This window comes from Paraburkholderia caffeinitolerans (assembly GCF_902859945.1).
Classification (GTDB): Bacteria; Pseudomonadota; Gammaproteobacteria; order Burkholderiales; family Burkholderiaceae; genus Paraburkholderia; species Paraburkholderia caffeinitolerans.
In genome coordinates this window covers 172,273-229,071 of sequence record NZ_CADIKL010000008.1, presented here as the reverse complement: position 1 = coordinate 229,071, position 56,799 = coordinate 172,273, and the positions used below count along the sequence as shown (strand labels likewise).

General features: G+C 64.5%; 51 protein-coding genes and 2 pseudogenes (1 of these 53 only partly in view). 29 read left to right on the top strand and 24 right to left on the bottom strand.

The annotated features are described in order from the left end of the window. Positions 1-26: 26 nt before the first annotated feature. Complete coding sequence (locus HV773_RS10875; protein WP_175195205.1) at positions 27-1,271, bottom strand: MFS transporter; 1,245 nt, start codon at positions 1,269-1,271, stop codon at positions 27-29. Positions 1,272-1,591: 320 nt separating this feature from the next. Between HV773_RS10875 and HV773_RS10870 the strand changes: the two genes are divergently transcribed. After that, positions 1,592-2,128 (top strand): acyltransferase, encoded by a 537-nt coding sequence (locus HV773_RS10870; protein ID WP_175195203.1) that lies wholly within the window; start codon positions 1,592-1,594, stop codon positions 2,126-2,128. A 32-nt stretch (positions 2,129-2,160) separates the two neighbouring features. On the opposite strand, the gene HV773_RS10865 is transcribed toward HV773_RS10870, so the two are convergent. The 9 genes and pseudogenes from HV773_RS10865 to HV773_RS37500 form a co-directional block, all read right to left on the bottom strand. After that, positions 2,161-2,292: a toxin-antitoxin system HicB family antitoxin gene (locus HV773_RS10865; protein ID WP_175195257.1), complete on the bottom strand. Its 132-nt coding sequence runs from the start codon at positions 2,290-2,292 to the stop codon at positions 2,161-2,163. Positions 2,293-2,500: 208 nt separating this feature from the next. Continuing rightward, positions 2,501-3,187: pseudogene (gene maiA, locus HV773_RS10860) on the bottom strand (maleylacetoacetate isomerase). Between the two features lie 14 nt (positions 3,188-3,201). Next, a complete protein-coding gene (gene fahA, locus HV773_RS10855) occupies positions 3,202-4,470 on the bottom strand; it encodes a fumarylacetoacetase (RefSeq protein ID WP_175195201.1) in 1,269 nt (422 codons plus the stop codon). 23 nt (positions 4,471-4,493) lie between these two features. Then, positions 4,494-5,789, bottom strand: coding sequence for a homogentisate 1,2-dioxygenase (gene hmgA, locus HV773_RS10850; RefSeq protein WP_175195199.1), 1,296 nt, complete (start codon positions 5,787-5,789; stop codon positions 4,494-4,496). Positions 5,790-5,860: 71 nt separating this feature from the next. After that, positions 5,861-6,052, bottom strand: a complete 192-nt coding sequence (locus HV773_RS10845) for a hypothetical protein (RefSeq protein ID WP_175195197.1) — start codon at positions 6,050-6,052, stop codon at positions 5,861-5,863. Between the two features lie 29 nt (positions 6,053-6,081). After that, a complete protein-coding gene (locus tag HV773_RS10840; protein ID WP_175195195.1) occupies positions 6,082-7,779 on the bottom strand; it encodes an FAD-dependent oxidoreductase in 1,698 nt (565 codons plus the stop codon). Positions 7,780-7,891: 112 nt separating this feature from the next. Then, on the bottom strand, positions 7,892-9,283 hold the full coding sequence (locus HV773_RS10835; RefSeq protein WP_175195193.1) for an MFS transporter: 1,392 nt from the start codon (positions 9,281-9,283) through the stop codon (positions 7,892-7,894). A 229-nt stretch (positions 9,284-9,512) separates the two neighbouring features. Further along, positions 9,513-10,331, bottom strand: coding sequence for a helix-turn-helix transcriptional regulator (locus tag HV773_RS10830; protein ID WP_175195191.1), 819 nt, complete (start codon positions 10,329-10,331; stop codon positions 9,513-9,515). 140 nt (positions 10,332-10,471) lie between these two features. Continuing rightward, positions 10,472-11,116, bottom strand: a complete 645-nt coding sequence (locus HV773_RS37500) for an IS3 family transposase (RefSeq protein ID WP_377731350.1) — start codon at positions 11,114-11,116, stop codon at positions 10,472-10,474. 846 nt (positions 11,117-11,962) lie between these two features. Here HV773_RS37500 and HV773_RS10820 point away from each other — a divergent pair. Beyond that, the gene (locus HV773_RS10820) at positions 11,963-13,303 is read left to right on the top strand and encodes a tannase/feruloyl esterase family alpha/beta hydrolase (RefSeq protein ID WP_175195189.1); all 1,341 of its coding nucleotides are present in this window, start codon (positions 11,963-11,965) and stop codon (positions 13,301-13,303) included. A 434-nt stretch (positions 13,304-13,737) separates the two neighbouring features. Here HV773_RS10820 and HV773_RS10815 read toward each other — a convergent pair whose 3' ends face one another. Then, positions 13,738-14,472, bottom strand: a complete 735-nt coding sequence (locus HV773_RS10815) for a metallophosphoesterase family protein (RefSeq protein WP_175195187.1) — start codon at positions 14,470-14,472, stop codon at positions 13,738-13,740. 162 nt (positions 14,473-14,634) lie between these two features. Between HV773_RS10815 and HV773_RS10810 the strand changes: the two genes are divergently transcribed. From HV773_RS10810 to HV773_RS36815, 5 genes and pseudogenes are all read left to right on the top strand, one after another. After that, entirely contained in the window at positions 14,635-15,006 is a 372-nt protein-coding gene (locus HV773_RS10810) for a GFA family protein (RefSeq protein WP_175195185.1), read from the top strand. Beyond that, the gene (locus tag HV773_RS10805) at positions 15,003-15,152 is read left to right on the top strand and encodes a hypothetical protein (protein WP_175195183.1); all 150 of its coding nucleotides are present in this window, start codon (positions 15,003-15,005) and stop codon (positions 15,150-15,152) included. Before HV773_RS10810 ends, HV773_RS10805 begins: the two co-directional genes overlap by 4 nt. A gap of 7 nt (positions 15,153-15,159) precedes the next feature. Continuing rightward, positions 15,160-15,900, top strand: a complete 741-nt coding sequence (locus HV773_RS10800) for a response regulator (RefSeq protein ID WP_175195181.1) — start codon at positions 15,160-15,162, stop codon at positions 15,898-15,900. Further along, a complete protein-coding gene (locus HV773_RS10795) occupies positions 15,897-17,288 on the top strand; it encodes a sensor histidine kinase (RefSeq protein WP_175195179.1) in 1,392 nt (463 codons plus the stop codon). The genes HV773_RS10800 and HV773_RS10795 overlap by 4 nt, the downstream gene beginning before the upstream one ends. 183 nt (positions 17,289-17,471) lie before the next feature. Next, positions 17,472-17,708: pseudogene (locus HV773_RS36815) on the top strand (polyphosphate kinase 2); the annotation flags it as partial. Positions 17,709-17,891: 183 nt separating this feature from the next. Here HV773_RS36815 and HV773_RS10785 read toward each other — a convergent pair. Beyond that, positions 17,892-18,872 (bottom strand): LysR family transcriptional regulator, encoded by a 981-nt coding sequence (locus tag HV773_RS10785; protein WP_175195175.1) that lies wholly within the window; start codon positions 18,870-18,872, stop codon positions 17,892-17,894. Positions 18,873-19,116: 244 nt separating this feature from the next. Here HV773_RS10785 and HV773_RS10780 point away from each other — a divergent pair, with 244 nt between their 5' ends. The 3 genes from HV773_RS10780 to HV773_RS10770 all read left to right on the top strand — a co-directional run bounded on the left by HV773_RS10780 (position 19,117) and on the right by HV773_RS10770 (position 22,072). Next, a complete protein-coding gene (locus HV773_RS10780; RefSeq protein ID WP_175195173.1) occupies positions 19,117-20,415 on the top strand; it encodes an MFS transporter in 1,299 nt (432 codons plus the stop codon). Between the two features lie 55 nt (positions 20,416-20,470). Then, on the top strand, positions 20,471-21,682 hold the full coding sequence (locus tag HV773_RS10775) for a M20 aminoacylase family protein (RefSeq protein ID WP_175195171.1): 1,212 nt from the start codon (positions 20,471-20,473) through the stop codon (positions 21,680-21,682). Positions 21,683-21,892: 210 nt separating this feature from the next. Then, positions 21,893-22,072: a hypothetical protein gene (locus HV773_RS10770; protein WP_217481907.1), complete on the top strand. Its 180-nt coding sequence runs from the start codon at positions 21,893-21,895 to the stop codon at positions 22,070-22,072. Between the two features lie 35 nt (positions 22,073-22,107). Here HV773_RS10770 and HV773_RS10765 read toward each other — a convergent pair whose 3' ends face one another. From HV773_RS10765 to HV773_RS10740, 6 genes are all read right to left on the bottom strand, one after another. Then, complete coding sequence (locus HV773_RS10765) at positions 22,108-22,395, bottom strand: hypothetical protein (protein ID WP_175195168.1); 288 nt, start codon at positions 22,393-22,395, stop codon at positions 22,108-22,110. Between the two features lie 152 nt (positions 22,396-22,547). After that, a complete protein-coding gene (locus HV773_RS10760) occupies positions 22,548-23,726 on the bottom strand; it encodes an osmoprotectant ABC transporter ATP-binding protein OsmV (RefSeq protein ID WP_175195166.1) in 1,179 nt (392 codons plus the stop codon). Continuing rightward, on the bottom strand, positions 23,723-24,376 hold the full coding sequence (locus tag HV773_RS10755; protein WP_175195164.1) for an ABC transporter permease: 654 nt from the start codon (positions 24,374-24,376) through the stop codon (positions 23,723-23,725). The genes HV773_RS10760 and HV773_RS10755 overlap by 4 nt, the downstream gene beginning before the upstream one ends. Positions 24,377-24,386: 10 nt before the next feature. Next, on the bottom strand, positions 24,387-25,322 hold the full coding sequence (locus HV773_RS10750) for a glycine betaine ABC transporter substrate-binding protein (RefSeq protein WP_246282266.1): 936 nt from the start codon (positions 25,320-25,322) through the stop codon (positions 24,387-24,389). Continuing rightward, on the bottom strand, positions 25,319-26,035 hold the full coding sequence (locus HV773_RS10745; protein ID WP_175195160.1) for an ABC transporter permease: 717 nt from the start codon (positions 26,033-26,035) through the stop codon (positions 25,319-25,321). The genes HV773_RS10750 and HV773_RS10745 overlap by 4 nt, the downstream gene beginning before the upstream one ends. A 692-nt stretch (positions 26,036-26,727) precedes the next feature. Next, a complete protein-coding gene (locus HV773_RS10740) occupies positions 26,728-27,471 on the bottom strand; it encodes a GntR family transcriptional regulator (protein WP_175195158.1) in 744 nt (247 codons plus the stop codon). 218 nt (positions 27,472-27,689) lie between these two features. On the opposite strand from HV773_RS10740, the gene HV773_RS10735 reads away from it, so the two are divergent. From HV773_RS10735 to HV773_RS10715, 5 genes are all read left to right on the top strand, one after another. Beyond that, on the top strand, positions 27,690-28,910 hold the full coding sequence (locus HV773_RS10735; protein WP_175195156.1) for a pyridoxal-phosphate-dependent aminotransferase family protein: 1,221 nt from the start codon (positions 27,690-27,692) through the stop codon (positions 28,908-28,910). A gap of 62 nt (positions 28,911-28,972) precedes the next feature. Then, a complete protein-coding gene (locus HV773_RS10730) occupies positions 28,973-32,035 on the top strand; it encodes an FAD-binding and (Fe-S)-binding domain-containing protein (protein ID WP_175195154.1) in 3,063 nt (1,020 codons plus the stop codon). Between the two features lie 125 nt (positions 32,036-32,160). Further along, complete coding sequence (locus tag HV773_RS10725; protein WP_175195152.1) at positions 32,161-33,450, top strand: MFS transporter; 1,290 nt, start codon at positions 32,161-32,163, stop codon at positions 33,448-33,450. 40 nt (positions 33,451-33,490) lie between these two features. Further along, positions 33,491-34,336 carry an enoyl-CoA hydratase/isomerase family protein gene (locus tag HV773_RS10720; protein ID WP_175195150.1) on the top strand — a complete coding sequence of 282 codons (846 nt, stop codon included), beginning with the start codon at positions 33,491-33,493 and terminating at the stop codon, positions 34,334-34,336. Position 34,337: 1 nt separating this feature from the next. Continuing rightward, a complete protein-coding gene (locus HV773_RS10715; protein ID WP_175195148.1) occupies positions 34,338-35,564 on the top strand; it encodes a CaiB/BaiF CoA transferase family protein in 1,227 nt (408 codons plus the stop codon). 28 nt (positions 35,565-35,592) lie between these two features. Here HV773_RS10715 and HV773_RS10710 read toward each other — a convergent pair whose 3' ends face one another. From HV773_RS10710 to HV773_RS10695, 4 genes are read right to left on the bottom strand one after another with little or no spacing between them, the layout of a single operon-like run. Then, positions 35,593-36,450: an SDR family NAD(P)-dependent oxidoreductase gene (locus tag HV773_RS10710; RefSeq protein WP_175195146.1), complete on the bottom strand. Its 858-nt coding sequence runs from the start codon at positions 36,448-36,450 to the stop codon at positions 35,593-35,595. 55 nt (positions 36,451-36,505) lie between these two features. Continuing rightward, on the bottom strand, positions 36,506-37,675 hold the full coding sequence (gene ribBA, locus HV773_RS10705) for a bifunctional 3,4-dihydroxy-2-butanone-4-phosphate synthase/GTP cyclohydrolase II (RefSeq protein WP_175195143.1): 1,170 nt from the start codon (positions 37,673-37,675) through the stop codon (positions 36,506-36,508). After that, positions 37,672-38,532, bottom strand: a complete 861-nt coding sequence (locus HV773_RS10700; protein ID WP_175195141.1) for an enoyl-CoA hydratase/isomerase family protein — start codon at positions 38,530-38,532, stop codon at positions 37,672-37,674. The genes ribBA and HV773_RS10700 overlap by 4 nt, the downstream gene beginning before the upstream one ends. A gap of 42 nt (positions 38,533-38,574) precedes the next feature. Continuing rightward, positions 38,575-39,510, bottom strand: a complete 936-nt coding sequence (locus HV773_RS10695; protein WP_175195139.1) for an alpha/beta hydrolase — start codon at positions 39,508-39,510, stop codon at positions 38,575-38,577. A 311-nt stretch (positions 39,511-39,821) separates the two neighbouring features. Between HV773_RS10695 and HV773_RS10690 the strand changes: the two genes are divergently transcribed. Next, positions 39,822-40,997 (top strand): helix-turn-helix transcriptional regulator, encoded by a 1,176-nt coding sequence (locus HV773_RS10690; protein ID WP_175195137.1) that lies wholly within the window; start codon positions 39,822-39,824, stop codon positions 40,995-40,997. Positions 40,998-41,059: 62 nt separating this feature from the next. On the opposite strand, the gene HV773_RS10685 is transcribed toward HV773_RS10690, so the two are convergent. After that, a complete protein-coding gene (locus HV773_RS10685; RefSeq protein WP_175195135.1) occupies positions 41,060-41,410 on the bottom strand; it encodes a VOC family protein in 351 nt (116 codons plus the stop codon). A 238-nt stretch (positions 41,411-41,648) separates the two neighbouring features. On the opposite strand from HV773_RS10685, the gene HV773_RS10680 reads away from it, so the two are divergent. The 8 genes from HV773_RS10680 to HV773_RS10645 all read left to right on the top strand — a co-directional run bounded on the left by HV773_RS10680 (position 41,649) and on the right by HV773_RS10645 (position 51,879). Next, positions 41,649-42,788 (top strand): LLM class flavin-dependent oxidoreductase, encoded by a 1,140-nt coding sequence (locus tag HV773_RS10680; protein ID WP_175195133.1) that lies wholly within the window; start codon positions 41,649-41,651, stop codon positions 42,786-42,788. 175 nt (positions 42,789-42,963) lie between these two features. Further along, positions 42,964-44,157 carry an acyl-CoA dehydrogenase family protein gene (locus HV773_RS10675; RefSeq protein ID WP_175195131.1) on the top strand — a complete coding sequence of 398 codons (1,194 nt, stop codon included), beginning with the start codon at positions 42,964-42,966 and terminating at the stop codon, positions 44,155-44,157. Positions 44,158-44,167: 10 nt separating this feature from the next. Continuing rightward, the gene (locus tag HV773_RS10670) at positions 44,168-45,949 is read left to right on the top strand and encodes an FAD-dependent oxidoreductase (RefSeq protein WP_175195129.1); all 1,782 of its coding nucleotides are present in this window, start codon (positions 44,168-44,170) and stop codon (positions 45,947-45,949) included. Then, positions 45,946-46,491 (top strand): flavin reductase family protein, encoded by a 546-nt coding sequence (locus HV773_RS10665; RefSeq protein ID WP_175195127.1) that lies wholly within the window; start codon positions 45,946-45,948, stop codon positions 46,489-46,491. Before HV773_RS10670 ends, HV773_RS10665 begins: the two co-directional genes overlap by 4 nt. A gap of 20 nt (positions 46,492-46,511) precedes the next feature. Next, positions 46,512-48,281, top strand: coding sequence for an FAD-binding protein (locus tag HV773_RS10660; protein WP_175195125.1), 1,770 nt, complete (start codon positions 46,512-46,514; stop codon positions 48,279-48,281). An 18-nt stretch (positions 48,282-48,299) separates the two neighbouring features. Then, positions 48,300-49,064: an SDR family oxidoreductase gene (locus HV773_RS10655; protein ID WP_175195123.1), complete on the top strand. Its 765-nt coding sequence runs from the start codon at positions 48,300-48,302 to the stop codon at positions 49,062-49,064. An 11-nt stretch (positions 49,065-49,075) separates the two neighbouring features. Then, complete coding sequence (locus tag HV773_RS10650) at positions 49,076-50,164, top strand: ferredoxin--NADP reductase (protein WP_175195121.1); 1,089 nt, start codon at positions 49,076-49,078, stop codon at positions 50,162-50,164. Between the two features lie 110 nt (positions 50,165-50,274). After that, the gene (locus HV773_RS10645; RefSeq protein ID WP_175195119.1) at positions 50,275-51,879 is read left to right on the top strand and encodes a FadD3 family acyl-CoA ligase; all 1,605 of its coding nucleotides are present in this window, start codon (positions 50,275-50,277) and stop codon (positions 51,877-51,879) included. A 68-nt stretch (positions 51,880-51,947) separates the two neighbouring features. On the opposite strand, the gene HV773_RS10640 is transcribed toward HV773_RS10645, so the two are convergent. Beyond that, complete coding sequence (locus HV773_RS10640) at positions 51,948-52,388, bottom strand: DMT family transporter (RefSeq protein WP_175195118.1); 441 nt, start codon at positions 52,386-52,388, stop codon at positions 51,948-51,950. Between the two features lie 161 nt (positions 52,389-52,549). Here HV773_RS10640 and punR point away from each other — a divergent pair, with 161 nt between their 5' ends. The 5 genes from punR to HV773_RS10615 form a co-directional block, all read left to right on the top strand. Further along, positions 52,550-53,452: a DNA-binding transcriptional activator PunR gene (gene punR / locus HV773_RS10635; protein WP_175195116.1), complete on the top strand. Its 903-nt coding sequence runs from the start codon at positions 52,550-52,552 to the stop codon at positions 53,450-53,452. 242 nt (positions 53,453-53,694) lie between these two features. Further along, complete coding sequence (locus HV773_RS10630) at positions 53,695-54,606, top strand: VOC family protein (protein ID WP_175195114.1); 912 nt, start codon at positions 53,695-53,697, stop codon at positions 54,604-54,606. A 9-nt stretch (positions 54,607-54,615) separates the two neighbouring features. Beyond that, entirely contained in the window at positions 54,616-55,503 is an 888-nt protein-coding gene (locus HV773_RS10625; protein ID WP_175195112.1) for a CoA transferase subunit A, read from the top strand. A 46-nt stretch (positions 55,504-55,549) separates the two neighbouring features. Then, positions 55,550-56,311 (top strand): CoA-transferase subunit beta, encoded by a 762-nt coding sequence (locus HV773_RS10620; protein ID WP_377731360.1) that lies wholly within the window; start codon positions 55,550-55,552, stop codon positions 56,309-56,311. 17 nt (positions 56,312-56,328) lie between these two features. Continuing rightward, on the top strand, positions 56,329-56,799 hold the 5' portion of the coding sequence (locus tag HV773_RS10615; protein ID WP_175195108.1) for an enoyl-CoA hydratase. 429 nt of this gene lie beyond the right edge of the window; the window shows 471 of its 900 coding nt (coding positions 1-471); it begins with the start codon at positions 56,329-56,331; its stop codon lies beyond the right edge, outside the window.

Below are 56,799 nucleotides of genomic sequence, written 5' to 3'. Positions count from 1 at the left end.
ATTAGCATCATCCGCTGCGGCGAGGCTCAAGCCGTGGCGGTTGCCGGTGCCTCGCTCAGCGTCGTGATCGAGCGCAAGCGCACCGGTTGCGAGACCGAGATGATCGCAAGCTGCACACCAAAGCCGATCAGCACACCCACGAGGCAACTGCCGATGCCGAAGCGCGTGCTCAGCCAGGCGCCCAGCATGGCTCCCAAAGGCCGCGCGCCGGCTGTCGCCATCATGATCACCGAAGACACGCGCGCAACGAGCGGGGCAGGCGTCACAATCTGGCGCAGCGACGTGGTGGAGATGGTCCACACGATGGGCCCGAAGCCGAACAGAAAAAACGCCGCGAAAACCGGTGCCTTTGCGTGCACCACGGCGCTGCCCGCCATGAGCGCGGCGGCTACGGCAGCGCACGACGGGCCAAGCAGAATCTGCTGGCCGAACGGGAGCCGCCTGGCGACGCCGTTGTAAAGAAACGCCCCCGCGACCATGCCGAACCCATAGACGCCTAGCGCGAAGCCCACCTCCGGCGCGCTGAACCCGAGCCGATGAATCGCGTACCACGCGAACACGGACAGCAGCAGAAACCACGACGTATTGAACACGAAAGCGGTCGCGACGATGGGGCGCAACCAGGGATTGCCGCCGATAAAACGCAGGCCATCGGCGAGTTCTTGCGCGACGCGCCGGCCCGAGGGCGCACGGCGCGCTTCACGCGGCAGGCGGCCCATGAAGCACGCGCTCGCGAGCGAGAGCGTGAACGCGGCGAGAAAGGCGAGCACGCCGGAACCCCAGCCGGCAAGGATGCCGCCTGCCGAAGGCCCCGCCGTGTAGGCAATGCTGCGTGCGATCTCTAGACGCCGGTTGGCGGCGAGCAGGCCGTCGGCTTCAACCAGCGCGGCCACGAGCGACGGCGCGGCCACGCTGAACACCACGGTGCCGGTGGCGATGGCGAACCCGAGCGCGCCCAGTGTGACGAGCGTGAGCGCGTGAAGCCAGAACAACGCGAACAGCACGAAGAGGGCGGCGGCGCGCAGAAGCTCTGTCGTCACCATGAGATTCTTGCGGCGCACGCGGTCGGCAACGAGGCCTGCGGGCAGCGAGAGCAGCAGAAACGGCAGCGTGTTGGCCGCTTGCAGCGCGGCGGTTTGCTGAGCCGTGGCGTTGAACACGACCACAGCCGCAATCGGAATGACGGCGATGGACATCTGCTCGCTGAATTGTGCGGCGAGGCTCGCGTGAGCGAGACGGTTGACCACGGATGGCGTGTGCGGATGGCTCATGGTGCGGTTTCCGATGCCCGGTTGATTTACCTGGTAGTGCTTTGGAATTGAATCTTCAAAGCAGGCTTATTGGACGACGCGGTTCACAGGCTATGGGATCGAGTTTAGCGACGGGAGACGAGCGGGGGATATCCGGTTCTTGTGGTTCAATTGCGGGCCGCAATCAGCGGGGCGCCGCGGACGTCACGCTGAAATTATTTTCGTACGATCGTACTTAAATCGCCATCTTGGGCGGAACGTGAGAGAGAATGGCGTAGCTTGGCCGCCGCCCTTCCGGCTGGCCACACGCTCAGCGAACTCAACTGCAACGGATCCGCTTCATGGCGCTTTTCGAATTCAACGGCATGCGTCCTCGCGTCGACGCGTCCGCGTATGTGCACCCTTCCGCGGTCGTGATTGGCGACGTGACCATTGGCGCGAATTGCTATATCGGCCCGCATGCGAGCCTGCGCGGCGATTTCGGATCAATCGTGATCGAAGAAGGCAGCAATGTTCAGGATAACTGTACATTGCATGTCGGCATTCGCGAGACCTGCTGGCTGGGTGTCAACAGCCATATCGGACACGGGGCGGTCGTGCACGGCGCCCGTCTCGAACCGGATGTGATGATCGGCATGAATGCCGTTGTCATGGACGGCGTCGTTATCGGCAGGCAAACCATCGTCGCAGCGTGCGCTTTCGTCAAGGCGGGCTGGGAGGTGCCAGCCGCCGTGCTGGTGGCGGGCGTGCCGGGGCGCGTCGTGCGGCGTCTGGATGAAGCGGAGATTGCCGGCAAGGCGGAAGGGACGCGGCTTTATCAGCAGCTAGCGCGGGATTGTTTGCGGACGATGAGGGAGGTGGAGGGGGAGACGCGGTGAGTGCCGTCCGGCGCGCGCCCTACAGACTCTGGTTACGAGCAAGGTTTTGCGGTTGCGACGCGGTTCAGATTGCCCACTTGCACGGTGGCTTGAATCACAAGAGCACGATGCGCATGTGGAGGAATCCACACCTTGAATTCCCCGCTATATCTGCGGTCAGCAATAGGTTCGGGGACATTCCCGCTTGCTCACGCAGATTCTAGGCGTTGCATCGACTGGTTGAATCCGCCGCCATTTTCCGCCGTTTAGCGGCACGGTGCTGGCGCCACTCCAACGGCTTAGGTATGTTTGATAGCCGCCGTTAGCGCAACAGACAGAGGTCGGCCGTCGTGATAGCTGGATCTCAGACGTCGACAATAAGTGATGTTCATTTTACGGCGCGGCGTCTGGCTGTCTGCTCGGATGCGCGTTCTGAAAGGCATGCAATGCGTTGCAGGCGGCGTCGATTTCCAGCAAACGCGGGTATTTGGAGAGATCGATCTCGAAACGTCGCGCATTAAACAGCTGAGGCACCAGACAGCAGTCTGCCAGCGTGGGTCGATCGCCATCACAGAAGCGCCCGGATGAACCCATATCCGCCAGTAAAGCTTCCAGCGCCTCAAGCCCGATCTTCATCTAGTGGCGCATCCATCCCAGCCGTGTTGCCTCGTCGACCTGTATCTCGCGCTCCAGATATTTCAGAACCCGTGGATTGTTGAGCGGATGGATTTCACAAGCGATCGATAGCGCCAATTGCCTCACCTCTGCACGCGCAAATGGTGTGGCGGGCAGCAACGGCGGTTCGGGGTGGCATTCGTCGAGGTATTCGATGATGGCCAACGATTGACGGATGGTTCGACCGTCCTCGCGGTAGCTCGGCACGAGCCCGAAAGGGTTGACCGCGCGGTATGCGGGTTGATGTTGCTGTCCACCGTCACGAAGCAAATGAATGGCGACAGCGCGGTAGTCGAGGCCCTTCAGGTTGAGCGCAATGCGCACCCGGTACGCCGCAGAACTGCGGAAATACGTGTATAGGACGCGATCTGAGACCGCGGCTTCCGGCTTGACCGAATCTGTCATCGATAATTCCCTTCTTATGCCAGGACGGTGCCACGGACTTCGCCGAGTCCGATGCGAACCGCGCCGGGACGTTCGCACCAACCACGCAGAATCAGCGTGTCGCCGTCCTCCAGGAAGGTCCGCTGCTCGCCGTTAGCCAGCACGACGGGCTTTTTGCCACCCTCGGTCAGTTCGAGTAGCGAGCCCGCTTCATTGGCGGCGGGTCCCGACAATGTACCGGAACCAAGCAGATCGCCAGACTGGAGATTGCAGCCGTTGACCGTGTGGTGGGTCAGCAACTGTGCCGCCGTCCAGTAGGCTGCGGTGCCGGCATTTCCCAGCGTCAAGCGTTCAGGTGGGAGGCCGGACTCGACCATGCGCTCTGTCAGGATCAACACTTCAAGCGTGATGTCGAACGCGCCCGCCTTACGATTAAAGCCGCCGTCCAGGTAAGGAAGCGGCTGCGGGTCGCCGTCGGGACGCGTCAGAGCCGCGCGGAAGGGGGCCAGTGCCTCGGTCGTGACCAACCACGGCGACACGGTTGTCGCGAAGTTCTTCGACAGGAAGGGGCCGAGCGGCTGGTACTCCCACGCCTGGATGTCTCGCGCGGACCAATCGTTGAGCAGTGTCACCCCGAACAGATGATCCTCCGCGTCTTCGATGGAGACGGGTTGCCCCAACGCGTTGCCGCCGCCGACGAAATACCCCAGTTCGAGTTCGTAGTCCAGTCGTCGGCTGGGACCGAAGGTCGGTTGCGCGGCGTCTGGCGCCTTGGTTTGTCCGCGCGGACGCCGGAACGTCTGACCACTCACGCGAATGGATGAGGACCGACCGTGATAACCAATGGGTACCCATTTGTAATTCGGCATCAGCGGCTGGTCGGGCCTGAACAGCTTGCCGACGGACGTGGCGTGGTGAATGCCGGTGTAAAAATCCGTGTAGTCTCCGATCCGGCAAGGCACTGCCATCTCCACCGCGTCTTGCGCGATGAGCCGCTTCGACCATGTCTGCTGTTGTGCGCTGCCCTTCGACAAGCCTCGGGAAATCTCACGGCGCAACCGCTGTCGCGCTGCTGTATCGAGCGCCATCAACGCGTTCATATCCGAGGTGTCGATTAGGTCGGCCCCTTGCAGATCCAGGATCTGGTTGCCAATTGCGACACCGATCCGAAAGTCTTCATCCACGCCAATAGGTCGATAGCGACCGAATGGAAGGTTCTGGATCGGGAAATCGCTTCCCGGCCGGTTTGCCTCTTCCACCCAACTTTTCAGGGCGGGGTCGTGCGTCTCATTGATCAACGACATGTGATTTTCTCCAATGTCCTAACTCAGGCCTGTGCGGGGTTGAAATGCTTCTTGAGGCCTTGCCAGCACCGGTAGTACTCGCCTTGCAACTGCGACGATTCGAGCGCGTAGCGCGTCGGCCGGATGACGGCGGGCGTTTCAAACATGAACGCCAGCGTGTTCGTGATGTGATCAGGCCGAGTCGTGTCCGCAGTGCTTGCCTTAGCGAAGGTTTCGGCATCCGGGCCATGGCCGCTCATGCAGTTGTGAAGGGACGCACCGCCTGGCGCGAAGCCTTCAGCCTTCGCGTCATACGCGCCATGAACGAGTCCCATGAACTCGCTCGCAAAATTGCGGTGGAACCATGGCGGACGAAAAGTGTTTTCCATCGACAACCAACGTGGCGGGAAAATGACAAAGTCGATTGAATCGACGCCGGGGGTGTCAGTAGGAGCTTGGAGCACCAGGAAAATCGAGGGGTCGGGGTGGTCGTAGCTGATCGAACCAATCGTGTTGAAGCGCCGTAGGTCGTACTTGTACGGCGCATAGTTTCCGTGCCACGCGACCACGTCAAGCGGAGAATGATCTATTCGGGCGCGCCAGAGATTGCCTTCGAACTTCGCGATCAGTTCGTAATCACCCTCCCGGTCTTCGTACGACGCGACGGGCGTCAGAAAATCACGCGGATTCGCCAGGCCGTTGGAGCCGATCACGCCAAGGTCCGGCAGCTTGAAGAGCGCGCCATAGTTCTCGCACACGTAGCCGCGTGCCTCGCCATCGGGCAGTTCCACCCGAAAACGCACGCCTCGCGGGATGACGACAATCTCCTGAGGCTCGACTTCTATCAGTCCCATTTCGGTTGCCACGCGCAGCCGTCCTTGCTGCGGTACGACGAGCAATTCGCCGTCGGCGTTGTAGAAGAAGCGATCGGTCATGGAGCAGTTGGCGGCATACAGGTGGATACCGCATCCTCGCCCTACATCGGGGGCACCGTTGCCCGCCATGGTTACAAGACCGGCTACGAAATCGGTCGGCGCATCGGGCATTGGGAGGGGATCCCAGCGCAACTGATCCGGTGGCGTCGGTACTTCGTCGAAGCGGCTCAGCAGGCGTGTGTTTTCGATACGCTCGAACGGCGAGTGCATGGCGGCTGGCCGGATCCGGTACAACCACGAGCGCCGATTGCTATGCCGCGGCGCCGTGAATGCAGTCCCGGAGAGTTGTTCTGCGTATAGGCCATAGGCCACGCGTTGCGGAGAGTTACGTCCCACGGGAAGCGCACCTGGCAGCGCCTCGGTGGCAAACTCATTGGCGAAGCCGGTTTGATAGTTGAGGGGCATTGTTTCGGGTTCCTGCGAAGGATATTGGATGCCAGAAAAAGCACGACGAAGTGGCTTTGTGGATCGGAACCCTACTGCTGCATTGATTCAGTCATTCCTTCACTTGCATCGTCGATTAAATTAAGTGCGACGGTCGGGTCGTCGATCTTGTCGATCGCAAGCATTGCGAACCGTGCAAGGAAGAGCAAAGTGTCAGGCTGGCCCAGTTCAGTCATGGTCTTGCACAGCCGGGTGTAAACGATGTCGAGGTCGCTGTCGGTCATGGCGTTCTCCTTTAACGGGTTAATCGTGATCACATTTGAAGGGCATGGTGGATGGCCGCCGCAACATTTGCAGCCGCTGCCGCATGCCAGCGTCCCAGTACATGACCGTCGGGGCGAACCAGGTATACGGTGCCGGGTCTGGCGCCGTACATGGCAAAGAGCCGACCCGTATGGTCCCAGTTGTGATCGCTTTTTGTCTCAGGGTGCAGATGCGAAGCGACAGGGATCAGCTTGAAAGGCAGCTTCTTTTCTTGAAGCGTTGCTTCGAGTTCGGCGAATTCCACCGGTATCCGTCCGTCTTCGCTGAAGTGCAAAGCGGTGAATCTCGGCGTGATCAAGTCTGTCAGATGAGCCGCCCTCGCGTTGCCCCTCTCGACGATGGTCAGCGAGCATTCGGTCAACACGGCCCCCGGCGCAGGACCAGCCTCAAACGCGCCCGACTGCGCTTCCGGCGTGTTGAGCGGCGACGCCGTATACGCGATGGCCGACGTTTGCCGCGGGTTGATCAGAGAGCGCACGCGTTCATGTTTGATCGCGAGGCCCAATACGGCTTTGCGCATCAACTCGAAGGCGAATGAGGGAGGCGCCATGAACTCAGTGCTCTTGGTACCGTAGCTGAGATTTTCGTGGGCGGCAAAAACACGCTCGTCTGAATAGCTGTCGAGCAGTCCTTCGGACGCAAGGCCACGGACCACGAACGCCAGTTTCCACGCGAGGTTGTCCGCGTCATCGATTCCTGAATTCGCGCCGCGCACCCCAAAAATCGGCACCAGATGGGCGGCATCGCCGCCAAACAGCACGCGTTCGTGACGATAGCTCTCCAGGGTCAAGGCATTGGCTTTGTAGATCGTGATCCAGATGGGTGCCCAGGCGCCGTGTTCGCCCATCATGTCCAACAGGCTTTGCACCCGTGGCATAACGTTTTCAGGCTTGACTGCCTGTTCGGCGTCCTCGCCGTCCCGCAATTGGTAATCGATGCGCCAGACATTGTCAGGCTGCTTGTGGACCAGCACCGTGGAACCCGGGTTGGACGATGGATCAAAGTAGGCAAGACGTTCGGTCGGCCGGTCGCTGTCGAGCTCGATATCGACGATGACGTAACGGCCCTCGTAGCTCGTGCCTTTGAGCTGTAAGCCCAATGCCTCTCGAATCGTGCTGCGGCCGCCATCGCAGGCGACAACCCAGTCCGTGTTGAGCGAATAGTCGCCTTCAGGAGTCGAGAGGCGAAGCGTGGCACCGTCCGCACGCGACTCGATGGCCGTCACTTTTGTCTGCCAACGGATGTCAATCAGCTCAGACTTCTGTTGCGCGGCGTCTAGGAGAAACTGCTCAATGTGATATTGCGCAAGGTTCACCATTGGCGGCAGTTTCTGGTTGTCGTCTTGCGGCATCGTGAAGTGCAGCACTTCGGTGTCGCGGTAGAAGCTGCGCCCACCGGCCCACGGCAGTCCGGTTTTCAGAAAGCCGTCCACTGCACCCAGGCGCTCGATGATTTCCAGGCTCCGACGAGAGATACAGATGGCCCGGCTTCCATAGCAAACGGAATCGTCGGCTTCGATCAATACGGAAGGCACGCCATGATTTGCGAGGCCGAGCGCCACTGCCAGTCCGACCGGGCCACCGCCGACGATCGTTACTGCGTGTCGCTTTGTCTCAATGCCGTTGTCAAGCTTCGGCACCTGGCCGGCGTACTTTTTTGCAGTGAAGGGATAAGTTTTGAATTCCATCGTTTGCTCCTTAACGAATTCTGATAAGCGGCGGGCAACGGGCCGTGCATTGGCTGCGCCTCGTTGTTGTCATCACGCCATGGTTGTAATTCCCCTGGTCGGGCAACCCGCACTAACATGCGTTGCTGGATAGTTCCGCGTCGCGGGAACGCCTGGACTGAACGGGCAGCACTGCCACCACGGCGGCGCCGATCACTAGCAATGCCGCTGCATAGAGCAAGCCGGCCGAGAAGCTATGAGTGAGATCCTTCAGCCATCCCACGACCAGTGGGTTCAGCGCCGACCCAATGTTGCCGGTCGCGTTGATCACTGCGATACCGATGGCACGAGCCCGGAAGCTCAACGCGTGATCAGGGGTTGTCCAGAAGATCGACATGGCGGTGTACGATCCCGCCGATGCGAGGCAGATGCCTGACATCTGAATCACCGGGTGGGTGGAGTAGGCGGTGCAAAGCCAGCCAGCAGCAGAAAACAGCATCGGCAACATCAGGTGCCATTTGCGTTCCTGTTTGCGATCGGAGCGCTTTCCCCACCAGATCATTGCAACGATGGTGCAAATTTGCGGGATCGCAGCCAGGAGGCCGACGGTGCGGTTGCTCGCGTCAGCGCTGAAGCTTTTGACGATCAGAGGCGTCCAGACAGCAACCATTGCGAGCGTGTTGACCAGACAGAAATAAGCGAGCGCGAATTTGATGACGGTCGGCGAGACGAGTTCACTAAGAAGGCTTCTTTCTTCAGTTTCCGACGTGCGTGGTAGGGACGCGGTTTTGTGCTCGGTCGCGAGCGCCTCCGATAGCGTGCGCTTTTCATCGGCGTTGAGCCAGGTTGCCTTCTCAGGGACATCGCACAGATAACCGAATACGATCAGGCCCAATATCGCCGAGGGCAGACCTTCCAGACAGAACAGCCATTGCCACCCTTTGAGCCCAAGCGTCCCATCCAGTGCCAGCACATATCCCGAGAGCGCGGAGCCGACTGCGGCCGTCACGGGCATCGCGATCATGAACAAGGCATTGGCCCTTGCGCGATACGCGTTCGGAAACCAGTAAGTCATGTAGAGCAGGATGCCCGGCAGAAAGCCGGCCTCCGTCACGCCGACCAGGATACGTAACAGGTAAAGCGTTCCCGGACTGGACGCAAACATGGTTGCTGTGGATGCCAGCCCCCAGGCGATCATGATGGTCCCGATCCATTTCCGCGCACCGATGCGGGCCAAAGCCATGTTGCTCGGAATGCCGAACGCGATATACGCGATATAGAACAACGTCGTGGCCAAGCCGAATTGGACTCCGGAAAGGCCGAGGTCCTTCATCATGGTAAGTCCGGCAAATCCGATATTGATCCGGTCCAGGAACGAGAAGAAGAACAGGATGAAGAGAAACCCGAGAAGGTGCCGAGATACCTTGGCGATGACATGCTGCTCTTGCAATGAGTCGCTCGGTCCGGCGCCGTTCGCCGGGCCGTCAGGAAGTGGACGGCGGTCAGCCAATGGGGTTGCATCCATATGGGTTGTCTCCAGAATCATTTCTATGTCAAGCGCCGCAGCACTCAATGCAATCGCGTCAGACTCGTCAGGGCGGCGAGGTATGGCGATGAGTGGAGTATGGGAGTGCCGCCCCAGCGGGCTGTCCTCAAAATGGGTACAACCTGAAGGGTGAGACGCGTTAGGACAAACCCTTAGCGCTACGCGAGTAGACGAGCGGGCGGCGTCGGAGTGGTGGTGCAGTGCGGAATCATTCCCGACCGGGAGCCAGGCACAAGGCAAACAACTGACGCTGGCTCGATATGCCGAGGCGGCGGAAGGCGCGCTTCTGATAGGTCACAACGCTGGAGGCCTTGACGCCCATCAGTTCACCGATGTCTTTCGCCGTACGGCCCTCCAGAACACCGCTCAGCACATCGAGTTCTCTCTTCGACAAATCCGGGCAGAACCCGCGGAGACGCGCCAGCATCACCTGAGGAATGCCGGTCTGAATCTGGCCGCACAGCGCGTAATGATGCTTGGCGGTTTGGGCGATGAGCGGTGCAAAGGCTTCGATCAGCGCGATTTCGCTCGGGTGAAAGTGTCCGCGCTTACGGTCGCGGTAGAGATTGACTGAGAGCCAGATGTCCTGCGAAGGCTGCAACAACAGGGAGAGTCGGCCCAAAACGTCAGGCTGGTGATAGCAAGCGGCTCGATAGCCCTCATGCGAGATATCCTCGATGGCTTGCTGGTGGAGCAGGACGGCCGTATCGAGTTTCTCGGGCCGGGCAGAAGAGATAATCGTCTGGTTGCCGTCCAGTGCGTAGAAAGTCTTGGCGTAGGTATCAGCCACATTGTGCAGGTATCGGCCGCCGCGGTGGTCCGCCACAGAGACCGTCCGGGGGCGATTGTTGAACTCGTAAGCAAATACGGTGCACTGTGAGATGCCTGCCGCATCCCCTAGTAACTTAAGGACTTCTGCGGCGAATGCGTTGGCATCGTCAGACCCAATGGCTGAAACCAGGCTCGTCGCCCGGGAAAGATCGAGGTGACCTGAGAGGGTGGGACGATCAAGCCGCCATGAACGCATGATTGCCTTCGGCGCGTGCCGCTAGGGTAATTTAAAGCGACATCTGCGGCAAACGATCGTTCGCTTTCTTTTCCATTGGAAGTCGCGGAGAAGATCGGAAGACGGCGCAGAGCGTTTGCCCAATATACTACTCGTCGCGTTCAATCGCAGTGACGTTGCCCGCGAATCTCGGATCCCTTAACTGAGCGGAGATTATGCCACCCGTTTGTTCTGGGCGGCGTACCAGTCCTGCTCGAATTGCATCGGGCTTCGCATGCCCTAGCCCTTAAGCAGGTCCTGGACGTCATGACTGCATACTGGCTCCCCCTGTCGCTATGGACGGTCAGGCCCGCTTCCGGCCGGCGGCGAAACCATGCCATACGTAGCGCGTCAGACACCAGTTCCGTGCGCATGTGTTGCTGCATCGACCCGCTCACCACCTGACGGCTGAACAGGTCGAGGATGACCGTCAGGTACAGCCAGCCTTCGTCAGTCCAGATGTCGGTGATGTCGGTACTCCAGGCCTGATCGGGGCGAGCAGGTGCGAAGTCGCGTTGCAGCAGGCTCGGCGCGGCCGGCAGATTGTGGTTACTGTCGGTGGTGGTCTTGAAGCGGCGTTTGGTCTTCGCCTTGATGCCGTGCAGCTTCATGAGCCACTGGACACGATCCTTGCTGACACGATTGCCCCGGACAAGTAGCTTCTTCCACACCCGCGGCCAGCCATACTCGCCTTTGGATTCAGCGTGCACGGCCTTGATGTGGACCGGCAGGGCGTCGTTGCTGATGCATCGGCGCGGACGCGCCATATCGACTTCCCGGGCCTTGCGGGCGTGGTAACCGCCGGGGCTGACACCCGGCACCTAGCAGGTCAGGGGAAATTTCAATCCAGACGTACTTCAATCCGACACCTTTGCGAAGTACGCGGTGGCTTTTTCCAATATGTCGCGCTCCATCTTCACGCGTGCCAACTCCGCGCGCAGCCAGGCAATCTCCATCTGTTCAGGAGAAACCTGCTTGCCTGCGCCACTCAGCTTGCCCGCGGTATCGGCCTTAACTCAATTGTGCAGCTGATGCCCAGTATCTTTGCCACCGCCGCCATGCTCTGGCCGCCGCGGACCATGCGCACGGCTTCTATCATGAATTCCTGTGGGTACCGTGCGCTCGGATTTCCCATCTTTCCTTCCTCCTTGCGCGTGCGTGGGTTGTGCACAAATTGTCAAAGCGCGATCAGAAGCGCGCTTACCGCCGCTTGGGCATTTCCAGCCAGCGCCAGCTATTCGCGCTGTGCCTGCCCACCGACGGTAACACCTAAGGGTTTTCCGTAGGCGTAGTGCTCCGCAGCTTGTACCCAAATTGGGGACAAGCGCAACCGCCGTGCCGTCCATACTCCGGCCATCGCCATGTGTCACCCCGTGACGCACCGAGCGATTGCATCAAATACTGCACTACAAATTGTCCAAGCCTAGGAGACAAAAATGCAGAACAGACGCGCTTATGCGCTTGCAGCAGTACCGGCGCTGATTGCGTTAGGAGGTTGTGGAGGTGGCGGATCGGACTCCCCGAGTGCCACGAATGCTGCTAGCGCGAATATTGCTATCGCTCCGGTCGTCCCATGTACGTCTTTGAACGGGAAGCAATTCGAGGACGTCACGGTGACTTCCGCTGCACCTGTGGCCGCATCGGGAACGTTGCCCGCGTATTGCAAGGTGACAGCGACGCAAAATGGCACTCAGCACGATATTCAAGTCCTTTTGCCGGACGCGTGGCAGGATCGTTACTATCAGCAAGGAGGCGGTGGCTTTGATGGTGCGATTCCGGATTTGACACCCGCAGTAGATCAAGGCGGAAATGACGGCTCAACGGCACTTCGATCTGGAGCAATGGTACTGGGAAACAATGGTGGACACCGTGATTCCACCGGAGCTGACTTTCTGAATAATCCGACTGTCGTCGAACTGTATTCCCATACCGCAATAGTCATCGCGCGCGATTTCGGCGACGCGGTCGCACAAAGCTACTATGGAAAAACTCCGAAGTACGCATACTACGATGGCTGTTCCAACGGCGGACGAGGCGCCTTGAATGCTGCCGCAAAATATGGCGACAAGTTCAATGCTGTGATTGCGGGCGCGCCGACAATCAATCTCGAAGGGCAGGTGTCCCAGTGGACACGTGCTGCTGCGCTGTCGCTTCCCTCTCCGGACAAACTGAAGCAGATCGCCAGCGCGGCGATCGCCAAGTGTGACGCGCTCGACGGTGTCTCCGACGGCATCATTAGCAATTGGCAGAAGTGCAACTTCGACCCCACGGCTGACGTTCCCGCTTCCGTGCAACTCACGAGTAGTGAAGCCGCCGCCGTTAAGGCACTGATGACGGACCTCAAGTTGTCGAACGGCACCGTTATCTACTCCGGATACAGCTTCGGCGACATGTCGTCATGGGGCCCATGGTATGCCGGGCTTGGGCTCGGTTTCATGAAGAACATCGTTCTCAACAATCCTGCCTGGGACGTTTCAACGTTCAACGTGGATCAGTATTTCCCCACGATTTCGAGCGTCCTCCAAACTAACTACCATTTTGATGCCGAGATAAACGGTCTGGTGCAGTTCATGGCTGCCGGAAAGAAAATCGTCATCTGGCACGGATCTGACGACGCTCTGCTTTCTCTCAAAGATACGATCAGAACGTGGCAGGGAGTTGCCAATGCGGCTGGAGCCTCACTGACTCAGGACAATTCAAGAATGTACATCGCTGCCGGCGTCAACCACTGTGGCCAAGGACCGGGCGCTGACACCTTTGATCTTTTCACGCCAACCATGAATTGGGTCGAGAAAGGAACAGCCCCGGCGGTGCCAATCGCATCGAAACTGACGACGGATCAGACGAAAACCCTGCTCACGCGGCCGCTTTGCACGTACCCACAATATCCCCAATACAAGGGATCAGGAGATGTCAACGACGCCGAGAACTTCACTTGCGTGTCGCCTACGTAGATGGTCGTGAGCCAGCTGCTCTGAGCGTGTGTTCTATAGGCGGCTGGCTATGATAAGCAAGGCTCCACTCATTTTATTCGCGCCGGTGCGCGTCCTGCGAATTCGTGAGTCGATAAGCCCGGCATCGCCGGGCTTGAGAAAGTGAGCAAGCACCTTCCAGCGCGCTGCTCGCAGGAACAGTCTGGTCCGTGGCCACGGAGTAATGCCGACTCGCTGGCTGATTGAAGCAGTTGACCGATGGCCGGCCCGCAGGGCTCAATGGGCGAGCGACCGCTCTACATTAGGAAGGGACGTAAGACCGGCCGAGTGTCGAACGGCCGAAGGGGGGGCGAACAGAGCCCGTTCCTGGAAGTCCGCGAAGAACCTGATTAAAACTGTCTGAGGCGCGCACCTCGCGAAGCGCACGCCACATTAACGCCCCAGCCCGTCCCTCATCAACACCGCCCCTCACGCAACGGCCTTTCCCATTCAGGCCGCCCATTGGCGCGCGCCAGATCCGCGGCTGCGTCCCAGTCGTACTCCACCGCATGAAACTCGACGCCCCAGCCTGACTTCGTGCGCGTGACCGTCGCATAGCGCGCGTGCGGCGAACCCGTTTCGATGCGATGCGGCCACGGCATGTCATCGTCATAAGCCTGAAGCCCCACGCTGCCAGGATTTACCACGAGCCGTCCATCGCCGAGCATCGCGCTGCGCGGCATATGCGTATGTCCGCACAGAATCAGGCGTTCGGCGCCATCACCCGCGCGGCGCTCGACTTCCTCCTGGGTGGCGGCGCGGCATCCCGCTTCAGTCACGGTTTCGAGAAAATAGTCGAGATCGTTGTCGGGCGTGGCGTGGACCATGAGCACGTCGTCGGCGATGCGCAATGTTGCCGGCAGCCGCGCGATCCAGTCGAGCTGATCGGCGCGCAGCGCCGCGCGCGCGAAGCGGTCGGACTGCCTCATGCGCTCGACGTCGTCGGCCAGCAATTGGCGCTCGTGATTGCCGCGGATGGTGGGCAGGTCGAGCGCCATCAGCTGGTCGGCCGTTTCGGCGGGCAAGAGCGATCCGGACACGATGTCGCCGAGATTGACGATCAGGTCCGCGCCCTGTGAGCGGAGGTGGTGCAGTACGGCGTCGAGCGCGGCGAGATTGCCGTGAATGTCCGAGATTGCGGCGATTTTCATGACATCGCAATGAGTGGGAGGATGTGCCCATTCTCGACGATGCCAGCGCGCATGTGCAATGTTTTGTATCGCCCATTCGCCCGGATACATTGGGATACATGCCGCCGCACGCGCTGCGCTATAAAGTATCCATCGCTATCGACGCAACGGGGAGAATGCTCCATGAATGCCGAAACGCTGCACGGATCGTGTCATTGCGGGGCCGTGCGCTTCGAGGTCCGCACTGCGCTCACGCCTGCTTCGCGCTGCAATTGCAGCCTGTGCCGCCGCAAGGGCGCGCTGATGTCGCCGCTGTTCGCCGCGAGCGAGCTGACCGTCGTGAGCGGCGCAGACGCCCTCACGCTCTATCAGTTCAATACGCGCGTGGCGAAGCACTACTTTTGCAAGCACTGCGGCATCTATCCGTTTCATCAGACCCGCAAGGACCCCGCGCTATGGCGCGTGAACCTCGGTTGTCTCGACGGCGTGGATCCCTATGCGCTGGAAGCCGGCCTGAACGACGGCGCCAGTCTTTCCGTGGTGGAAGACGCATGAAACGAATCTTCGCGGTGCTCGCGCTGCTGGCGGGCGGGCTGGCAACCGAGGCAATGCATCCGCTGTCGTGCTCGCTCGCGACGCTCACGCACCGAGGGAAGCTCGTGCCCAATGGCCGTCGCAAGGCGGCACCGCGCGGCGTATGATCGGCGCATGGAAAAGACCGATCACATTCTGATCGTCGACGACGATCGCGGCATTCGCGAGCTGATTGCCGAGTACCTGGAAAAGAACGGCATGCGCGTGTCGCTCGCCGCGAACGGGCGCGAAATGCGCGCGGCGCTCGAGAACGGCGCGCCCGACCTCATCGTGCTCGATCTCATGATGCCCGGCGAAGACGGTCTCGTGCTGTGCCGCGACTTGCGCGCGAGCCGCTTTCGCGCGGTGCCGGTACTCATGCTCACGGCGCGCGGCGAGGAAACCGACCGCATCGTCGGCCTCGAAATGGGCGCCGACGATTACCTCGCTAAACCGTTCGCCGTGCGCGAACTGCTCGCGCGCATCCGCTCGGTGCTGCGCCGCACGCGCATGCTGCCGCCTGGCATGGAGGTGAGCGAGACGGCGTCGATGCTCGGTTTCGGCGAATGGCGGCTCGATACCACGGCGCGCCATCTGCTCGACGAGGAAGGCACGCTGGTCGCGCTATCCGGCGCGGAGTACCGGCTGCTGCGCGTGTTTCTCGACAACCCGCAGCGCGTGCTGACGCGCGATCAACTGCTGAACCTCACGCAAGGGCGCCAGGCCGATGCGTTCGACCGCTCGATCGATCTGCTCGTGAGCCGCTTGCGGCAGCGTTTGCGCGACGGTGCGCGCGAGCCTCGCTACATCAAGACGCTGCGCAACGAGGGCTATGTGTTCTCGTCGGCCGTGAACGCGATCGAAGGGCCGCAATGAGCACCGCGAGTCACGATGCGCAGCGCGACGTGTCCGCTGCCGCGGCGTCGCGCCGCCCGCTGTTGCACTGGCCGCGCACGCTGTTCGCGCGGCTCGCGCTAATACTCTGCGTGGGTCTCGCGCTGGCACAGACGCTGTCGGTTTGGCTCACGCTCACCGAGCGCGACGCATCCACGGCCAATATGATGATGGATTACGTCGAGCGCGAAGTGGCCAGCTCGGTGGCCTTGCTCGACAATCTGCCGCCCGCGCAGCGCATCGCCTGGTTGCCGAAGCTCGCGCGGCGCAGCTATACCTTCGTGCTCGGCCCGGGCATATCCGGCGTCGCGCCCGACGCGCAGCTTTCGCGGCGCTACGAATCGGCTATCGAGAAGGGCATCGGCAAGCATTTCGCGCTTACGGTTAATGCGATTCCAGGCGAGCGCGAGCATCTGCAAGTGCATTTGCGGCTGACCGACGGCTCGCCGCTCACCATCGACGTGCGCCCGCAACCGGCGCTGCCGCTTTCGCGCTGGCTGCCGCTCGTGCTGATTCTGCAACTCGTGGTACTGGCCGTGTGCTGCTGGCTCGCAGTGCGCATCGCGACGCGTCCGCTCGATGCGCTCGCGCGTGCCGCCGACGCGCTTGGCCCCGACCTCAAGGCCGAGCATCTGGACGAGGGCGGCCCTGCCGAAGTCGCGCGCGCGGCGCGCGCCTTCAACGCGATGCAGGCGCGCATCGCGGGCTATATGACCGAGCGCATGCAGATTCTCGCGTCCATTTCGCACGACCTGCAAACGCCGATCACGCGCATGCGCCTGCGCGTGGACACCATGGACGACGACGTCCAGGGCGCGAAGCTCAGGCAGGACCTCCAGGAGATGGAGCAGCTCGTGAAAGAGGGCGTAGCCTACGCGCGCACGTTGCATGGGACCGCTGAAGCGCCGGTGCGCGTGGACCTCGATGCGCTGCTCGACAGCCTCGTATGCGATTACGCCGATGCCGGCAGCGACGTGCGCTACGAGACGCGCGCACCGCTCGCGATGGTCACGCGTGCGCAGGCGCTCAAGCGCATCGTCGGAAATTTCGTCGACAACGCGCTGAAATTCGCGGGCGCAGCGGAGATTGCATTGAGCAAGGGGCCGGGCGACGCGCAGGTCACGATCGCAGTGCTCGACCGTGGGCCGGGCATTCCTGAGGCCTCGCTGGAAGCGGTGTTCGAACCGTTCCACCGGCTCGAGACTTCGCGCAATCGCGGTACGGGCGGCACCGGGCTGGGTCTTGCGATAGCGCGTCAACTGGCCAGTGCAATGGGCGCGCGGCTTTCGCTGCACAACCGCCCGGGCGGCGGGCTGGAAGCGCGGCTCGTTTTGAATGATGAGCGCATGGGTGCCACTGCCAACCAGTAGGACAGCCAGGTGCTTGAACGGAATCATTGACGCATTTTCGACGCCACCAGATTGCGCGGAATTCATTTTTGAGTTTCGAAGCACAAACTTGAGGAGGTATCGATGGCGAAGGATTCCAGCACTGGAAAGGATCGCAAGGCCGAGAAGAAAAACAAGTCCGTAGACGCCGCGAAACCGCAGCGGATGAGCGAGAAGGCGTACAGGAAAGAGCTGGACCGCCTCAGCGTCGAATGGGTCAAGCTGCAAGAGTGGGCCGCGGCAACGGGCGCGAGAATTTGCGTGCTGTTCGAGGGGCGGGACGGCGCGGGCAAGGACGGCACGATCAAGGCCATCATGCAGCGCGTGAATTCTCGCGTGTTTCGCGTGGTCGCGCTGCCCGCGCCCAGCGAGCGCGAGAAGTCGCAAATGTACACTGTCCGCCCGTGGAAATCAGATTCCATGGATGTCTACTTTATTCCAGCATCCAGTGTTGCAGCACTGACGAATTGCACGCCTTCGTCGTCGGGACAATAAGGGGGGCACACATGCGATCCTGCTTGCGCGACAGGATCGATGCGCTCGCGTTGAAGCGATGCATGCTCGAGTCTTGCCAGTACTGTCACGTCAGCGCGTCACCTGTTTTGCGTTCTTCCGCACCGTTGCTTGCGCTACCGTCTGAGCCGCCACCCGCGGCGACATCATCTTGCGTCCGCGATGGCGCACTTCCTTGCTGAATTCCAGACAGGTCTGCGTCATCAGATCGGGCGAGCGGTACACCATGAAGACTTGATAGTCCGGCAGTTCGTCGCGAATCGGCAGGGGCTTGAGCGCATCGGGGTTCAGCACGAGCGGTCCGGAGCGGCCGTAGAACACGAAATCGGACCATACGCTGATGAGGTCCGTGCACGTGGCCAGTTGCAGTCCGAGCAGGTTCGAACTGCTCTGCACGACGTTGCGCGGCATCTCCAGCCGGTGCAGGCGCATCAGGCTCGCGAGCGGGCTGCCCGGGTCGTCGAGTGGGTCGAGCGTGAGCCACTCCGCATCGACTAGCGAACGAATGCGCGTCGCGCGCGCGAGCGGATGCCCGGTCCGCGCGGCCACCAGCATGCCCACCGAAAAAAGCGGCTCCCATTGAAATGCGCTGGTGCCGGGGCCGCTGTTCGTCGAGATGAGCGCCAGATCGAGATGACCTTCGCGCAGGCCTTCGAGAATCTGCTGCGGGCGCATCTCGTAGGCGCGAATGGCGACGGCGGGAAAGCGCGCGCGAAAAGCGGCGATGGCCTCCGGCAAAGGCCCGCTCGAAGCGACCGCCGAGAAGCCGATATTGAGTTGCGCCTCGGCGTGGCCGCGCATCGATTCGATGTCTTCGAGCGCGTGCCGCAATTCATGCTCGACCACGCTCGCGCGCTTGACGAGTGCGCGCCCGTAATTCGTGAGGCTTACCCCGCGCACCGAACGCGAAATGAGCGTCACGCCGAGTTCGCGTTCCAGTTCGGCAATCGCCTTGGAAAGCGCGGGCTGCGAGACGTGCAGGCTGCGCGATGCCTCATGCATGCTGCCGTGCTGAGCGAGCGCGAGCAGTACGCGCAGTTGGTGCAGTTTCATTCGATGAATGCCTCCAGTGCTTCGCATGACCGGCGGGGCGCATGCCCGCGAGCGTCGGTATTTGTCCCGATGTCCGCTGACCGATGGTTATGACGGTGATTCTATCTGGTTATCACGATGAAAATTTCTCACTTTCTTCGAAAGTGAAACGTGCCTGAATATCGACCCGTACCCGTTGGGTCCGCCCAGGCGGCACGACGAATCCCACGAACGCAACGTTCAACCCCGCCTGCGGAGATCCGCCATGAATGACGCCACGCTCGCCATCGCGAGCGCCGCCGCTCCCGCCCACGCACCCGCGCGCCAGAGCCAGTTCCGCCTGATTGCCGCGTGCTCGATCGGCAATGCGCTAGAAATTTACGACTTCACGGTCTACAGCTTTTTCGCGCTGCTGATTGGCCGGCTGTTCTTTCCCTCAGAAAGTCCATTTGGCTCGCTGTTGCTCGCGGTGGCCACCTTTGGCATCGGCTTCGTGATGCGTCCGCTCGGAGGCCTCGTGATCGGCAGCTATGCCGACCGGCGCGGGCGCAAGTCGGCCATGACGCTCACCATCGCGCTGATGGTGGCGGGCACCCTGTGCATCGCGCTGGCGCCCACCTATGCACAAGCGGGCGTGTACGGCTCGCTCGTGTTGCTCGCGGGACGTTTGCTGCAAGGTTTTTCGCTTGGCGGCGAGGTTGGCGCGGCCACCTCGATGCTGATGGAGTCGGGCTCGGTGGGGCAGCGCGGTTTTCGCGTGAGCTGGCAGTTGGGCAGCCAGGGTATCTCCGCACTGCTTGGCGCATTCACGGGCGCCGTGCTTTACGCAACGCTTACGCCCCATGCGCTCGAAAGCTGGGGCTGGCGCGTGCCGTTTCTCATCGGCCTCGCGATCGCGCCGGTGGGGCTCTATATCCGCGCGAAGCTCGACGAAACGCACGAGGCCGCGCCCGATGCGCCCAGCCCGCTCGGCACGCTCATGCGCGAACACGGCGGCAAGGTGCTCCAGGGCATTCTCTCTGTTACGTCGGGGACGGTCGGCATGTATCTCGTGGTGTTCTTCATGCCCACCTACATGATTCGCGTGCTGAAGATGCCGCCTTCGCTTTCGCTGCTGTCGGGCTGCGCCACGGGCGTCACCATGCTCGTCGCCTCGCTCGTTTCGGGACGGCTCGCAGATCGGCTCGCACGCCGCAAGCCGCTCGTGATGGGCGCGATCGCCTTCAACCTCGTCGCGGTGGTGCCCGCATTCTGGCTCATGACGCGTTTTCCCAGCGTGCCGCTGGTGCTGGCGCTTTCGGTGCTGCTGACGGCAGCCGCGAACCTCGGCTCGACGCCCATGCTGCTCGTGCTCATGGAATTGCTGCCGGCCGGGGTGCGCGCAAGCGGCCTCTCGGTGATCTACAGCGTGGGCGTGACGGTGTTCGGCGGCAGTTCGCAGTTTGTCGTTACCTGGCTCATTGCGAAGACCGGCAACCCGCTCGCGCCGGCGCTCTACATGGTTGCCTGCGGGCTCGTCACGCTGCTCGCGGTCTGGAGCATTCGCGAGCACCGCGCTGATTAACGATTGATGCTTCGATTCCGTCGAACCTCTGGAACACTACAAGGACCTTGTTCATATGAAGCGCGAACCCACGCTCACGCCGTTTCAACTGCTGCCCACGCTGCTGCCCGAGATTGAAATCGACGCGGAAACGTTCATTGATATCCGCAGGCAGATTCATTCGCAGCCCGAACTGGGATTCGAGGTGGGCGCCACCGCGAAACTCGTGGCCATGTTGCTCGAGAAGTGGGGCTACGAGGTTCACACGGGTATCGGGCGCAGCGGCGTGGTGGGGCAACTGAAGGTGGGCGACGGCAAGCGGCGCCTGGGCATACGCGCCGACATGGATGCGCTGCCCATCGTCGAGAACACCGGCCTGCCGTATGCGAGCCAGAACGCGGGCAAGATGCACGCATGCGGTCACGACGGCCACACCGCCATTCTGCTCGCGGCGGCCAAAACGCTCGCGCAGCGGCGCGACTTCAACGGCACGCTCAACCTCATCTTCCAGCCCGACGAAGAGAACCTGTGCGGCGCGAAGGCGATGATCGACGACGGGCTGTTCGAGCGCTTTCCGTGCGATGCCGTCTACGCGCTGCACAACATGCCGGGCGTGCCGGCCGGCACGTTCCGCGTGCTCCCGGGCCCAGTGAGTCTTTCGTCCGATGTGGCCGACGTCACGCTCAAGGGCGTGGGCGGCCACGGGGCCATGCCGCATCGCGTGAAGGATCCTGTCGTGGCGGCTGCCGCGTTGATCACGGCGTTGCAGACGATTGTTGCGCGCAACGTCGCGCCCGACGACACCGCCGTGGTTTCGGTGGGCTTCATCAAGGGCGGCGCGACGCACAACGTGATACCGGAAACGGTGACGCTGGGCATCAACGTTCGCGCGGCGCGCCCCGAGACGCGCGAGCTGGTGGAGCAGCGCGTGCGCGAGATCGTGGCGGCCACGGCGCAGGCGCACGGCGTTCAGGCGCAGATCGACTACCGGCAACTGACTCCGCCGATGGTCAACACGCCCGAAGAAACGTTGCTTGCACAACAGGTTTGCGCGGAGCTGGTGGGTGAAGAGGATGTTGTCGTGCAGGCGCCCAAGGGCCTGAACGGCAGCGAGGACTTTGCGTGGATGCTCAATGCGGTGCCGGGCTGCTATCTGCTGCTCGGCAATGGCGAGGGCGAATTCGGCGGCTGCATGGTGCACAACCCTGGCTACGACTTCAACGACCAGGTGCTGCCGCTTGGCGCGGCGGCATGGGTGCGGCTCACGCAGCGCTATCTTGCAGGATGAAAACGTTGCGCTGACAAGTGGCTTTCATGGTGGCATGAAAGCCACTCGTGCGTGGCGGCACAGCAGTGCGCTTAAGCTTCCCTTCAGCCAGGCTTGGCTAACATCGTGGAGCCTCTGCGCTCTGAAGTGAGTCTTGCCATGAAGCCGCTGCCGTCTGCACCGTTTTTTGCACGATTGCGTGCAGATCTGTTCGTCATCGCCTTGGTGACGATGTTCATTCAAGCTGCCGTGTTCGTCGCGATGGTGGTGCTGCGCGTGCCGGAGATCTCGTTTGCGACACCGGAGTTTCGTCTGGGCGTAGTCGGAATCGCGATTGCAACGGTGTTCGCGGTGCGCTGGATCGAACGGCGCGCGGCGCACGACGCGATCGAAACGCATTCGCCGTGGTGAATCGTCATAGCAAAGCCATATTGCAGCGATTCGAATTAAATCGCGCTATGGGCGATAGTCGCCATCACCCGCTCGCCGTTGTCGATGAGCTTGTCGACGATGCTGCGGCCCACGCCGTAGCCTCCCATCAACGCTTCCGCTTCCGATGCAAACGGCCGCCCCGCCACGCGGTCGATGCGTAGCGAAGCGTACGGCATGGTTTCATCCGAGGAAATCAGGAGCAAGGCGACGTGGTCGAGCGCGGCGACGCCTTTGCGTGTGTGGCAGACGGTTTCGACGCTCACGTGGAGCGTGTGGCCGCGATATTGATACGTGCGTTTCATGCGTGAAGCCCGGGGCGCTAGCAGTGTGCTGCGTATTGTGGAGCCGGGCATTATGCGGGTGCGAAACTTAGGAAACACTTAACAACACCGGCGCAACGCGCGCCCTCATGATGCGGGTACGCGCTGCGTCAGCCAGGCAAGGCCGGGCGAGATCAGGCCGCCGCGCTGCTGGTGGCTGCGGAGATAACCGGGCCGCCGGGCGGCTGGCCGGTCTGCTGGCGCGAGCGGCCCGAGCTCAGATAGGCGGCAATCGAGTCCTGGGTGATTTCGCCGATCCATGCGCCGTCACCGTCTAGCACCGGCATCCACGACGCGCTGAACTGGTACATCTTCGAGAGCACGATGCGCAGGTTGTCGTCCACCGAGACGCTGGCCGGGAACGGCGTCACGCGATCGCCGCAGGCCCCGTCGCCGCCGCGCGCCGCGCGCCGTGTCACGTAGCCGAGCGCATGGCCCGCATCGTCGAGCACGGTCAGATAGCGGCAATCGGTTTCGTCCATCACAGTGAAGGCGTGCGTGAGCGGCGTGTCCACGCGCGCCGTTTCGGGCTGCGTGGCGGCGTCGCCGGCCCTCACGAGCAACAGGCGCTTGAGCGTGCTGTCCTGGCCCACGAACTGCGCGACGAATTCATCGCGCGGGCGTGCGAGCAGCGTGTCGGGGTGATCGTATTGCACGAGTTGGCCGCGCCGGAACACGGCGATGCGGTCGCCCAGCTTGATGGCTTCGTCGATGTCGTGGCTCACCATGATCACGGTCTTCTTCAACTGCCGCTGCATCTGGAAGAACTCGTTCTGAATGGCTTCGCGGTTGATCGGATCGACCGCGCCGAACGGCTCGTCCATGAGCAGCACGGGCGGGTCGGCGGCCAGCGCGCGAATCACGCCCACGCGCTGCTGCTGGCCGCCCGAAAGCTCGCGCGGGTAGCGCTTCAGATACTGCTTCGGATCGAGCGCGACCATCGACATGAGTTCCCGTGCGCGCTCGGCGCAGCGCTTCTTGTCCCAGCCGAGCAGGCGCGGCACCACCGTGATGTTTTCCTCGATGGTCATGTTCGGGAACAGGCCGATCTGCTGGATCACATAGCCGATATGGCGGCGCAGATCGACTTCGTTGAGGCCCGAGGTGTCCTCGCCGCTGATGAGCACGCGGCCCGAGGTGGGCGCGATGAGCCGGTTGATCATCTTGAGCGTGGTGGTCTTGCCGCAGCCCGAGGGGCCGAGGAACACGCAGATTTCACCTTCGGCCACCGAAAGGCTCACTGAGTCGACGGCGCGCACGGGCTGGCCGTCCTTCTGGGTGAAGGTCTTGGTCAGTTTGTCGAGTTCGATCATGTCTTCTGTACTCCTTTCGGTGTCAACGCGCGCTGCAGCAATTGCAGGAACAGGTCGGCGACGATCGCGAGCACGCTCACGAGCACCGCGCCCACCAATAGCTTCATCATGCTGCTCTGGCCGATGGCGCGCAAAATCAGCGAGCCGAGACCGCCCGCGCCAATCACGGCGGCAATCGTCATCACGCCAATGTTCATCACGACCGCGGTGCGCACGCCCGCGAGAATAACGGGAACCGCGAGCGGCAGGTCCACGAGGCGCAGGCGCTGCCACGAGGTCATGCCGATGCCGGTGCCGGCTTCCTTGATGCCGGCCTCCACGTTGCGCAGCGCGAGGTAGGTGTTGCGCATGATCGGCAGCAGCGAATAGAGAAACACCGCCGTGATCGCGGGCACGGCGCCGATGCCTTGTCCGAAGCGCGAAAAGAACGGAATCATGAGGCCGAACAGCGCGATCGAAGGTAGTGTGAGCACGATGGTGGCGAGGCCGAGCAGCGGGCCCGCGAGCCATTCGTGACGATTGATCAGGATGCCTAGCGGAACGCCCGCGATGATCGCGCAACCCACCGCGATGCTCACCAGCCAGATGTGCTGCAAGGTGAGTTGCAGCAGCTCGGGCCAGCTAGAAGAGAGATAGTCGAATACGCTCATGAAATCTCCTTCAAGGCAGCGCGTGCGTGCGCAGGAACGCGTCGGCCACTTCGCGCGGCGACTTGCCGTCGAGGTCGACCGCCTTGTTCATGTCCTGCATCACGTCGTTGTTGATCGCCGCCGAAAGCGCGTTGAGTTGCACCGCGAGTTTCGGATTGCGCTTGAGCGCCTCCTTGCGCACCACGGGCGTGGCGTTGTAGGGCGGGAAGAAGTGCTTGTCGTCGTCGAGCGGCACGATGCCGAAGCCCTTCACGCGGCCATCGGTCGTGTAGACGAGGCCGATCTTCAACTGGTTGGTGTGCAGCGCCGTGTAGACGAGTCCCGGGTCCATCTGCTTCATCTGCGAGCGCTTGAAATGCATGTCGTAGGTTTCGAGCAGCGGCTTGAGGCCGTCGGGGCGGTTCGCGAATTCCGCATCCATGCCGAACACGATGTGCTTCGCGTCGGGGCTGGTCTTCAGATAGTCGGCGAGCTGCGAAACCGTTTTGATGCCGGTGGCCTGCACGAACGGGCTAGGCAGTCCGATTGCGTAGGTGTCGTTGAGCGGCGAGGCGTCGAGCCAGACGAGCCCGCGCGGCACGTCGAGCGCCTTCACGCGCTGGTACATTTCTTCGGGCGAAAGCTTTTCGGTGAGCTTGTCGTAGACGAGCGCCGCCGTGCCGGTGTAATCCCATGCGAGATCGAACTGGCCGTTCTCCAGCGCGCTGCGCATGAGCGTGCTGCCGAGCCCGGAGCGGACCTCCACTTCATAGCCGCGCGAGCGCAGGTACTGCGCCGTGACTTCCGCGAGCACGTACTGCTCGGTGAAATTTTTCGCGCCCAGCACGAGCTTGGCGGCGAACGCCGAAGAGCTTGCCGCCACGCATAGCGTGCCCACCGCGCACAGGCGCGCAATCGATCGAATCGTACTGCGAAACATGGGAAAGCCTGAGAACAAGGTGCTCATGCTGCACCTCCACGGCGCGCCTGCCATTGGCGGCTTCCGGCCGCGACGGCGCCGTCCAGCACGAGCGCGAGCACCGCGGTGAGCGAGGCTCCCAGCAGCAGCAACGGTTGATCGTTGAGGTAGATGCCTGGGAAGATCAGCGAGCCGAGACTGTCGGCGCCAATCAGATAGGCGAGCGGCGCAGTGCCCACGTTGATCGCGAGCGCGGTGCGCACGCCGCCCACGATGATGGGCAGCGCTTTGGGCAATTCCACGCGGGTAAGCGACTGCCAGCCGGTCATGCCGATACCCTTGGCGGCTTCGCGCAGCGCGGCAGGAACGTTCTTCACGCCTTCGTAGGTGTTGCGCGTGATGGGCAGCAGTGAGGCCAGAAACAGCGCGATGATGGCGGGCAGGTCGCCGATGCCGAAAATGCCGAGCGCGATGGCAAGCACGGCAAGCGACGGAATCGTGTTGCCGATGTTGAAGATCTGCATGAAGCGTTCGGCCTGGCGCTGAAAGCGCGGCCGGCTGAGCAGCACGCCCGCAGGCACGCCAACGATGATGGCGAGCGCCATGGAATAGCCGACGAGCAGCAAATGCTGGCACGCGTAATAGGCGAGGTCGCCGGCATGGCTGGCGAACGTCTCAGCGCCGATGCCACGGGCGAGCGCCCAAGCGATGACGGCAATGGCTATCAGGCTGCCCAGCAACTGGACAGTGCGTCGAGTCATGAAGATACGCCCCCTCAATCTCGGTGCGGCGCGCGTGAGCGAAACAATGCGCGTGCGCCGCGAAGACGCCAATTGGCGCCGCGATGGAAGTTCGTGATCCCGGCGTGGCCGCGATTGAACTGACGGAAACAGTCCTTGCTGGCCGCAATAACAGGCGGTCAGCAGTCGAATGAACGCGCCGATGCGTTCGTCTGATTGTCATGTTCAGCCCAGCAGCGCAATAACACCGTAACGCGCGCGCTGAGGGCAGGGCACCGTCCTGCAGGGACGGCATGGATGCGGAGGGCAGAGCCCCAGACCGCTGAGGCCGGTGGCCCCCTTGATATGGCGAAACGGATGCGTGCGCAACGAATTCGTTGTTGCCGCTGTTGCGTTACCGCAGTTACATCACCGCAGTTACATCACGTTACGCAAGAAGTCGTACTTTTTGTGACAGGAAGGCGAGTATAGGCCAATCGATTAAATGCGTCTACCTTCGGGAAATCTCAGTATGATTCGCATCGCCACGAATGGCCGCTGAAAATGCGGGGAATGTGTCATATCGGGTAAATGATCTGGATGCCGAAATAAATGAGGCAGGTATCATTTCCCGATTGGAATTTCGTCGCGGCAGTGGGAATAAATGTAATTGCGCATGCGCGAGTGCAGCGGGAAAAAGCGGCCCGCCCCACTCGCACCTCGACGCTATGGCGTCACGCTTCGCGTTCCGCGGCCGCGACGCCGAGCGTGCGCTCGGCCAGCACGGCATCGCGCTTGGCCAGCAGGTGGCCGCGCAGGATCTTCGCCAGCGCGGGGCCGTTGCGCGCTTCGAGCGCGGCAATCATGCCTTCGTGGTCGCGTATCGCGCTGTCCCACTTGCTGGTTTGAAAGTTGGAGCGAAAGCGCAGCGCTTGCAGACGCCGGTTCAGCGTCACGTAAGTCTGGCGTAGCGCCGCATTGCGCGCCGCGATGTTGATGAGGTCGTGAATCGCATGATTGCGCGAGTAATAGCCGGACAGGTCGTTCTGCGCGCGGCTCAATAGCATGGCGGCATGCAGCGCCTTGATTTGCGCAAGCTCCGTTTCGCTGATGCGCTCGCACGCGAGTTCGCCCGCGAACGCCTCGAGCCCGCTCATGAGTTCGAACATGTCGCGTATCTCGGCTTCGCTCAGCTGCGCGACCGTGGCGCCCCGGTTCGGCGAGATCTCGATGAGTCCTTCGGCGGCGAGCACCTTGAGCGCTTCGCGCAGCGGCGTGCGCGAAATGCCCAGTACTTCGCAGAGCTTGCGTTCATTGAGCTTCACGCCGGGCGCGAGCTGCCCTTCGACGATGAATTCGCGCAGGTGATCGACCACTGTGTCGTGCAGGCGCTGGCGCGCGAGCTTCGGCAGCGCGAGTTCTGGCGCGTCAGGCTGGGCGGACGCGAGTTGCGCGTCCGGAATGTCTGGATTTTGCATACGAGATCCCAATCGTCCGACTTGCCCCCATTCTAGCCTGAACGCCGCCGGCGCTTCGTTGCGCCGCACCGCCGGGTTTCCCCTGGGGGATTCCTGCCAATTTCGCCTTGTATCTGCTCGATCATGCACTAGAGTATTTTGCATGCAAAATGCCATTAAGGGCAAATTATTGCATCGATTGAAGGACCTCCGCCCTTCCCTGAACGTGGGACCTTTCCATGCTGAAACTCGATTTCCATCCCGCCGGCCGCCATTTCCTGCAAATTCCCGGCCCGAGCCCCGTGCCCGACCGCATCCTGCGCGCGATGAGCTATCCCACCATTGACCATCGCGGCCCCGAGTTCGCCGCGCTGGGGCTTGCGGTGCTCGACGGCATCAAGAAGGTCTTCAAGACCACGCAGCCCGTGGTGATCTATCCGGCATCTGGCACCGGCGCATGGGAGGCGGCGCTCACCAACACACTCTCGCCTGGCGACGCAGTGCTGATGTACGAGACCGGCCACTTCGCAACGCTGTGGAAAAGGATGGCCGAGAGTCTGGGCCTCAAGCCCGAGTTTCTTGGCTTGCCCGGCGTGGAGGGGTGGCGGCGCGGTGTGCAGGCGGACATGATCGAGGCGAGATTGCGCGCGGACGCGGACCACGAGATCAAGGCGGTCTGCGTTGTGCATAACGAGACCTCCACGGGCGTGACATCGGATATCGCCGCAGTGCGTCGCGCCATCGATGCGGCGGGGCATCCGGCGCTCTTCATGGTCGACACCATCTCGGGCCTCGCGTGCGCCGACTATCGTCACGACGAATGGGGCGTGGACGTGACGGTCTCGGGCTCGCAGAAGGGCTTGATGCTGCCGCCCGGCATCAGCTTCAACGCGGTCTCGCGCAAGGCGCTGGAAGCGAGCCGCGCAGCGAAACTGCCGCGCGCATTCTGGAATTGGGTCGAGATTGTCGAAATGAACCGGCAGGGTTACTGGCCGTATACGCCCAATACCAACCTGCTGTATGGCCTCTCCGAAGCGCTCGACATGATTCTCGGCGAAGGGCTCGACAACGTGTTCGCGCGTCACCAGCGCCTGGCGGCCGCGTGCCGCGCGGCGGTTCAGGCGTGGGGGCTCGAAACGCAATGCGTGGATCCCGCCGCACATTCGCCCGTGCTCACGGGCGTGGTGATGCCCGCAGGCGTGGACGCGGACGCGGTGCGCAAGCTCATCTACGAACATTTCGATCTGTCGCTTGGCACGGGGCTGGGCAAGGTGAAGGGGCGCATGTTCCGCATCGGGCATCTCGGCGACTGTAACGACCTCACGCTGATGGCCGCGCTCGCCGGCTGCGAAATGGGTTTGCGGCTCGCGGGCGTGCCGCTGCGCGCGAGCGGCGTGGGCGCGGCGATGGACTACCTCGCGCAGCACGAAAGCGCGCCGCGGCTGAAAGCGGTGGCGTGAGGCATCGCGCATTTCAATGTTCAAACGCCCACCGTTGCGACTGACCATCAACTGACTGCGCGATGCTCAAGCCCACCACCCAACCGCTCGTTCAACCGATCCAACTGATGCCCGCGTCCGCGCGCGCCGCGCTCACGCCGCTTGCCGCGCGGCTCGCGCGCGAACTGCGCGGCGACGTGCTGTTCGATCGCGCATCGCGCGGCCGCTATGCCACCGATGCTTCGATCTACCAGATCATGCCTGTCGGCGTGGCGGTGCCGCGCGATCAGGACGATCTGCGCGTCGCACTCGACATCGCGCGCGATACCGGCGTGCCGGTGCTCGCGCGCGGCGCAGGCACGAGCCAGTGTGGGCAGACCGTGGGCGAGGCGCTCGTGATCGACACGAGCAAGTGGTTGAATCGCATCGTGGCCTTCGACGCGCAAGCGCGTACCGTGACGGTCGAGCCCGGCATCGTGCTCGACCATCTCAATGCATGGCTCAAGCCGCACGGCCTTTGGTTTCCGGTGGATGTCTCCACGGGCGCGCAATGCACGCTGGGCGGCATGGCCGGCAACAACTCGTGCGGTTCGCGCTCGATCGAGTACGGCATCATGGTGCACAACGTGGCCGCCATCGACGCGGTGCTCGCCGATGGTTACGAGACCTGCTTTGGCAAGCTCTCCGAAATGTCTCGCGATGCGCGCACGCGCGGGCTGGTCGATGGCGTGCGCGCCATTGCGGAGCGCGAACGCGACGAACTGCGCGAGCGCGTGCCGAAGGTGTTGCGCCGCGTGGCCGGCTACAACCTCGACTTGTTCGAGTGCCAGAATCCGCTCGCATTCGAGCGCGACGGTGAGCCCAATCTTGCGAACCTGTTGGTGGGCTCGGAGGGCACGCTCGCATTCAGCCGCCAGTTGACGCTGCGCCTCGAACCGCTGCCGCGCCACAAGGTGCTGGGCGTGGTGAACTTCCCGACCTTCCACGGCGCGATGGACCTCACACAGCACATCGTCAAGCTGGGGCCGACGGCGGTCGAGCTGGTCGACCGCACGATGATTGAACTGGCGCTGGACAATCCCGCGTTTCGGCCCGTGATCGAGCGTGCGCTGGTGGGTGCGCCCGAGGCGGTGTTGCTGGTGGAATTCGCGGGCGAGGAGCGCGCGGCCCAGCTTGCGCGTCTCGCCCAACTCGTCGAGTTGATGGGTGATCTGGGTTTGCCGGGCAGCGTGGTCGAAATGCCTGATGCCGCTGAGCAGAAAGCGCTGTGGGACGTGCGCAAGGCGGGCCTGAACATCATGATGAGCATGAAGGGCGATGGCAAACCGGTTTCGTTCATCGAAGATTGCGCGGTGCCGCTCGAACATCTCGCCGATTACACGAGCCGCCTGACTGAGGTGTTTCATCGGCATGGCACGGAAGGCACGTGGTATGCGCATGCGAGCGTGGGGACGCTGCACGTGCGTCCGATACTCGACATGCGCCGCGACGGTGCGCAGAAAATGCGAGCCATTGCCGAAGAAGCGGCGGCGATGGTGCGCGAGTACAAGGGCGCGTTCTCGGGCGAGCACGGCGACGGACTGTGCCGGGGCGAGTGGGTCGCCTGGCAGTACGGGCCAAAGATCAACGCGGCATTCGCCGAAATCAAGGCGCTCTTCGATCCCGCGAATCGCATGAGCCCGGACCGCATCGTTCATCCGCCGAAGATGGACGATGCCGCGAATTTCCGCTTCGCGCCCGGCTATCGCGAGCGCGCGTGGCGGCCCGCGCTCGACTGGTCGGCGTGGAATGTCACGCGCGATCCGCTCACGGGCGCCGAAGGCGCACCGGGCTCGGGCGGCGATGCGAGCGAGGGGCTCGCGAAGGCCGTGGAGATGTGCAACAACAATGGCCATTGCCGCAAGTTCGATGCGGGCACGATGTGCCCGAGCTATCGCGTCACGCGCGACGAGCAACATGTCACGCGGGGGCGCGCGAATACGCTGCGGCTGGCGTTGTCTGGGCAACTGGAGTCACCCGGTGAAGCGGGCGAAGGCGGTCTCGCGAGCCGCGCCGTGAAGGACGTGCTCGACCTGTGCGTGTCGTGCAAGGGCTGCAAGCGCGATTGCCCGACCGGTGTGGATATGGCGCGCATGAAGATCGAAGCGCGCGCCGCATGGCAGCGCGAGCATGGCCTCGCCGTGCGGGAGCGGCTGGTTGCCTGGCTGCCGCGTTATGCGCCGTACGCGAGCCGCGTGCCCGGCGTATTGCCCGCGATCGAGCGCTTGCCGCGCGTGGCGGCGTGGCTCAAGCGGCGCATCGGCTTTGCGCCGGACCGTGCGTTTCCGCGTATTGGGCGAGCGTTCACCGCAACTTCTGAGGCCGTGGCGAACCCCGCCGTGCCGGCATCTTCAACGCGCGAGGTCCTGCTTTTCGTCGACACGTTCAGCAACTACATCGAGCCCGATGTGGCGCGCGCCGCGCAGCGTGTGCTGGAGGCGGCGGGCTACACGGTACGGTTGAATACAAAAACGGGCGAGCGTCCGCTGTGCTGCGGACGCACGTTTCTCGCGGCGGGCCTCGTCGATCAGGCGAAGGCCGAGGCGCGCCGCTCGCTCGATGCGCTGCTGCCCCTTGTCGAGCGCGGCGTGCCCATCGTGGGCCTGGAGCCTTCGTGCTTGCTTACGCTGCGCGATGAATGGACGGCCTACGGCTTTGGCGAGGCCGCCGCGAAGCTTGCCCGCCACGCGCTGCTGTTCGAGGAATTTCTCGTGCGCGAACATCAGGCGGGGCGGTTCGACTTGAAGCTGCGCACGCTTCCACAAGCGCGGGCGGTGGTGCACGGACATTGTCATCAGAAGGCATTCGGCGCGTTCACGCCGGTGCAGATGGTGCTCGGCTGGATCCCGGGCCTCGCGGTTGCGCCCGTCGAATCGTCGTGCTGCGGGATGGCGGGTAGCTTCGGCTACGAAAGCGAGCATTACGCCACGTCGCTCGCGATGGCGGAGCTGTCGCTGCTGCCCGCCGTGCGCGCGGCGCAGGCAGCCGGCGACGCGCTGGTGGTTGCCGACGGTACGAGCTGCCGCCATCAGATCGCCGACGGCGCCAGTGCGCAGGCGCTGCACGTCGCGCAGGTACTGGAGCGCGCGCTGGACTCACCGCGCTGAAGCACACGCGAGCGGTGCTATGCGCGCTCGCGGCACAAGCAAGAACATCCGGAGTCCTGAAGTTAAAGCCGCCAAGGCAAAGCGTAAAGCGAGCGCCGCGCCTGCACACTTCCAACAAGGAGACGATGATGTTGCGCCGAGCCACCACCCGCGTGCTGCTATTGCTGTGCGCGATGTATCTGATCACTTACGTCGATCGCGTCAACGTGAGCACCGCTGCGAGCCAGTTCGCGGCCGAGCTCCACCTTTCGCATACCGAAGTCGGCATTGTGTTTTCCGCTTTCGCGTATCCGTATCTGCTGTTTCAGATCATCGGCGGCTGGGTGGGCGACCGCTTCGGCCCGCGCCGCACGCTCGCGCTGTGCGCCGTGATCTGGGCCGGCGCGACGGTGCTCACCGGTCTCGCGGGCGGCTTCGCCTCCATGATCGTGGCGCGCGTGCTGCTGGGCCTAGGCGAAGGCGCGACCTTCCCCACGGCCACACGCGCGATGTCGAACTGGATGCCCGCAAGCCGGCGCGGCTTCGCGCAGGGCACCACGCACGCGGCCTCGCGCATCGGCAACGCCATCGCGCCGCCGCTCATTGTCTGGCTGATGCTGATGTCGGGCTGGCGCGGCGCCTTTATCGTCACTGGCATCGCGAGCTTTCTCTGGGCCGTGCTGTGGATCTGGTACTTCCGCGACGACCCGCGCGCGCATCCGCGCATCACCCAGGCCGAGTGCGAAGGGCTCGAACGCTATTCGGGCGCGAAGGAGCGCGCGCCGGTGCCGTGGCGGCGGCTGGTGGCGCGCATGTCGCCGGTCACCGCCGTGTACTTCTGCTACGGCTGGGTGCTGTGGCTGTTCCTCGGCTGGATTCCGCAGTACTTCCTGCACAACTATCACATGCAACTGGGCAAATCCGCGCTGTTCGCCTCGGGCGTGTTCTTCGCGGGCGTGCTGGGCGACTGGCTCGGCGGCTCGTTGACGGACCGCATTCTCAAGAAGAGCCGCAACCTGCGTCTCGCGCGCAATGTGATGGTGGGCGTGTGCATGCTGCTCACGCTGCTCTCGCTCGCGCCCATACTGCTCGCACAGAACGTGACGGTGACGCTTGCCGCGCTGTGCCTGAGCGCGGGCTTCTTCTTCAACGAAATGACCATCGGACCGATGTGGGCCGTGCCGATGGATATCGCGCCCCGGCATGCGGGCACCGCTAGTGGGATCATGAACACGGGTTCGGCCGCCGCGGCCATCGTGAGCCCCGTGGTGGGCGGCTGGCTGATCGACCGCACCGGCAACTGGAACCTGCCGTTCACGATCTCGATGGCGATCATGGCCGTGGGCATCGTGCTGTCGTTCACGATGCGCCCGGATCGCACGCTCGAAAACGAATCGGGCGCGGCGGACGGCGCGCATGCGCATACGACCGCCTGAGCACGACGTTTTCGAAATGGACCGTTAGCGAGGAACGAACATGAACGATAACGCCGCGAATCAAGGCACGAATCAAGGCACGACTCAGGGCACGACTCAGGGCACGACTCAGGGCACGATCCGCACCGAACGCGACGGATCGATTGCCATCGTCACTATCGACCGCCCGGCAAAACTCAATGCGCTCACGCGCACACTGTGGCGCGCGCTCGGCGAAACCTTCGAGACGCTGTCCGCCGATGCAAGCCTGCGCTGCATCGTGTTGCGAGGCGCGGGCGAGAAGGCGTTCTCGCCCGGCAACGACATCGGCGAATTCGCCACCGACCGTGCGAACGTCGCGCAGGCGCGCGAATACGGCGCGCTCATGCATCGCACGCTTGGCGTGATCGATGCGTGCCCGGTGCCGGTGGTCGCGATGATCCACGGCCTATGCGTGGGCGGCGGGCTGGAGATCGCGGCGCTGTGCGATCTGCGCATCTGCGGGGAGTCGAGCCGCTTTGGCGCGCCCATCAAGAATCTCGGGCTCGTGATGGCGCACGCCGAACTCGAGGCGCTGCTGCGCCTCGTGGGCGAGGCCGTGGCGCTGGAGATCCTGCTCGAAGGCTGCATTCTCGGCGCACATGAAGCGTTGGCCAAAGGCCTCGTCACGCGCGTCGTGCCCGATGCTGAAGTGACCGGGCAGGCGCTCGAAGCGGCGCAGCGCATTGCGGCTGGCGCGCCGCTGGCCGCGCGCTGGCACAAGCAGTTCGTGCGCCGCGCGCGCCATGCGGCGCCGCTCACGCAAGCGGAGCGCGACGAGGGCTTCGCATGTTTCGGCACCGAGGATTTCCGCATCGGCTATCAGGCGTTTCTCGCCAAGGAAACGCCGCAATTCAAGGGACGCTGAGATGGATGAAACGCAACGCGCGGGTCCACTGGCCGGCTTGAAGGTGATCGAGCTTGCGCACATCATGTCGGGGCCGGTGTGCGGCATGATGCTTGCCGACATGGGCGCCGAGGTCATCAAGGTGGAGAAGATGCCGGGCGGCGACGACTGCCGCCGCTTTGCGCCGATCCTTGCGAGCGGCGAGTCCGCTTCGTTCATGATGGTCAATCGCGGCAAACGCGGCATCGCGCTCGACCTGAAGACCGAGGGTGGGCGCGCCGTGCTGCGCCGCCTGCTCGCGAGTGCCGACGTGGTGACCGAGAACTACCGGCGCGGCACGATGGAAAAGCTCGGCATGGGTTACGAGCGGCTCAAGGCGGAGAACCCGGGCCTCATTTACTGTGCGATCTCCGGTTATGGACGCAGCGGGCCGTATGCGGACAAGGGCGGCTTCGACCTCATCGCGCAGGGCATGAGCGGATTGATGAGCATGACCGGCGAGCCGGGGCAGGCGCCGATCAAGGCGGGCGCCCCGGTCACGGACATCAACGCGGGCATTCTGGCGGCGCTCGGCATCTGCGCCGCGTATGCGGGGCGGCAGCGCACGGGGCTCGGGCAGATGGTCGATACGTCGTTGTTCGAAGCCGGTTTGCAGCAGATGTACTGGGCCTTCGCCAATTACTTCGCGGATGGCACCGTGCTCGAGAAAGCCGGCTCGGCCAATCCCACGAGCGCGCCTTACCAGGCGTTCGAAACGCGCGACGGCTGGATCAATGTGGGCGCGGCGAACCAGAGCAATTACGAGCGCCTGGTCGCGGTGCTTGCGATCCCGGGCCTCGCGGACGACGTGCGCTTCGCGACCAACGCGGGGCGTCTTTCGCATCGCGCGGCGCTCGTGGAGATTCTCGCGGCGCGACTGCGCGAGCGCACCACGGCGGAGTGGCTCGCAATCTTCGACGAAATAGGCTTGCCGTGCGGCCCTGTGCTGAGCGTGCCGGAGGCGGCCTCGCACGAGCAGGCCATCGCACGCGGGATGATTGTGCAAACCGAGCATCCCGTGAGCGGGCGCGTCAAGGGTATCGGCCTGCCGGTGCACTTTTCGGACGGCGCGGCAACGGATGCGCGTCCCGCGCCGCTGTATGGCGAGCACACTGTTGAAGTGCTTCGCGAATATGGCTACGACGAGCAGCAGATTCGTGCCCTCGAAACCGAGGGCGCGGTGGGCGTGGCGCTTGCCGGGGCGGGCTGAAACTTAAAACTCGTCGGGGCGCATCGCGTCAGGCCACGATGGCCGGATGCGCCTGCACCGGCCCGCCTAGCTGCTCGCGATGCGAGGGCGGTTGGCGTCCGTCGATATCGGTGATGCCGTACTCGTGCGCGAGTTCGGCGCCCACGAGCACGAGGCCGGATTTTTGCGCGCGTTGCGGATCGCGATAGAGCGCATCGACCAGCCGCCCCGTGAATTGCGGGCTTTCCGCGAGTTCGCTGAAGCCGGCGTACTGGTCGGGGTGCGCGGCGACCACGCGTTCGGTGCGTTCGGTCTTGAGCATGCCCATCCAGATCGACACCGCGGCCACGTTGAACTCGCGCAGATCCACGGCCATGTCCTTCGCGAACTTGTCCACGCCGACTTTCTGCGCCCCATAGGCGGCGCCGTGCATGTAGCAGCTCGCGCCGAACGACGAGGTGAACGCGATCAGGCCGTCGCGCTGCGCGGCCATCATGCGTGCCGCGTGCCAGCTTGCGACGTAGGCCGAGCGCAGGCCCACGTCCAGAATGTTCACCAATTCCAGCGGTTTTTCCCAGAACGGCGCGGGGCGGATCAGTTCGTCGTGCAGGACTGTGGCATTGTTCACCAGCACGTCGAGTCGGCCTTGTTCGTTGCGGATGCGCGTGAAAATGGCTTCGACCTGGGCGTCGTCGGCGTGGTCGCAGGCTAGCGCGATGCCGTGGCCGCCCAGACGGGTGACCTCTGCTGCGGTGGCGTGGATGGTGCCGGGTAGTGGCGCGTTGCCTTCTTGTTGCGAGCGGCCTGTTACGTAGACGGTTGCGCCGGCGGCGCCTAGTGCGAGCGCGATGCCTTTGCCGGCGCCGCGCGAGGCGCCGGTGACGAGAGCGATATAGGGATTGGGCATTAAGGAATCCTTCGGTTGGTTATATCAGCGAAAAGACGCGCGACTCAAACCGCCTTCACGCCTCAACAAGCTTGCGCGCATCCAACTCGGCAAACGCTGCGGCACGAATCGCCCCGACCGCATCGGCGGAAACATCCGGCAAGTCCCCAAGCGGAATAAACGCGCTGATCTCGAGCCCATGCCCAGCGAGCGCGGGCAGCTTGAGCGGCGTGGCAAGCACGTTAAGGCGCGACAGACCCAAATCACGCAGAATCTGCGACCCAATACCGTACTGGCGGTTACCCGATTCAGCACCGTGGCCGCTGCTCGCATGAGCCGTCTCACGCGCGCCCGTGCGCAAAGCACAATCGAGCAGCACGGCCACGCCACAGCCTGCCTGCGCGATGCGCGTGAGCGCGCCATGCAACGCAAGCCCATGCGCGTCCGGGTCTTCATCGAACAAATCGAGCAGCGACGCGCGCTCCTGCACCCGCACGAGTGTGGGCACGTCGGCGCTGGGCTGCCCGCGCACGAGCGCGAGATGCGTCGCGCCGCGCACGCGGTCGCGATACTCGATCGCTTCGAACGGTCCCCAGGCCGTGGCGAGCGTGCGCGAGGCCACGCGCTCCACCAGCGATTCACGCTCGCTGCGATAGCGGATCAAATCGGCGATGGTGCCGATCTTCAGGCCATGCTCGCGCGCGAAGGTCATCAGCTCGGGCAGGCGCGCCATGGTGCCGTCGTCGTTCATCACCTCGCAGATCACAGCGGCGGGCGTCAGGCCCGCGAGCGCGGTGAGATCGCAGCCGGCTTCGGTATGGCCCGCGCGCACCAGCACGCCGCCTTCGCGCGCGACGATCGGAAATACATGGCCCGGCTGCACGAGATGTTCGGCGCGCGCGCCCGGCGCGATGGCCGTGCGGATCGTATGCGCGCGATCGGCTGGGCTGATGCCCGTGGTCACGCCTTCGGCCGCCTCGATGCTCACCGTGAAGGCCGTGCCGTATTGCGTGCCGTTGTTCGCGCTCATCGGGCTCAGTTGCAGGTGCGCCGCGTGACCGGCGGTCAGCGTGAGGCAGACGAGGCCGCGCGCGTGGCGCGCCATGAAATTGATGGCCTCGGGCGTGACACAGTCGGCGGCAATCACGAGATCGCCTTCGTTCTCGCGGTCTTCTTCGTCGACGAGAATCACCATGCGGCCTGCGCGCAGTTCTTCGACGATGGCGGGGGTGTCGGCCAGTTTCATACGGTCTGCTCCTCGCGGCTGGCGCGATTGGCTTGATGAGGGGTGTGATCGGTGCTGCGATTGGCGGCGCCGAACACGGGCGCGCGGCGCTCCGTGAATGCGCGGGTGCCTTCGCGGAAATCGTCGTGCGCGGTGCAGGCGAGGAAGGCGCGCTGCTCGGCCACGAGTTGCGCGCCCAGCGTGTGGCGCGGCGCATCGGAGATCAGATGCTTGGTGTGCGAGAACGCGGCGGGCGAGAGCGCGGCGAGGCGTGCGGCGCGCTCGGTGGTGGCCTTGGCCAGCTCGGCGGCGGGCACGACCCAGTTCACGAGGCCGACGCGCAGCGCGTCTTCGGCGCTGTAGCGTTCGTCGAAATAGAGCCATTCGGCGGCCGTGCGCGCACCCATCAGGCGCGGCAGTGTGAAGGTCGCGCCGCCATCGGGCGAGGTGCCGAGACGGTTGTACGCCGAGGTGAAGATGGCGTCGTCGGCGGTAATCGCCACATCGCAGGCGGCCACGAGCGAGAGGCCGAAGCCGGCCGCCGTGCCGTTCACGCTAGCCATCACCGGCTTGGACGAGCGGGCGATCAGTTCGACTGAGCGCTGCGCATGACGCACGAGCTTGCCGATGGTGCGTTCGCGGCGCGCGGGGGAGAGTTCGAGCGCGGCGCGCATGGCGTGCACGTCGCCGCCCGCCATGAAGGCGCGGCCCGCGCCGGTCAGCACGATGGCCCGCACGGCGGGCTCCTGGGTGAGGCGCTCGAGCCGCGTGCACAGCGCTTCGGCCATCGCCTCGCTCAGTGCGTTGAGCGTGTCGGGCCGGTTGAAGGTGAGCGTGGCTACGCCGTCGGCGTGCGTGGCGAGAATCGTGTCGGTCATGGGGCGCTCACGTGCGAAGGTGCGGGTATGTCCGTAGAGGTCTCAGGGGTGCAGCGCGGCGCGCAGTGCGCGCGCGCTCAGGTCGAGCGCCGCGTTCGCGGCGTCGAGCACGCCGATCATGCTGGCGAAGCCGTGCATCTGGCCCGGCCAGCGCACGTGCGTGACGGGCACGCCCGCCTGTGAGAGGCGCTCGGCGTAACGCTCGCTCTCGTCCCGCAACGCGTCGCATTCGGCGCTCACGATGGTTGCGGGCGCAATCGCTTCGATGCGCTCGGCGCCCAGCGGGCTCGCGAGCGGCGAGGCGCGGTCCGCCTGCGACTCGAAGTACTGGTCCTTGAACCAGCGCATCAGGCCCGCGTCGAGCAAATAGCCGCTGCCATAGGTTTCGTATGAAGGATGCTCGTGCGAGCAGTCGACCACCGGATAGAGCAGCAACTGGTGCGCGATCGCCACTTCGCCTTGCAACTGCTGCGCGCAGACGGCGGCCAGATTGCCGCCCGCGCTGTCGCCGGCTACGGCGAGCGCGCCGGGAATCGCGCCCAGTTGCGCGGCGTGGGCCGCGGCCCAGCGCACGGCGGCGAGCGCATCATGCGCGGCGGCCGGGAAGCGCGCCTCGGGCGCGAGCCGGTAATCGACCGAAAGCACGAGCACGTTGGCGCGCGCCGCGAGCGTGCGGCAGAGGTTGGCGTGCGTATCGATCCCGCAGGCGACGAAGCCGCCGCCATGGAAGAACACGACGAGCGGCAGCGAGGCCTGCTGACTGACTGGTCGGTAGAGGCGCGCGGCGAGCGGCCCGGCTGCGCCCGGCAGCGTCAGGTCTTCTTCGGCGGCCACGGCGTCGCCTTCGCCAATCGTGCCGGCGGCACGGCCCGCCTCAATGGCGGCGCGATAGCTGGCGGCGTCGAGCCGGCTGTAATCGGGGGCGGGCATGCCGGCGAGCGCGGCGAGCAGTGCGGCGGCCTGGGGGGCTAGCGCCATGAAGGTGTCTCCTGAAAAACGTCATCGAAGCGCGCCTTTCCGGCGCCATTTAGCGCATTGGAGCGCTTGCGCGAACCGCTTGCATCGTCCGATTAGACGAGGGGGGCGGGCCGCGAACAGCGTAATGTCTGGTACAAGCGCGGCCTTCGCGCTGCCCCCGAAAAAAAAGCGCACGAAGCGGCCGGGGGCGTGGGCTAGCACAAAAAGCGAAATCGAACGCGCGGCCAGGGGAATGTCCCGATGCCGGCGGCGGGAGAGCCCCGTAAAGTTGGCCGTCGCTTTGGGCGGCATGGAGGACGGAGACTGTGTTGATGGAGACAAGATGGGCCCCGGAAGAGGGCCAGGACGCCGGTGTCATGGCTGGCGTCGACCTTTCGCAATTCAGCGCGCTGATGGCGCGCGTGTACCAGGGGCCGCTGGAAGCGGTGCCATGGTCGGGGGCGCTGGAACTGGTGCGTCAGCACCTGGACGCAAACTACGCGACGCTGATCCTGCGCTCGCCCTCAAGCGAACGGCGCGGGCTGATGGTGCATGCATCGGGAAGCGGCATACCCGATGAGGCGTCGTACAACGACTACTACTATTCGCTCGATCCCTTCGTCGGCCTGCCGGCGGACCGCGTCGTGACCGTGGACGAGGTGTTCGGCGAGACCGGCTGGCTCTCGAGCGAGCTTTACAAGCAATTCCTGCAGCCCGCCGACGTGCGCTACATCATGGGCGCGGACCTGCGCACCGAGTCGGGCGTGGAGTGCCGCTTCCGCGTGTGCCGCAAGCACGGCAGTGCGCATTTCACGGCGCGCGACAAGGCGTTTTGCGCGCTGCTGCTGCCGCATCTACGCCGCGCGGTGGAGTTGCATTCGCGTCTGGACGTGGTGGAGTCGGAGCGCACGCTGTACGCGAGCGCCATCGACCGCATGCTGGTGGGCATGGTTACGCTCGACGAGAGCGGGGCGATCATGAGCACCAATAGCGTCGCCGATGAAATCCTCGCGGAAAGCGACGGCCTGCGCCTTTCGAAGGGCGCCGTCGAGGCCATGGACAGCCAGGAGAACCGCACGCTGCAGCGGCTCATCCGCCACGCGATGATGGGCCACTTCGGCACCGCCGGCCCGCTCGTGGAGGCCATGCCCGTGACGCGCAGCGGCGACCGCCCGAAGCTCGGCGTGCTGGTGCGTACCGTGCCGCTTTCCGACTGGTCGGAGGACAACCGCCGCCGGCCCGCGACCGTGCTCTTCCTGCGCGATCCGGACCGCAAATCGCAGCGCTCGCAGGAAATCGTGCGCAAGCTGTTCGATCTCACGCCTGCGGAGACCTCGCTGGCGTTGCTGCTGACCAACGGCCTTACGCTGGAAGAAGCGGCTGAGGAGCTGGGCATCAGCAAGAACACGGCGCGCGCGCATCTGCGTTCGATTTTCTCGAAGACAGGCGTGACGCGGCAGGCGACGCTCGTGCGCATTCTGCTGGGCAGCGTGGTGCCGCTGGGCTGATTTCGCCTGATGTTTTCTATCGTTCGTAAAGGGCGGCCTCATGCAGGCCGCCCTTTTGCATTTCACGGACGATTCTTTTGCGTGAGCACGAGCAGCGCGCCGTTGCGATCCTCCAGAACCGCGCGCAACTCGTGCGGGCCCTGCTGCACAGGGGCGCGCACGCTGGCGCCCGTGGCCACTACGCGCTCCATGGCGGCGTAGAGATCGTCATCCTCGGCAATCCGAAACGTTAGCGCGGGCCGCTCGACGATGCGCTCGTCGCCCGCCACCAGCGCGATCGTGAGCGGACCGCCCTCCAGCGCGCAATAGCGCTCGCCGTCGCGCATTTTCACCGTGAGCCCAAGCCCGTCGACGAAGAACGGCAGCGCCGTCTCGATCGCGTCCACCGGGTACAGCATCATCGAAGCCTTCATTGCATTTTCCCCTTGAGTTGGTCTGGCGTGGTTGTGCCATATGGGGATGCTAGCGCGCGTGTGGGCGCGCGCCATGTCCGATTGGACTAGGGGCGTGCCTAAGGTCCCGCTAATCCAAACAGACGATGCAGCGCTTGCCCGGCGCACAGAAACTTCATCTCGTGGACCGTCACGATTACACCTGCGGCGGCAGCGCGGCACCCGCCGCCCCCGTCCGACAAACAAGGAGACAGCTGCGATGAAGTTTTCCCTGATTTACGAAGCCCAGACGACCGATGCTTCCCGCGAAGGCGACCACCGCGTCTTCAAGGAGACCGTCGAGCAGGCGCTGCTCGCCGAGCAGATGGGCTTCGACACCGTCTGGTGCGTCGAGCACACCTCGCTCACCAACTATGCGCACATGAGCGCGCCGGAAACGTTCCTCGCCTATCTCGCGGGCCGCACCACGCGCATCGGTCTCGGCCATGGCGTGGTTTGCCTGCCGCCTGCGATGAATCATCCGATCAAGGTGGCCGAGCGCGTCGCGCTGCTCGACATTCTTTCGCAGGGCCGCGTGCACTTCGGCGTGGGCAAGGGCGGCAGTCAGCAGGAAGCGGGCGCGTTCGGCTACGACCTCAACGAACTGCAGCCGATGATCGACGAGTCGATGTATCTCGTGCCGAAGATGTTCGTGCAGGACGAAATCGAGCATGACGGCAAATACATCAAGATTCCTAAGCGTCCGATTCACCCGAAGCCGTATCAGGACCCGCATCCGCCCATGTATATGGCCTGCACCAACAGCGACGCGCTTTCGCGCGCTGGCCAGCGCGGTCTTGGCGCGCTCGTGCTCGGTTTCGGCGGCCCCGACGAAGTGGCGAAGAAGAACGCGCTCTATCGCCAGGCATACAGCACGCGCAAGGCCGAGGACCAGGTGGGCTTCCGCCCGACCGAGCACCTCGCCGCGCTGTGCCCGGCCATCGTGATGGGCGACGGCCAGCAGGCCCGCAAGATCGGCATTCGCGGCCAGCGCTATTTCATGGAATCGCTCGCGTACTGGTACACGGGCGGCGAGCGTCCCGACCCGTCGAAGTGGGGCGACGACCTCGTGCAGGCCGATAGCGGCGAGATGGTGATCCGCTCGCGCTTCGCCTCGGAAGAAGTGGTGGTGGACTTCAGCGATCCGGCGCTCTCGATGATGAACCCCAACCATGCATACGGCACGGTGGACGACTGCATCGGCTACGTAGGACGCCTGAAGGAAGCCGGCGTGGACGAAGTGCTGTTCCTCGTGCAGATGGGCACGGTGCCGCACGAGGCGTCGATGGAGTCGATCCGCAACATCGGCGAGCACGTGATTCCGTACTTCAACCGCGTGAAGGCGCGCGCCGTCGCCTGATACAGGCGCAAGCGCGCACGCGCCCCGCCCGGCGCAGGTCGTGGCAAGCAACGACTGAGCAGCAACGGAGCAGCAACTGAGCAGTGACGCGCCGGGCGTGGGCGCACCAGCAGATCGAATCGACGACGAACCACCGTGGCGCACGGCGCCACCGAAGAAGACATAGGAGACAGCGGTGCACCGAGACCACGAATCGAATGCCCTTGCGGCCGAACTGATCGCACGCGCCCACGCGCTCGCACCCGTGCTGGCCGAGCGCGGCGACGCGGCGGAGGCCGCGGGCCGCATCCCGGCGCAGACCATCGCCGACATGCAGGCAGCCGGCTTCTTCAAGGTGCTCCAGCCGAAGCGCTACGGCGGCTATGAACTGGACCCGCAAACGTTTTTTGAAATCCAGATGGCGCTCGCGCGCGGCTGCATGTCCACCGCATGGGTGTACGGCGTGGTGGGCGTGCACAACTGGCAGCTCGCGCTGTTCGACGAGCGCGCGCAACAAGATGTCTGGGGCAAGGACCCGGCCACGCTCATCGCTTCCACGTATATGCCGGTGGGCAAGGTCACGCCCGTGGAAGGCGGCTTCCGGCTCTCGGGCCACTGGAAATTCTCCAGCGGCAGCGAACTGTGCGAGTGGGTGTTCCTCGGCGCGCTGGTGCCTCCGGCGCGCGCGGGCGAGCCGCCCGAATACCGCACCTTCCTGCTGCCGAAGTCCGACTACACGATCGAGCGCGACTGGGACGTGCTGGGCCTGCGCGCCACGGGCAGCCACGACATCGTGGTGAACGATGTATTCGTGCCCGAGTACCGCACCCACAAGGCCGTGGACGGCATGATGGGCACGAGCCCTGGCCTCGCGTTGAATGATGCGCCGCTGTTCCGCCTGCCGTTCGCGCAGATTTTCGTGCGCGCGGTTTGCACGGCGTGCATTGGCGCACTGCAAGGCGCAGTGGACGACTTCCGCGCTTACGCAACCAATCGCGTGAGTTCCAATAGCGGCGCGAAGACCTCCGACGACACCGGCGCGCAAAGCGCCTGCGCGAACGCGGCGGTTGCCATCGACGAAATGCAGGTGCTGTTGCGCCGCAACTTCGATGAACTGCTCGCGGCGGTGCAGGGCGGCCCCGAAGTGTCGATCGAGCGGCGCGTGCATTTCCGCTATCAGTCGGCGCAGGTGGCGGAGCGCTGCGCACAGGCGGCCAATGCGCTGCTGCGTTATGCGGGCGGCAACGGCATTTACCGCCGCAACCCGCTCGTGCGGCGCTTTCTCGACCTGCACGCGGCGCGCGCGCACTACGCCAACAATCTCGACCGCTTCGGCCAGAATCTCGGCGCGGTGATGCTCGGCCGCACCAACACCGACTTCTTCATCTGAGGCGGCGCTCATGAACGATCAAGCCATGGAAACTGAAACGTTCGATGTGCTGATCGTCGGTTCCGGCGCGGGCGGCCTGCTCGCTGCGTGCCGCGCCGCCGATCTCGGTCTCTCGGTGCTCGTGCTCGAAAAGAGCCCGCACTACGGCGGCACGTCGGCGGTGTCGGGCGGCGGCATCTGGGTGCCGTGCAATCACCATATCGCCGAGGAAGGCGGCACGGATACGCGCGAGGCCGCGCGCACCTATATCGAAGCGTGCACGCAGGGCGCGGCAACCAACGGGCGTCTCGACGCCTATCTCGACACCGCGCCCGAGATGCTGCGCTATCTGGAAGCGCGCACGCCCGTGCGCTACCAGTCGCTCTCGCGCTATGCCGACTACTTCCAGAGCCAGCCCGGCGCGATGCCCGGCTATCGCGCGCTCGATCCGCTGTCGTTCGACGGCGGGCGTCTAGGCGCGGAGTTCGCGCGGCTGCGCCAGCCATCGCCCGGCACGCTGATCGGCGGGCGCGTGGCGGTGACCTCCAAAGAGGCGCACACGCTGCTCGCGAAAGAGCGCGGTTTTATCACGCTCGCGCTGCGCGAATTCGGGCGCTACTGGTTCGATATCGGCGCACGGATGCGCTCGCGGCGCGACCGGCGGCTCACGCTCGGCAATGCGCTGGTGGGCGGCCTGCGTTACGCGCTGCTTGAACGCAAGGTGCCGCTGTGGCTCTCCACGCCCATGCGCGAACTGATCGAAGAGAACGGCCGCATCACGGGCGTGGTGGCCGAGCGCCAAGGCAAGACGGTGCGCCTGCTCGCGCGGCGCGGCGTGATTCTCGCGGCGGGCGGCTTCGAGCGCAACCAGGCGATGCGCGAGCGCTACCTGCCGCAGCCCACCGAGGCGCAGTGGAGCGCAACGCCGCCGTTCAACACCGGCGACGCCATCGTGGCCGGCGAGCAGGCGGGCGGCGCGCTCGCGCTCATGGAGCACGTCTGGGGCGCGCCCACGGTGCGCGTGGAAGGCGAGGAAAAGCAGCGCGCGCTGTTCGTGGAGCGCAACCTGCCTGGCTGCGTGATCGTCAACGCGCTCGGACGGCGCTTCGTCAACGAGGCCGCGCCGTACTCGGAGTTCGTGCCCGCGATGTATCGCGACCATGCGGCAACGGGCGCGAACGTGCCCGCATGGATGATCTTCGACGCGCGCTTTCGCAAGAACTACCCCTGTGGCCCGGTCATGCCCGCATCGATGATGCCGGACTCGCGCATTCCGGCCGCGTTTCGCGCGCTGCTGCACCGCGCGGATTCGCTCGACGCGCTGGCCGCGAAAATCGGCGTGGAGGCAGCCGGCCTGCGCGAGACCATCGTGCGCATGAACGGCTACGCGGCAAGCGGCGTGGACGAGGAATTCGGCAAGGGCGGCAATGTTTTCGATACCTACTATGGCGACCCGTCGGTGCAGCCCAACCCGTGTCTCGCGCCGATCGGCGAAGCGCCGTTCTACGCGGTGCGCATCGACGCGGGCGACATCGGCACGAAGGGCGGCTTGCTCACCGACGCCGACGCACGCGTGCTGCGCGCCGACGGCAGCGCCATCGCGGGCCTCTACGCGATAGGCAATACGAGCGCCTCGATGATGGGCGCGAGCTACCCCGGCGCGGGATCGACGCTCGGGCCGGCGATGACCTTCGGCTATCGCGCCGCCAATTACCTCGCCGACCCAAAAAATTCGGCATACGAAACAACTGATCACCCCGGCCAGCGTCAAAACCAGGACCAAGGCCACGAGCTTCGTGGAGTCACACAATGAGCGAACTTTCCCTGGAACCGCTGCGCGCGGACATGCTGCAAGCGATGCGCCGCCTCGCGCGTTCGGTCACCGTCATCAGCTGCTGTGACGGCGAGCGCCGCTATTCGATGTCGGCCACGGCGGTGGATTCGCTGTCGACCGAACCGCCTTCGCTGCTCATCTGCATCAACCGGTCTTCGTCGATTTATCCGCCGCTCGCGGCGGGTGCGGACTTCTGCGTGAACCTGCTGGCGGCGCAGCAGCAGGGCATTGCCATCGACTGCAGCGGACGCCTGAAGGGCGAAGATCGCTTCTCGACCGGCGACTGGCAGCGTTCCGTCGATGGCGTGCCGTATCTGCATGGCGCGCAGGCCAATCTCGTGTGCCGCCAGGACGGCCGCTTCGACTACGGCACGCATACGGTGTTCATCGGCCGGCTGCTCGAAGTGAAGCTGAGCGGCGAGATCGATCCGCTCCTGTACGTGGATGGCGCTTACACCACGGCAGGCACGGCCGCCACGGCTGCGGCTTCCGCCGCGCTCGCACGCTGCGCCACCGCATGAACGCGCGCGCCGCTCACGCCATGAACGACGCGAACACGCACGCCCAGGCAGGCGCGAGCGCGACGCCTGTGGAGCCGCCGCTCGTCGTCGCCGATGTAAGGGCGCACCGCTGGGACGACGCGTGCGGCGTGCTGATTGCGGGCTTCGGCGCGGCGGGTGCGTGCGCCGCGCTGGAGGCGGCGCAGGCCGGCGCGCGCGTGCGCATCGTCGAGCGCTTCGAGGGCGGCGGCGCGAGCGCGAAGAGCGGCGGCGTGGTCTACGCGGGCGGCGGTACGACTTATCAGCGCGAGGCCGGGTATGCGGACACGCCCGAGGCAATGGCCGCCTATCTGCAAGGCGAAGTGGGCGATGCGGTTTCGCCGGACGCGCTCGAACGCTTTTGCAATGGCAGCGTCGCGCAACTCGCGTGGCTCGAACGCCAGGGTGTGCGCTTCGGCTCGACGATGCCCGCGCGCAAGACCTCCTATCCGCCCGAGCACGCCTATCTCTACTACTCGGGCAATGAAGCGGTGGGCGACGCGCCCGCCGTGCCGCCCGCGCCGCGCGGGCATCGCACGAAGGGGCGCGGCATGTCGGGGCGCGTGCTGTTCGACACGCTGCGCCGTGCCGTGCAGGCCGAGCCCAATGTCGAGATCCTGCGCCACGCGGGCGTGCGCAGGCTCATCGTCGATACAACTGGCCGAGTGATCGGCGCGCAGGTCTGGCGCGTCGAGCCGGGCCGCGCGCAGCGCCAGCATGCGCGCCTCGCCCGCTGGGCCGACAAGCTGCACAACGGCCTGCCCGCGCTCGCCGACCGTCTGCGCGCGGCGCTGCTTCGCCTGGAACTGCGCGCGAGCCGTGCGCTCGATATTCGCGCCGATGCCGTGGTGCTCGCCACGGGCGGTTTCATTTTCAACCACGAGATGCTCGCGCAGCACGCGCCGCGCTATCTCGCCAACTGGCGTCTCGGCACCACCGGCTGCGACGGCTCGGGGATTCGCCTCGGCGTCTCGGCGGGCGGCGTCGCGGACCGCATGGAGCGCGTTTCCGCGTGGCGCTTCATCAACCCGCCGTTCGCCTGGGCGCGCGGCTGCGTGGTGGATGCGCGTGGCGAGCGCTTCTGCAACGAAGAGGTCTACGGCGCGACGCTCGGCCATGCGATGTGCGAGACGCGCGACGGGCGCGCGTGGTTGATTCTCGATGCGGCGCTCGTGCGCGAGGCGTTGCGCGAATGCGTGCGTGGCCGCCTGTGGGCATTCCAGAGCGTGCCCGCGCTGATGCTCATGCTGGGCGGGCGCAAGCGCGCGGCCACCGTGGCGCAGCTAGCCGAGCAGATCGGCGCGGACGCCGCCACGCTCGAACGCTCGCTGGCCGCGTACCGCGCCGCCGCGCGGCAAGGGCGCGACGCGGGTTTCGGCAAATCCGCCGCGATGCTCGCGCCGCTCGCGCAAGCGCCGTTCTACGCGCTCGACATCTCGGCGGCGAGCCGCGCGTTTCCATGCCCCGCGATCACCCTGGGCGGCCTGCGCGTGGACGAAACCACCAACGCCGTGCTGCGCGCTAAAGGCGGCGCGGTCGAAGGGCTTTACGCGGTGGGGCGCGCCGCGCGCGGCCTCGCTTCGAATCACTACGTGAGCGGACTCTCGCTCGCGGACTGCATCTGGTCGGGCCGCCAGGCGGGCCGCGCGGCAGCGCGCGAAACGCAGGCCGCACGCGAGCGGATTTTCAATGATCAGGATGCCGAACGTAAAGCATCCGCGATCAAAACAGCAAGCGCGAAAGTCATTCCGCTTTATCCACTGACACACTGACGAAGAGAGAGAACGAAGATGGGAGACAGACTCAAGGGCAAGATCGCCGTGATCACGGGCGCCGCGAGCGGCGTGGGCAAGTGCGACGCGTTGCTGTTCGCCGCTGAAGGCGCACGCGTCGTGCTCACCGACTTGAACGAGGAAGCGGGCCGCGCCGTGGCCGCGCAGATCGGCGACGCGGCGCTGTTCGTGCGTCACGACATTGCCTCGGAATCGGGCTGGAACGATGTGTTCGGCGCTGCGCAAAAGCAGTTCGGCACGCCTGACGTGCTCGTCAACAACGCGGCCATCCTGCAACTCGGCAGCATCGAAGACGCCACGCTCGAACAATGGCAGCGCGTGCTGCGCATCAACGCGGACGGCTACTTCCTCGGCTGCCAGGCCGCGGTGCGCGCGATGAAGGAGAAGGGCGGCTCGATCGTCAATATGTCTTCGGTGGCGGCGCTGGGCGGCCTTGGCGCATTCTGCGCGTACTCGGCTAGCAAGGGCGCGGTCACGGCCATGACGCGCTCGATCGCCGCGCACTGCAAGCAGCAGGGCTACAAGATCCGCGCCAACACCATTCACCCGGACGGCATTCTCACGCCCATGACCGAGCCGTTCTTCGGCTCGGCCGAAGCGGGGCGCACGCAGATCACCGAGTCGGTCGATCCGCGCTCGCGCATGTGCCTGCCCGAAGACATCGCGCAACTCGTGCTGTTCCTCGCCTCCGATGAATCGCGCTTCATCAACGGCAGCGAGTATCGCATCGACAACGCGCAGATGATCATGGGCGTTGCCTGAGGTAATACACCATGACCGAAGCGCGTTTTCATCGGCTGCGGGTAGCCGACGTGATAGCCGAAAGCGCCGATGCGCGCTCGTTCGTGTTCGAACTGCCCGTGGCGCTGGCCGACGCATTCGCGTACCGGCCCGGGCAGTTTCTGACGCTGCGCCTGCCGGGCGAGCAGGCGACGTTGCAGCGCTGCTACTCGCTGTCCAGCGCCCCCGGCGTGGACACGGCCCCGAAGATCACGGTCAAGCGCGTGCGCGAGGGCCGTGCCTCCAACTGGCTGTGCGACAGCGTGCACCCCGGCGACGAACTCGACGTGATGGCGCCCGCGGGCGTCTTCACGCCGCGCTCGCTCGACGACGACCTGCTGCTGTTCGCGGGCGGCAGCGGTATCACGCCGGTACTCTCGATTCTCAAGGCGGCGCTGGTGGGCGGGCGCGGCATGCTCACGCTGATCTATGCGAACCGCGACGAATCCTCGGTGATCTTCGGCGCGGCGTTGCGCGATCTCGCGCAGCGGCACCCCGGCAGGCTGCGCGTGATTCACTGGCTCGACAGCGTGCAGGGCGTGCCGCAGCAGCGCCACCTGGAAGAGCTGGCGCGGCCATGGAGCCGGCAGGAATGCTTCATTTGTGGACCGGCGCTCTTCATGGAAAGCGCTCTGGCCGCGATGCTCGCGCTCGGGCTGCCGCGCGCGAAGATTCATGTCGAGCGCTTTGCTTCGCTGCCCGACCGGCCCGCGCAGGCGGGACCGTCCGCGCGCACGCAGCCGCCGGCACAGGCACAAGGCATCGAGCGTGAGGCAACTGCAAGCGTGACCGAAAGCGCGCCGCAATCCGCGCACATCGAAACGCAACTCGACGGCGCAAGCACGCAGTTCACCTGCGAACCCAACGAGACGCTGCTCGACGCGATGGAGCGCGCCGGTCTCTCGCCGCCCAGTTCGTGCCGCAGCGGCCTGTGCGGCGCGTGCATGTGCCGCGTGGAGGCAGGCAGCGTGACGCTGGCGGAGAACAGCGTGCTCGACGAAGAAGAACGCGCGGCCGGCTGGACGCTTGCATGCAGCGCGACGCCAGCGAGCGCCGAACTGCGTATCGTGTTTCCCGACTAGGCGCCGCGCGTGCACGCTGTGCATGCGAGGTTCCTGGCCCTGAGCGCCGCCGCAACGCGTGCCGTCGTGGACGCACGCAGCGGCGGCGCATGTATTTCCGGAGTCCCTAAATGACGCCCAATCCGACGCCCAACCCGGCAACGCTCCACGAAACCCTGACCACCCCCGCGCTGATCGCACGCGGCGCGGCGCGCTACGGCGCGCGCATTGCGATCGAAACGCCCGAACAAAGCCTGAGCTATGCCGAACTCGACGCTGCGCGCATCGAAGCGGCGCGCGCGCTGATGGCCTGCGGTATCGAATCTGGCGAGCGCGTCGCCATCTGGGCGCCCAATCTGGCTGAATGGATCGTTGCGGCGCTCGCGATTCAAAGCGTGGGCGCGGCGCTCGTGCCTGTGAACACGCGCATGAAAGGCCTTGAAGCAGGCGCGATTCTCGCCGACAGCGGCGCGCGCGTGCTGTTCAGCTGCGGCGCGTTCCTTGGTGAAGATTACCCTGCGATGCTCGCGCCGCACCGGCCCGCCACGCTGGAACGCGTGATCGTGTTCGGCGGCGCATCAACCGCGGATGGCCGCGACGAAAACTGGCAGCAGTTCCTCGCGCGGGCTCCGCAAACGCCGCTCGAAGCGTTTCGCGCGCGCGAAGCGCAAGTAGGCCCCGACACGCTGATGGACGTGATGTTCACCTCGGGCACCACGGGTCGCCCGAAGGGCGTGATGACCGCGCACGGCCAGAACGTGCGCGCGGCGCACGGATGGGCTGAGATCGCGACGCTGCGTGAAGGCGACCGTTATCTGATCGTGAGCCCGTTCTTTCACGCATTCGGTTACAAAGCGGGTTGGCTCGCGGCGCTCACGAGCGGCGCGACCGTGCTGCCGCATCTGGTGTTCGATCCGAAGGCTGTTCTCGAGCGCGTCGTGCGCGAGCGCGTTTCCGTGCTGCCCGGGCCGCCGACCCTCTATCACGCGCTGCTCGAAACGCCGGGGCTCGCGGGGCTCGATCTGTCTTCGCTGCGCGTGGCGGTAACGGGCGCGGCGGCGATTGCGCCCAGCCTCGTCGAGCGCATGCGCGCGGAGCTGAACTTCGAAACGGTGCTCACGGGTTATGGCCTCACCGAATCGTGCGGCTTCGCCACGCTATGCCGTCATGGCGACGATGCCGTGACGGTCGCGCAGACCTCGGGCCGCGCGATGCCGGACATGGAACTGCGCATCGCGGGCGCGGATGGCGAGCCGCTCGCAGCAGGCGAGACCGGTGAGGTCTGGGTGCGCGGGTATAACGTGATGCGCGGTTACTTGAACGATGAGGCGGCCACGACGCAAACGGTGGATGCGCAGGGGTGGCTGCACACGGGCGACCTGGGCACGCTGGACAAGCGCGGTTATCTGCGCGTGACCGACCGCATCAAGGACATGTTCATCGTGGGCGGATTCAATTGCTACCCGGCGGAAATCGAGCGGCTATTCGCGGCGCACGAGGCCGTTGCGCAGGTCGCCGTCGTTGGCATGCCCGACGAGCGCCTGGGCGAGGTGGGGCACGCCTATGTCGTGCTGCGCGCGGGCGCTCAAGCGGATCCGGCTTCGCTTACCGAGTGGGCGCGCAGGAACATGGCGAACTACAAGGTCCCTCGGCGCATCGAGATTGTTGAAGCGCTGCCGGTGAGCGCGGCGGGGAAGGTGCTGAAGTATCGGCTCAGGGAAGGGGTGGCTGCCTAGCGCAGGCATGGCGAGCGGAAGGCGTCATCCCCGCAGCGAATCAGCGAGCAGGTGAGGCGATATTCGCCTCACCTCGATGTGAGCCAGACCCCGGCGATAATGGCGCCAATGCCCGCCACGCGCGTCATTTCGAGCGGCCGCGCCGTAGCCCCGAGCCAGCCGAAATGATCGAGCATGACCGACACGGCGAATTGCGTGGCAACGATGATGGTGAAGGCCGTTGTCAAGCCGAGCCGTGAAGCGGTATAGCCAATCGAACCCGCGATTACGAGTCCAAGCGCGCCCGCCGAGAGTGCGTACCACGGCACTTCGGTCCACGCCTTGAGGCTGCCGCCCTGGACTGCAAACAGCAAAATCATCGCAAGCACGGCGCCGCTAAAGTAATTCACAAAAATGCCGCCCGTGGTGCCAATGCTCTTTGCCATGACACCCATGAACTGCCCCTGCAACGCGACCGCGCAGCCTCCGAGCACCGCGATGGCGCCAAGGCCGATTACGTTGTTTGCCATAAACCCTCGTTGAGAAATAACTGTCGATAGGGACGATATCGGCGCTGTGGGCCAGGTGGCGCCAAATACTGTCCGTAACAGTATCGATGTGCGCAGTTCAAACGTGAAACGGTATATTTTCACGCGTGCCATCAAATAAATTCACAACAAGGGGACGCGCAATGCTATCTATCGAATCACTCGAACTCGTCGAGTTGATCGCGCGAACCGGTAGCTTTACCGCCGCCGCGAAGGCGCTGCATCGTGTGCCTTCGGCAGTGAGTTATGCGGTTCGCAATATCGAAGAGGAACTTGGCGTTGTGCTGTTCACGCGCCAGCACCGCCGCGTCGCGCCTACCGAGGCCGGGCAGCATTTCGTGATCGAGGCGCGCGGCATCCTCAACAAGATGGAGGAAATCCGCCGCGAAACGCGGCGCGTGGCGAATGGCTGGCAGCCCAGCCTATCCATTGCGCTCGACAACATCGTTTCGAGCCACCGCATCAATGCGCTCATGGCCGACTTCTATCGGCACTTCGACAACGTGGAGTTGATCGTGCGCATCGAAGTGTTCAACGGCGTCTGGGAAGCGCTGGCCACGGGACGCGCGGATATCGCAATCGGCGCAACCACGGCGGTGCCGGTTGGCGGCGAGTTCTCGTTTCGCGACATGGGTTCGATCGAATGGGCGTTCCTTGCCAGTCCGCATCATCCGCTCGGTGATGTGCAAGCGCCGCTCAGCACCGAACTGCTCGCCACTTTTCCTTCGATTTGCCTGGAGGACACTGCGCGCGAAATCCCGCGCCGCGATACGTGGCTGCTGCCCAACCAGCGCCGCCTCGTGGTGCCCGACTGGCAACGCGCGATCAACTGCTTCGTGGAGGGACTGGGGATCGGCTATATGCCGGTGCATCTCGCGCGGCCTTTTATCGAATCGGGCCGGCTTGTTGAAAAGACGATTTGCAATCCCAAGACGCCGAGCCCATGCTGCGTGGCGTGGCACAGCCAGAAGATACCGCCGGTGCTGAGTTGGGTACTCGATTATCTTGGCGATAGCGAGAAACTGCACGCCGAGTGGATTTCGTAGGTCCGGTGGCCTACCCAAATATTAGGGTTGCATGAACTCGAGCAGCGCTCCGGTTTCTTGCCGTCCGACACCCGAAGGAAGCGGGATATTGACCGTGACCTTCAACATGGCCAAAGCGCCGTAATCCCCGCCAAACCCCCGCCAGAACACCTCCCCAACCCATAGTCCCAACAGACGATGTTGCCACCGCCCCCGGCGGCCAGAATAGACCTCACTACAACGGGCTTTCTGGAGGGGCGAAGATGAGCGATGTGCGAGCGTTGGGCTACGTCGTCGTGCAGTCGGCACAGGTCGACAAGTGGCGCGACTATGCGCGGGACGTGCTCGGCATGGAGGCGCGTGACGCAAACCAGGGCGCTAGCGGTGAAAGCGGCGCGCTCTACCTCAAGATGGACGAGCGCGATTACCGTTACCTGATCGTGCCAGGCGACGAAGACCGCTATTTTGCCTCGGGCTGGGAACTGGCCGACGAAGCGGCGCTCGCCGCGATGGTCGCGCGGCTCGAACAAGCCGGCGTCGAGCCGCGCCGCGCCAGCGCCGAAGAAACGGCGCTGCGCCGCGTCCAGGCGATGGTCTGGTGTCTCGACCCCTCGGGCAACCGTCACGAATTCTTCTGGGGCGTGCGCTCGGACTTCCGCCGCTTCGTCTCGCCCGTGGGCGTGCCCGGCTTCGTAACCGGCGCCATGGGCCTCGGCCACGCGGTGCTGCCCGCACCGGCGTTCGACGCCACCGACAGCTTCCTGCGCGACGTGCTGGGCTTCGCGCTCTCCGATATCTTCCGCGTGCGCTTCTCCGCCGATCCGGCCGAGCCCGAAAAGCGCATCCACTTCCTGCATTGCGGCAACGCGCGCCATCACAGCCTCGCGATCATGGACCTTGCCGTGCCCTCGGGCTGCATTCACGTGATGGCCGAGGTGCCTTCCATGGACGAGGTGGGCCGCGCGCTCGACCGCATGAACGCGCACGGCGTGAAGCTTTCGGCCACGCTCGGCCGCCACTGCAACGACCACATGACGTCGTTCTACATGAAGACACCGGGCGGCTTCGACCTCGAATACGGCTATGGCGGCCTGGTGGTGGACTGGCGCGAGCACAACGTCTACGAAGCCACGCGCGTGAGCCTGTGGGGCCACGACTTCAGCATCGGATTTTAAGGAACCCTGATGAAAACGCTCGATAAACGCCTGAGCGCGCGCGACGTAGTCGCTCAGCTTGAAGACGGCATGACCATCGGCATCGGTGGCTGGGGCCCGCGCCGCAAGCCCATGGCGCTGGTGCGCGAGATTGCGCGCTCGTCGCTGCGCGATCTCACCGTGGTCGCCTATGGCGGCCCCGACGTGGGTCTGCTGTGCGCGGCCGGCAAGGTCAAGAAGGTGGTGTTCGGTTTTGTGTCGCTCGACGTGATTCCGCTGGAGGCGCATTTCCGCCGCGCTCGCGAAACGGGTGCGATCGATGTCTGGGAACTGGACGAGGGCCTGCTGCAACTGGGCCTGCGCGCCGCTGCCGCGCGCCTGCCGTTCCTGCCCACGCGTGTGGGCCTCGGCACCGATTTGCTGCGCCACGCGCCGCATCTGCGCACGGTCCGCTCGCCTTATGACGATGGCGAAACCTTGCTCGCGATGCCGGCCATCGAGCTCGACGCCGCGCTGCTGCACGTCAACGCCGCCGACGCGATGGGCAATACGCGCATCGACGGTCCCGATCCGTTCTTCGACGCCTGGTTCGCGCGCGCCGCGAAGCGCACCTTCGTGAGCTGCGAGACGCTTTCGGAGTCGCTCGCGAGCGCCGATCTCGAGGCGGCGCGCCGCAATCCGTTCGAGCGCTCGCTCGTGACGGGCGTGGTGCACGCGCCGTGCGGCGCGCATCCCACCTCGTGCGCGCCGGCCTACGGCTGGGATCTGCCGCATTTGAAGGCCTATAGCGCCGCTGCGGCGAGCCCGGAGCAAACCGCCGCGTATCTGCGCGACGTCGTGGGCCCCGACGAGTCCGCCTGGCTGGCGGGCGCGGGCGGTCCTTCCCATATCGCGGCGCTGCCGCTGCCGATTCTGTAAAGGAGCGAGCGTGAACGAAGCAATCGACTATTCCCTCGCCGAGCTGATGATCGTCGCCTCGGCCAGACTCTGGCGTGACGACGGCGAAGTGCTGGCCACCGGCATCGGCACGGGGCCGCGTCTCGCGGCGGGCCTCGCGCGCCTTGCGTACAACCCCGGCCTCATGCTCACCGATGGCGAGGCCTATCTCGTCGAAAATCCGGTGCCGCTGGGCCCGCGCGATTCGACCTATCGCGTGGCGGCGAGCGGCTGGATGACCTACGAGCGCGTGTTCGACTGCGTGTGGCACGGACGCCGCCATGCACTCGTCATGCCCACGCAGATCGACCGCTTCGGCCAGGCCAACATCTCGTGCCTCGGCAGCGACTACGCGAAGCCGAAGACGCAACTGCTGGGCGCACGCGGCTTTCCGGGCAACAGCATCAATCACGCGAACTCGTTCTTCGTGGCGGGCCACAGCACGCGCACTTTCGTGGCGGGCGAGGTCGACATGGTGTGCAGCGTGGGCTACAACCCGGCGCGCGAGATCGAAGGCATGCGTGCGTTCACGGATCTGCGCGCGGTCGTCACCGACCTCTGCGTGATGGACTTCGGCGGCCCGGACCACGCGGTGCGCGTGCGTTCGCTGCACCCAGGCGTGAGCTTCGAGGAAGTGCAGGCGGCCACGGGCTTCCCGCTCATCGCCGCTGACGACATCGGCACGACCGCGCCGCCCAGCGCCGAGGACCTGCGCATCGTGCGCGCCCTCGACCCGCATAACCTGCGCGCAGCAATCCTGCGCGACAACCCCGCGCCGCGGCGCGTGTAAAGCGAAGCGAGGCCATCATGCAGGACAGTCTTTCGCACAACGATGAAGTCGTGCTCTACGAAGTGAAGGATGGCATCGCCACCATCACGATGAACCGCCCCGAGTACCACAACGCGCAGAATTCGCAGATGACTTATGCGCTCGACGCCGCGTTCAAGCGCGCGTCACACGACGACGCGGTGAAGGTCATCGTGCTCGCGGGTGCGGGTAAGCATTTTTCGGCGGGGCACGACATCGGCACGCCGGGGCGCGACATCGACAAGTCGTTCGAGCGCCAGTCGCTCTGGTACGACCACGTGAACAAGGAAGGCGGCGAGTTCCTCTACGCACGCGAGCAGGAAGTCTATCTGGGCATGTGCCGCCGCTGGCGCGACCTGCCCAAGCCGACCATCGCGATGGTGCAGGGCGCATGCGTGGCGGGCGGCTTGATGCTGGCGTGGGTGTGCGATCTGATCGTCGCCTCGGAAGACGCCTTTTTCGCCGATCCC

Bases quoted from the DNA above. Each gene is read 5' to 3' on its own strand.
- HV773_RS10720 (WP_175195150.1), top strand. From the start codon at position 33,491: ATGAACGATAACGCCGCGAATCAAGGCACGAATCAAGGCACGACTCAG.
- punR (WP_175195116.1), top strand. From the start codon at position 52,550: ATGCTATCTATCGAATCACTCGAACTCGTCGAGTTGATCGCGCGAACC.
- HV773_RS10800 (WP_175195181.1), top strand. From the start codon at position 15,160: ATGGAAAAGACCGATCACATTCTGATCGTCGACGACGATCGCGGCATT.
- HV773_RS10810 (WP_175195185.1), top strand. From the start codon at position 14,635: ATGAATGCCGAAACGCTGCACGGATCGTGTCATTGCGGGGCCGTGCGC.
- HV773_RS10645 (WP_175195119.1), top strand. From the start codon at position 50,275: ATGACGCCCAATCCGACGCCCAACCCGGCAACGCTCCACGAAACCCTG.
- HV773_RS10660 (WP_175195125.1), top strand. From the start codon at position 46,512: ATGAACGACGCGAACACGCACGCCCAGGCAGGCGCGAGCGCGACGCCT.
- HV773_RS10845 (WP_175195197.1), bottom strand. From the start codon at position 6,052: ATGACCGACAGCGACCTCGACATCGTTTACACCCGGCTGTGCAAGACC.
- HV773_RS10750 (WP_246282266.1), bottom strand. From the start codon at position 25,322: ATGAGCACCTTGTTCTCAGGCTTTCCCATGTTTCGCAGTACGATTCGA.
- HV773_RS10665 (WP_175195127.1), top strand. From the start codon at position 45,946: ATGAGCGAACTTTCCCTGGAACCGCTGCGCGCGGACATGCTGCAAGCG.
- HV773_RS10780 (WP_175195173.1), top strand. From the start codon at position 19,117: ATGAATGACGCCACGCTCGCCATCGCGAGCGCCGCCGCTCCCGCCCAC.
- HV773_RS10710 (WP_175195146.1), bottom strand. From the start codon at position 36,450: ATGCCCAATCCCTATATCGCTCTCGTCACCGGCGCCTCGCGCGGCGCC.
- HV773_RS10840 (WP_175195195.1), bottom strand. From the start codon at position 7,779: ATGGAATTCAAAACTTATCCCTTCACTGCAAAAAAGTACGCCGGCCAG.
- fahA (WP_175195201.1), bottom strand. From the start codon at position 4,470: ATGTCGTTGATCAATGAGACGCACGACCCCGCCCTGAAAAGTTGGGTG.
- HV773_RS10745 (WP_175195160.1), bottom strand. From the start codon at position 26,035: ATGACTCGACGCACTGTCCAGTTGCTGGGCAGCCTGATAGCCATTGCC.
- HV773_RS10815 (WP_175195187.1), bottom strand. From the start codon at position 14,472: ATGAAAATCGCCGCAATCTCGGACATTCACGGCAATCTCGCCGCGCTC.
- HV773_RS10690 (WP_175195137.1), top strand. From the start codon at position 39,822: ATGGAGACAAGATGGGCCCCGGAAGAGGGCCAGGACGCCGGTGTCATG.
- HV773_RS10715 (WP_175195148.1), top strand. From the start codon at position 34,338: ATGGATGAAACGCAACGCGCGGGTCCACTGGCCGGCTTGAAGGTGATC.
- HV773_RS10630 (WP_175195114.1), top strand. From the start codon at position 53,695: ATGAGCGATGTGCGAGCGTTGGGCTACGTCGTCGTGCAGTCGGCACAG.
- hmgA (WP_175195199.1), bottom strand. From the start codon at position 5,789: ATGCCCCTCAACTATCAAACCGGCTTCGCCAATGAGTTTGCCACCGAG.
- HV773_RS10775 (WP_175195171.1), top strand. From the start codon at position 20,471: ATGAAGCGCGAACCCACGCTCACGCCGTTTCAACTGCTGCCCACGCTG.
- HV773_RS10685 (WP_175195135.1), bottom strand. From the start codon at position 41,410: ATGAAGGCTTCGATGATGCTGTACCCGGTGGACGCGATCGAGACGGCG.
- HV773_RS10620 (WP_377731360.1), top strand. From the start codon at position 55,550: ATGATCGTCGCCTCGGCCAGACTCTGGCGTGACGACGGCGAAGTGCTG.
- HV773_RS10875 (WP_175195205.1), bottom strand. From the start codon at position 1,271: ATGAGCCATCCGCACACGCCATCCGTGGTCAACCGTCTCGCTCACGCG.
- HV773_RS10785 (WP_175195175.1), bottom strand. From the start codon at position 18,872: ATGAAACTGCACCAACTGCGCGTACTGCTCGCGCTCGCTCAGCACGGC.
- HV773_RS10830 (WP_175195191.1), bottom strand. From the start codon at position 10,331: ATGCGTTCATGGCGGCTTGATCGTCCCACCCTCTCAGGTCACCTCGAT.
- HV773_RS10680 (WP_175195133.1), top strand. From the start codon at position 41,649: ATGAAGTTTTCCCTGATTTACGAAGCCCAGACGACCGATGCTTCCCGC.
- ribBA (WP_175195143.1), bottom strand. From the start codon at position 37,675: ATGAAACTGGCCGACACCCCCGCCATCGTCGAAGAACTGCGCGCAGGC.
- HV773_RS10735 (WP_175195156.1), top strand. From the start codon at position 27,690: ATGCTGAAACTCGATTTCCATCCCGCCGGCCGCCATTTCCTGCAAATT.
- HV773_RS10740 (WP_175195158.1), bottom strand. From the start codon at position 27,471: ATGCAAAATCCAGACATTCCGGACGCGCAACTCGCGTCCGCCCAGCCT.
- HV773_RS10730 (WP_175195154.1), top strand. From the start codon at position 28,973: ATGCTCAAGCCCACCACCCAACCGCTCGTTCAACCGATCCAACTGATG.
- HV773_RS10770 (WP_217481907.1), top strand. From the start codon at position 21,893: ATGTTCATTCAAGCTGCCGTGTTCGTCGCGATGGTGGTGCTGCGCGTG.
- HV773_RS10700 (WP_175195141.1), bottom strand. From the start codon at position 38,532: ATGACCGACACGATTCTCGCCACGCACGCCGACGGCGTAGCCACGCTC.
- HV773_RS10795 (WP_175195179.1), top strand. From the start codon at position 15,897: ATGAGCACCGCGAGTCACGATGCGCAGCGCGACGTGTCCGCTGCCGCG.
- HV773_RS10725 (WP_175195152.1), top strand. From the start codon at position 32,161: ATGATGTTGCGCCGAGCCACCACCCGCGTGCTGCTATTGCTGTGCGCG.
- HV773_RS10755 (WP_175195164.1), bottom strand. From the start codon at position 24,376: ATGAGCGTATTCGACTATCTCTCTTCTAGCTGGCCCGAGCTGCTGCAA.
- HV773_RS10625 (WP_175195112.1), top strand. From the start codon at position 54,616: ATGAAAACGCTCGATAAACGCCTGAGCGCGCGCGACGTAGTCGCTCAG.
- HV773_RS10805 (WP_175195183.1), top strand. From the start codon at position 15,003: ATGAAACGAATCTTCGCGGTGCTCGCGCTGCTGGCGGGCGGGCTGGCA.
- HV773_RS10670 (WP_175195129.1), top strand. From the start codon at position 44,168: ATGAACGATCAAGCCATGGAAACTGAAACGTTCGATGTGCTGATCGTC.
- HV773_RS10870 (WP_175195203.1), top strand. From the start codon at position 1,592: ATGGCGCTTTTCGAATTCAACGGCATGCGTCCTCGCGTCGACGCGTCC.
- HV773_RS10650 (WP_175195121.1), top strand. From the start codon at position 49,076: ATGACCGAAGCGCGTTTTCATCGGCTGCGGGTAGCCGACGTGATAGCC.
- HV773_RS10695 (WP_175195139.1), bottom strand. From the start codon at position 39,510: ATGGCGCTAGCCCCCCAGGCCGCCGCACTGCTCGCCGCGCTCGCCGGC.
- HV773_RS37500 (WP_377731350.1), bottom strand. From the start codon at position 11,116: ATGGCGCGTCCGCGCCGATGCATCAGCAACGACGCCCTGCCGGTCCAC.
- HV773_RS10765 (WP_175195168.1), bottom strand. From the start codon at position 22,395: ATGAAACGCACGTATCAATATCGCGGCCACACGCTCCACGTGAGCGTC.
- HV773_RS10760 (WP_175195166.1), bottom strand. From the start codon at position 23,726: ATGATCGAACTCGACAAACTGACCAAGACCTTCACCCAGAAGGACGGC.
- HV773_RS10640 (WP_175195118.1), bottom strand. From the start codon at position 52,388: ATGGCAAACAACGTAATCGGCCTTGGCGCCATCGCGGTGCTCGGAGGC.
- HV773_RS10655 (WP_175195123.1), top strand. From the start codon at position 48,300: ATGGGAGACAGACTCAAGGGCAAGATCGCCGTGATCACGGGCGCCGCG.
- HV773_RS10835 (WP_175195193.1), bottom strand. From the start codon at position 9,283: ATGGATGCAACCCCATTGGCTGACCGCCGTCCACTTCCTGACGGCCCG.